Annotated in this window: 53 protein-coding genes and 2 pseudogenes (1 of these 55 cut by a window edge); 34 read left to right on the top strand and 21 right to left on the bottom strand. The window is 62.3% G+C overall.

Annotated features, from left to right (window positions below):
- Positions 1-492: the 3' end of a beta-N-acetylhexosaminidase gene (nagZ, locus tag ACF8FG_RS09770; protein ID WP_172830957.1), read on the top strand. Its footprint begins 507 nt before the window's first position; only the last 492 of its 999 coding nucleotides appear in the window; its start codon lies off the left edge, out of view; it ends in the stop codon at positions 490-492.
- A 126-nt stretch (positions 493-618) separates the two neighbouring features.
- Here the strand turns inward: nagZ and ACF8FG_RS09765 are convergent, their stop codons facing one another.
- Genes ACF8FG_RS09765 through mfd form a run of 3 tightly spaced genes read right to left on the bottom strand, consistent with a single transcriptional unit; the run spans position 619 to position 7,987 of the window.
- Positions 619-3,951 (bottom strand): DEAD/DEAH box helicase, encoded by a 3,333-nt coding sequence (locus ACF8FG_RS09765; RefSeq protein ID WP_267273773.1) that lies wholly within the window; start codon positions 3,949-3,951, stop codon positions 619-621.
- Positions 3,952-3,955: 4 nt separating this feature from the next.
- Positions 3,956-4,528 carry a CsiV family protein gene (locus ACF8FG_RS09760; RefSeq protein WP_014591776.1) on the bottom strand — a complete coding sequence of 191 codons (573 nt, stop codon included), beginning with the start codon at positions 4,526-4,528 and terminating at the stop codon, positions 3,956-3,958.
- Positions 4,529-4,537: 9 nt separating this feature from the next.
- Complete coding sequence (gene mfd / locus ACF8FG_RS09755; RefSeq protein WP_392518742.1) at positions 4,538-7,987, bottom strand: transcription-repair coupling factor; 3,450 nt, start codon at positions 7,985-7,987, stop codon at positions 4,538-4,540.
- A gap of 167 nt (positions 7,988-8,154) precedes the next feature.
- Between mfd and ACF8FG_RS09750 the strand changes: the two genes are divergently transcribed.
- The 3 genes from ACF8FG_RS09750 to sthA all read left to right on the top strand — a co-directional run bounded on the left by ACF8FG_RS09750 (position 8,155) and on the right by sthA (position 12,395).
- Positions 8,155-9,618, top strand: a complete 1,464-nt coding sequence (locus tag ACF8FG_RS09750; protein ID WP_010953137.1) for a glyceraldehyde-3-phosphate dehydrogenase — start codon at positions 8,155-8,157, stop codon at positions 9,616-9,618.
- A 179-nt stretch (positions 9,619-9,797) separates the two neighbouring features.
- Positions 9,798-10,796 carry an FAD:protein FMN transferase gene (locus ACF8FG_RS09745; RefSeq protein ID WP_014591773.1) on the top strand — a complete coding sequence of 333 codons (999 nt, stop codon included), beginning with the start codon at positions 9,798-9,800 and terminating at the stop codon, positions 10,794-10,796.
- A gap of 204 nt (positions 10,797-11,000) precedes the next feature.
- Positions 11,001-12,395 carry a Si-specific NAD(P)(+) transhydrogenase gene (sthA, locus tag ACF8FG_RS09740; RefSeq protein ID WP_003248797.1) on the top strand — a complete coding sequence of 465 codons (1,395 nt, stop codon included), beginning with the start codon at positions 11,001-11,003 and terminating at the stop codon, positions 12,393-12,395.
- A gap of 48 nt (positions 12,396-12,443) precedes the next feature.
- Here sthA and ACF8FG_RS09735 read toward each other — a convergent pair whose 3' ends face one another.
- On the bottom strand, positions 12,444-13,160 hold the full coding sequence (locus ACF8FG_RS09735; protein WP_003248799.1) for a glycerophosphodiester phosphodiesterase family protein: 717 nt from the start codon (positions 13,158-13,160) through the stop codon (positions 12,444-12,446).
- Between the two features lie 31 nt (positions 13,161-13,191).
- On the bottom strand, positions 13,192-13,776 hold the full coding sequence (locus ACF8FG_RS09730; protein ID WP_019436882.1) for a PilZ domain-containing protein: 585 nt from the start codon (positions 13,774-13,776) through the stop codon (positions 13,192-13,194).
- A gap of 93 nt (positions 13,777-13,869) precedes the next feature.
- Between ACF8FG_RS09730 and ACF8FG_RS09725 the strand changes: the two genes are divergently transcribed.
- Genes ACF8FG_RS09725 through ACF8FG_RS09715 form a run of 3 tightly spaced genes read left to right on the top strand, consistent with a single transcriptional unit; the run spans position 13,870 to position 17,113 of the window.
- Positions 13,870-15,120 carry a lipoprotein-releasing ABC transporter permease subunit gene (locus ACF8FG_RS09725; RefSeq protein ID WP_010953141.1) on the top strand — a complete coding sequence of 417 codons (1,251 nt, stop codon included), beginning with the start codon at positions 13,870-13,872 and terminating at the stop codon, positions 15,118-15,120.
- 7 nt (positions 15,121-15,127) lie between these two features.
- Positions 15,128-15,811, top strand: coding sequence for a lipoprotein-releasing ABC transporter ATP-binding protein LolD (lolD, locus tag ACF8FG_RS09720; protein ID WP_172830932.1), 684 nt, complete (start codon positions 15,128-15,130; stop codon positions 15,809-15,811).
- A 60-nt stretch (positions 15,812-15,871) separates the two neighbouring features.
- Positions 15,872-17,113: a lipoprotein-releasing ABC transporter permease subunit gene (locus tag ACF8FG_RS09715; protein WP_014591771.1), complete on the top strand. Its 1,242-nt coding sequence runs from the start codon at positions 15,872-15,874 to the stop codon at positions 17,111-17,113.
- Between the two features lie 39 nt (positions 17,114-17,152).
- Here the strand turns inward: ACF8FG_RS09715 and cinS are convergent, their stop codons facing one another.
- Together cinS and cinR are read right to left on the bottom strand one after the other, a co-directional pair.
- Complete coding sequence (gene cinS / locus ACF8FG_RS09710) at positions 17,153-18,505, bottom strand: two-component system sensor histidine kinase CinS (protein ID WP_110159986.1); 1,353 nt, start codon at positions 18,503-18,505, stop codon at positions 17,153-17,155.
- Positions 18,502-19,182, bottom strand: a complete 681-nt coding sequence (gene cinR, locus ACF8FG_RS09705; protein ID WP_014591769.1) for a two-component system response regulator CinR — start codon at positions 19,180-19,182, stop codon at positions 18,502-18,504. Before cinR ends, cinS begins: the two co-directional genes overlap by 4 nt.
- A 200-nt stretch (positions 19,183-19,382) precedes the next feature.
- Here cinR and ACF8FG_RS09700 point away from each other — a divergent pair, with 200 nt between their 5' ends.
- Entirely contained in the window at positions 19,383-19,904 is a 522-nt protein-coding gene (locus ACF8FG_RS09700; protein ID WP_014591768.1) for a plastocyanin/azurin family copper-binding protein, read from the top strand.
- Between the two features lie 68 nt (positions 19,905-19,972).
- The gene (queF, locus tag ACF8FG_RS09695) at positions 19,973-20,803 is read left to right on the top strand and encodes an NADPH-dependent 7-cyano-7-deazaguanine reductase QueF (protein WP_070384153.1); all 831 of its coding nucleotides are present in this window, start codon (positions 19,973-19,975) and stop codon (positions 20,801-20,803) included.
- A 34-nt stretch (positions 20,804-20,837) separates the two neighbouring features.
- Here the strand turns inward: queF and ACF8FG_RS09690 are convergent, their stop codons facing one another.
- Together ACF8FG_RS09690 and ACF8FG_RS09685 are read right to left on the bottom strand one after the other, a co-directional pair.
- Entirely contained in the window at positions 20,838-21,101 is a 264-nt protein-coding gene (locus ACF8FG_RS09690) for a DUF4404 family protein (protein WP_003248815.1), read from the bottom strand.
- Between the two features lie 122 nt (positions 21,102-21,223).
- Positions 21,224-21,787 carry a hypothetical protein gene (locus ACF8FG_RS09685; RefSeq protein ID WP_014591766.1) on the bottom strand — a complete coding sequence of 188 codons (564 nt, stop codon included), beginning with the start codon at positions 21,785-21,787 and terminating at the stop codon, positions 21,224-21,226.
- Positions 21,788-21,988: 201 nt separating this feature from the next.
- Here ACF8FG_RS09685 and ACF8FG_RS09680 point away from each other — a divergent pair, with 201 nt between their 5' ends.
- Entirely contained in the window at positions 21,989-22,696 is a 708-nt protein-coding gene (locus tag ACF8FG_RS09680; protein WP_014591765.1) for a VacJ family lipoprotein, read from the top strand.
- 34 nt (positions 22,697-22,730) lie between these two features.
- Here the strand turns inward: ACF8FG_RS09680 and ACF8FG_RS09675 are convergent, their stop codons facing one another.
- Complete coding sequence (locus ACF8FG_RS09675) at positions 22,731-23,030, bottom strand: PilZ domain-containing protein (RefSeq protein ID WP_003248821.1); 300 nt, start codon at positions 23,028-23,030, stop codon at positions 22,731-22,733.
- Positions 23,031-23,300: 270 nt separating this feature from the next.
- Between ACF8FG_RS09675 and rssB the strand changes: the two genes are divergently transcribed.
- Positions 23,301-24,482, top strand: a complete 1,182-nt coding sequence (gene rssB, locus ACF8FG_RS09670; protein ID WP_010953151.1) for a two-component system response regulator RssB — start codon at positions 23,301-23,303, stop codon at positions 24,480-24,482.
- Positions 24,479-24,961, top strand: a complete 483-nt coding sequence (gene rssC, locus ACF8FG_RS09665) for an anti-sigma factor antagonist RssC (protein WP_010953152.1) — start codon at positions 24,479-24,481, stop codon at positions 24,959-24,961. Before rssB ends, rssC begins: the two co-directional genes overlap by 4 nt.
- A gap of 118 nt (positions 24,962-25,079) precedes the next feature.
- Here the strand turns inward: rssC and ACF8FG_RS09660 are convergent, their stop codons facing one another.
- The 3 genes from ACF8FG_RS09660 to dusA form a co-directional block, all read right to left on the bottom strand.
- The gene (locus tag ACF8FG_RS09660; protein ID WP_070384152.1) at positions 25,080-26,933 is read right to left on the bottom strand and encodes an alkaline phosphatase D family protein; all 1,854 of its coding nucleotides are present in this window, start codon (positions 26,931-26,933) and stop codon (positions 25,080-25,082) included.
- Between the two features lie 179 nt (positions 26,934-27,112).
- Complete coding sequence (tal, locus tag ACF8FG_RS09655; RefSeq protein WP_076403423.1) at positions 27,113-28,039, bottom strand: transaldolase; 927 nt, start codon at positions 28,037-28,039, stop codon at positions 27,113-27,115.
- Positions 28,040-28,195: 156 nt separating this feature from the next.
- Positions 28,196-29,206 (bottom strand): tRNA dihydrouridine(20/20a) synthase DusA, encoded by a 1,011-nt coding sequence (gene dusA, locus ACF8FG_RS09650; protein ID WP_104887302.1) that lies wholly within the window; start codon positions 29,204-29,206, stop codon positions 28,196-28,198.
- Between the two features lie 97 nt (positions 29,207-29,303).
- Here dusA and ACF8FG_RS09645 point away from each other — a divergent pair.
- Together ACF8FG_RS09645 and ACF8FG_RS09640 are read left to right on the top strand one after the other, a co-directional pair.
- A pseudogene (locus ACF8FG_RS09645) lies at positions 29,304-29,444 on the top strand (site-specific integrase); the annotation flags it as partial.
- Positions 29,445-29,652: 208 nt separating this feature from the next.
- A complete protein-coding gene (locus ACF8FG_RS09640; RefSeq protein ID WP_014591761.1) occupies positions 29,653-29,961 on the top strand; it encodes a chorismate mutase in 309 nt (102 codons plus the stop codon).
- 45 nt (positions 29,962-30,006) lie between these two features.
- Here ACF8FG_RS09640 and ACF8FG_RS09635 read toward each other — a convergent pair whose 3' ends face one another.
- On the bottom strand, positions 30,007-30,624 hold the full coding sequence (locus ACF8FG_RS09635) for a LysE family translocator (RefSeq protein ID WP_080557811.1): 618 nt from the start codon (positions 30,622-30,624) through the stop codon (positions 30,007-30,009).
- Positions 30,625-30,798: 174 nt separating this feature from the next.
- Between ACF8FG_RS09635 and ACF8FG_RS09630 the strand changes: the two are divergent.
- From ACF8FG_RS09630 to ACF8FG_RS09610, 5 genes and pseudogenes are all read left to right on the top strand, one after another.
- Positions 30,799-30,915, top strand: a pseudogene (locus ACF8FG_RS09630) (IS5/IS1182 family transposase); the annotation flags it as partial.
- 186 nt (positions 30,916-31,101) lie between these two features.
- Positions 31,102-31,557 carry a hypothetical protein gene (locus ACF8FG_RS09625; protein ID WP_140400476.1) on the top strand — a complete coding sequence of 152 codons (456 nt, stop codon included), beginning with the start codon at positions 31,102-31,104 and terminating at the stop codon, positions 31,555-31,557.
- Between the two features lie 437 nt (positions 31,558-31,994).
- On the top strand, positions 31,995-32,558 hold the full coding sequence (locus tag ACF8FG_RS09620; protein ID WP_014591759.1) for a TetR/AcrR family transcriptional regulator: 564 nt from the start codon (positions 31,995-31,997) through the stop codon (positions 32,556-32,558).
- Positions 32,555-32,926, top strand: a complete 372-nt coding sequence (locus ACF8FG_RS09615) for a hypothetical protein (RefSeq protein WP_392518739.1) — start codon at positions 32,555-32,557, stop codon at positions 32,924-32,926. The genes ACF8FG_RS09620 and ACF8FG_RS09615 overlap by 4 nt, the downstream gene beginning before the upstream one ends.
- Positions 32,860-33,489 (top strand): hypothetical protein, encoded by a 630-nt coding sequence (locus ACF8FG_RS09610; RefSeq protein WP_392518737.1) that lies wholly within the window; start codon positions 32,860-32,862, stop codon positions 33,487-33,489. The genes ACF8FG_RS09615 and ACF8FG_RS09610 overlap by 67 nt, the downstream gene beginning before the upstream one ends.
- 71 nt (positions 33,490-33,560) lie before the next feature.
- On the opposite strand, the gene ACF8FG_RS09605 is transcribed toward ACF8FG_RS09610, so the two are convergent.
- Positions 33,561-34,400 (bottom strand): AraC family transcriptional regulator, encoded by an 840-nt coding sequence (locus ACF8FG_RS09605; RefSeq protein WP_318078843.1) that lies wholly within the window; start codon positions 34,398-34,400, stop codon positions 33,561-33,563.
- A gap of 136 nt (positions 34,401-34,536) precedes the next feature.
- Positions 34,537-34,929, bottom strand: coding sequence for a GFA family protein (locus tag ACF8FG_RS09600; RefSeq protein ID WP_080590207.1), 393 nt, complete (start codon positions 34,927-34,929; stop codon positions 34,537-34,539).
- 189 nt (positions 34,930-35,118) lie between these two features.
- Here ACF8FG_RS09600 and ACF8FG_RS09595 point away from each other — a divergent pair, with 189 nt between their 5' ends.
- Positions 35,119-35,727 carry an alpha/beta fold hydrolase gene (locus tag ACF8FG_RS09595; RefSeq protein WP_392518734.1) on the top strand — a complete coding sequence of 203 codons (609 nt, stop codon included), beginning with the start codon at positions 35,119-35,121 and terminating at the stop codon, positions 35,725-35,727.
- A gap of 102 nt (positions 35,728-35,829) precedes the next feature.
- Here ACF8FG_RS09595 and ACF8FG_RS09590 read toward each other — a convergent pair whose 3' ends face one another.
- Positions 35,830-36,534, bottom strand: a complete 705-nt coding sequence (locus tag ACF8FG_RS09590; RefSeq protein WP_134697959.1) for an SDR family oxidoreductase — start codon at positions 36,532-36,534, stop codon at positions 35,830-35,832.
- A 99-nt stretch (positions 36,535-36,633) separates the two neighbouring features.
- Positions 36,634-37,527 carry a LysR substrate-binding domain-containing protein gene (locus tag ACF8FG_RS09585; protein WP_318078849.1) on the bottom strand — a complete coding sequence of 298 codons (894 nt, stop codon included), beginning with the start codon at positions 37,525-37,527 and terminating at the stop codon, positions 36,634-36,636.
- Positions 37,528-37,740: 213 nt separating this feature from the next.
- On the opposite strand from ACF8FG_RS09585, the gene ACF8FG_RS09580 reads away from it, so the two are divergent.
- The 10 genes from ACF8FG_RS09580 to ACF8FG_RS09535 all read left to right on the top strand — a co-directional run bounded on the left by ACF8FG_RS09580 (position 37,741) and on the right by ACF8FG_RS09535 (position 48,840).
- The gene (locus ACF8FG_RS09580; RefSeq protein WP_014591753.1) at positions 37,741-38,295 is read left to right on the top strand and encodes a helix-turn-helix domain-containing protein; all 555 of its coding nucleotides are present in this window, start codon (positions 37,741-37,743) and stop codon (positions 38,293-38,295) included.
- 27 nt (positions 38,296-38,322) lie between these two features.
- A complete protein-coding gene (locus ACF8FG_RS09575) occupies positions 38,323-39,669 on the top strand; it encodes a glutamine synthetase family protein (protein WP_003248849.1) in 1,347 nt (448 codons plus the stop codon).
- A gap of 84 nt (positions 39,670-39,753) precedes the next feature.
- On the top strand, positions 39,754-40,527 hold the full coding sequence (locus ACF8FG_RS09570) for a gamma-glutamyl-gamma-aminobutyrate hydrolase family protein (RefSeq protein WP_318078846.1): 774 nt from the start codon (positions 39,754-39,756) through the stop codon (positions 40,525-40,527).
- Between the two features lie 69 nt (positions 40,528-40,596).
- On the top strand, positions 40,597-41,955 hold the full coding sequence (locus ACF8FG_RS09565) for an aspartate aminotransferase family protein (protein WP_014591751.1): 1,359 nt from the start codon (positions 40,597-40,599) through the stop codon (positions 41,953-41,955).
- Between the two features lie 183 nt (positions 41,956-42,138).
- Entirely contained in the window at positions 42,139-42,693 is a 555-nt protein-coding gene (locus ACF8FG_RS09560; protein WP_010953167.1) for a helix-turn-helix domain-containing protein, read from the top strand.
- A gap of 123 nt (positions 42,694-42,816) precedes the next feature.
- Complete coding sequence (locus ACF8FG_RS09555) at positions 42,817-43,326, top strand: ProQ/FinO family protein (protein ID WP_019437212.1); 510 nt, start codon at positions 42,817-42,819, stop codon at positions 43,324-43,326.
- A 399-nt stretch (positions 43,327-43,725) separates the two neighbouring features.
- Positions 43,726-44,208, top strand: a complete 483-nt coding sequence (locus ACF8FG_RS09550) for a formate dehydrogenase subunit gamma (protein ID WP_014591749.1) — start codon at positions 43,726-43,728, stop codon at positions 44,206-44,208.
- On the top strand, positions 44,202-45,761 hold the full coding sequence (locus tag ACF8FG_RS09545; RefSeq protein WP_190869073.1) for an NADH-quinone oxidoreductase subunit NuoF: 1,560 nt from the start codon (positions 44,202-44,204) through the stop codon (positions 45,759-45,761). The genes ACF8FG_RS09550 and ACF8FG_RS09545 overlap by 7 nt, the downstream gene beginning before the upstream one ends.
- Positions 45,758-48,640, top strand: coding sequence for a formate dehydrogenase subunit alpha (gene fdhF, locus ACF8FG_RS09540; protein WP_135199406.1), 2,883 nt, complete (start codon positions 45,758-45,760; stop codon positions 48,638-48,640). The genes ACF8FG_RS09545 and fdhF overlap by 4 nt, the downstream gene beginning before the upstream one ends.
- Complete coding sequence (locus ACF8FG_RS09535) at positions 48,637-48,840, top strand: formate dehydrogenase subunit delta (RefSeq protein ID WP_014591746.1); 204 nt, start codon at positions 48,637-48,639, stop codon at positions 48,838-48,840. Before fdhF ends, ACF8FG_RS09535 begins: the two co-directional genes overlap by 4 nt.
- A 114-nt stretch (positions 48,841-48,954) precedes the next feature.
- On the opposite strand, the gene ACF8FG_RS09530 is transcribed toward ACF8FG_RS09535, so the two are convergent.
- A complete protein-coding gene (locus ACF8FG_RS09530; protein ID WP_318078847.1) occupies positions 48,955-49,818 on the bottom strand; it encodes a universal stress protein in 864 nt (287 codons plus the stop codon).
- Positions 49,819-49,972: 154 nt separating this feature from the next.
- On the opposite strand from ACF8FG_RS09530, the gene ACF8FG_RS09525 reads away from it, so the two are divergent.
- The gene (locus ACF8FG_RS09525; protein ID WP_019437208.1) at positions 49,973-50,590 is read left to right on the top strand and encodes a tRNA-(ms[2]io[6]A)-hydroxylase; all 618 of its coding nucleotides are present in this window, start codon (positions 49,973-49,975) and stop codon (positions 50,588-50,590) included.
- Positions 50,591-50,612: 22 nt separating this feature from the next.
- Here ACF8FG_RS09525 and ACF8FG_RS09520 read toward each other — a convergent pair whose 3' ends face one another.
- Complete coding sequence (locus ACF8FG_RS09520) at positions 50,613-51,038, bottom strand: YqjD family protein (RefSeq protein WP_230678068.1); 426 nt, start codon at positions 51,036-51,038, stop codon at positions 50,613-50,615.
- 22 nt (positions 51,039-51,060) lie between these two features.
- On the opposite strand from ACF8FG_RS09520, the gene ACF8FG_RS09515 reads away from it, so the two are divergent.
- Positions 51,061-51,324, top strand: a complete 264-nt coding sequence (locus ACF8FG_RS09515; protein ID WP_003248880.1) for a hypothetical protein — start codon at positions 51,061-51,063, stop codon at positions 51,322-51,324.
- A 20-nt stretch (positions 51,325-51,344) separates the two neighbouring features.
- Here ACF8FG_RS09515 and ACF8FG_RS09510 read toward each other — a convergent pair whose 3' ends face one another.
- The gene (locus tag ACF8FG_RS09510) at positions 51,345-51,824 is read right to left on the bottom strand and encodes an LEA type 2 family protein (protein ID WP_014591742.1); all 480 of its coding nucleotides are present in this window, start codon (positions 51,822-51,824) and stop codon (positions 51,345-51,347) included.
- 130 nt (positions 51,825-51,954) lie between these two features.
- On the opposite strand from ACF8FG_RS09510, the gene ACF8FG_RS09505 reads away from it, so the two are divergent.
- Positions 51,955-53,079 carry a sigma-70 family RNA polymerase sigma factor gene (locus ACF8FG_RS09505; RefSeq protein WP_014591741.1) on the top strand — a complete coding sequence of 375 codons (1,125 nt, stop codon included), beginning with the start codon at positions 51,955-51,957 and terminating at the stop codon, positions 53,077-53,079.
- A 228-nt stretch (positions 53,080-53,307) separates the two neighbouring features.
- The gene (locus tag ACF8FG_RS09500; protein ID WP_144180105.1) at positions 53,308-55,734 is read left to right on the top strand and encodes a TonB-dependent receptor; all 2,427 of its coding nucleotides are present in this window, start codon (positions 53,308-53,310) and stop codon (positions 55,732-55,734) included.
- Positions 55,735-55,819 lie beyond the last annotated feature (85 nt).

Genomic DNA, 55,819 nt, shown 5'->3' with positions numbered 1-55,819 from the left:
GAAGCCGATTCGCACGTGGCCATCCCCACCGATGAGCGCAGCCTGGAACAACTGCGCCAGGCCGACCTGGTGCCGTTTACCCGCCTGAGTGGGCAGCTGGCGGCAGTGATGCCGGCGCATGTCATCTACCCGCAGGTTGACAACCAGCCCGCTGGCTTCTCGCGGCGTTGGTTGCAGGACATCCTGCGTGGCGAGCTGGGCTTTGACGGTGTGATCTTCAGTGATGACCTGTCGATGGCCGGTGCGCATGTGGTTGGCGATGCAGCCAGCCGTATCGAAGCGGCGCTGAGCGCCGGTTGTGATATGGGCCTGGTGTGCAATGACCGGGCGGCGGCGGAGCTGGCACTGAGTGCAGCGCAGCGCATGAAGGTCAAGCCGTCGCCGCGGATTGCGCGGATGCGTGGGCAAGGGTTTGCGCGAACCGATTATCGCCAACAGCCGCGCTGGCTGGAGGCGTTGGGGGCGTTGAAGGAAGCTCAGCTGGTCGATTGACTGCGCGGGCCTGTCCGTTCCCGCAAGTCGGGTTTGTCCGCGAATACGGTGGCGGCAACGGTGAACGGCGAGGGGGGAATTGGCCAGCAGGCCCGGCCCATTCGCGGGTGAACCCGCTCCTACGCTCTATCCCCCTTTGGCCTGCCGTCCGCGCTTTCCGGGCAATGGCGCAAACAGGGCCTCGATTTCTTCATCGCCAAGCCGCCACTGCCCAGCCTGCCCGCCGTCCAGCAGGCTGGCTGCCAGTGCTGCCTTTTCCTGCTGCAACAACTGGATCTTCTCTTCCACCGTACCCCGGGTAATCAGTTTGAACACGAACACCGGCTTGTCCTGGCCGATGCGGTAGGCACGGTCGGTAGCCTGGTTTTCGCTGGCCGGGTTCCACCAGGGGTCGAAGTGGATCACGGTGTCCGCCGCCGTCAGGTTCAAGCCTACGCCCCCCGCCTTGAGGCTGATCAGGAACACTTCGCTTTCACCTTGCTGGAACTGCTGCACTGGCGTGCGACGGTCGCGAGTGTCGCCGGTCAGCAGGCTGTAGCGGATCTTGCGCTTCTCGAGCTCCTGCTCGATCAGCGCCAGCATCGAAGTGAACTGTGAGAACAACAACACCCTGCGCCCTTCGCTGAGCAGTTCTTCGAGCATTTCCAGCAGCGCACCCAGCTTGCCCTTGTCGGCCTGGTTGCCTTTGCTTTCTACCCCCTTGACCAGGCGCAGGTCACAGCACACCTGGCGCAGCTTGAGCAACGCGTCGAGGATCACGATCTGGCTGCGTGCGGCGCCATTGCGGGCGATTTCGTCGCGGACCTTCTGGTCCATGGCCACTCGCACGGCCTCGTAGGTATCGCGCTGGGCATCACTGAGCTCGACCCAGTGCACCATCTCGGTCTTGGCCGGCAGTTCTGTGGCCACCTGCTCCTTGGTGCGGCGCAGCAGGAACGGCCGGATGCGGCTGGCCAGGTGGGTCATGCGCTCGCTGTCACCGTGGCGTTCGATCGGGTTGCGGTAATCCTGGTTGAAGCGCTTCAGGTCGCCCAGCCAGCCGGGCATCAGGAAGTGGAAGATCGACCACAGTTCGCCCAGGTTGTTTTCCATCGGCGTGCCGGTCAGGCACAAACGCTGCCCGGCCTGTAGCTCGCAGACGGCGAGGGCAGCCTTGCTGCTGCTGCTCTTGATGTTTTGCGCCTCGTCCAGTATCAGCACGTGCCAGGCCTGGGGGCGCAGCTGTTCGAGGTCGCGTGGCATCAGGGCGTAAGTGGTCAGGACCAGATCGTACTCATGCAGCTTGGTGAAGTGCTTGCTGCGCCCCGGTCCATGCAGTGCCAGGACGCGCAGGTCGGGGGCGAAGCGCTGGGCTTCGTCCAGCCAGTTGGGTATGAGGCTGGTCGGCATGACTGCCAGGGCCGGTGCACTCAGGCGCCCGGACTGTTTCTCCAGCAGCAGATGGGCCAAGGCCTGCAGGGTCTTGCCCAGGCCCATGTCGTCGCCGAGGATGCCGCCGGTACCCATCTCGCGCAGGGCCTGCAGCCAGTTCAGGCCTTGCTGCTGATAAGGGCGCAAGCTGGCCTGCAGCCCGGTGGGCGGTTCTACCTGCAGGTCCCGGGCATCGCGCAGACGCCGGCCCAGATCGCGTACGTGCTCGCCACCTTCCCAGTGCAGGGGCAGGCCTTCGATTTCGTTCAGGCGCGCGGCGTCGGCACGCTCCATGCGCAGGGACGGGCCTGCCGTGTCCTCGTGCAGGTAGAGCTCGCCCAGGGTACCCATGACTGCCTTGATGCGGCCGTAGGGCAGGGCGACGCGCAAAGCCGGGGCATCGAGACGGCCGCGATTGAGGTCGATCAGCAGATGTTCGTCATCACTGCGCCGGGCCAGTTCGCTAGGGCGTAGCAGCTCCGGGCTGCTGCGCAGCAGGTGCAACACGATCGGCAGCAGGCTGTGGCGCTGGCCATCGACCACGATGCCTAGTTCCAGGTCGAACCATTCATGGCCAGGCGCTTCGTCGATGGTTGCATACCAGTCGTCCACCTCCTGCAGGTTGAAGGCGAAGTCGCGGTGAATATCGATGTCCCAGCCGGCTTCGCGCAGGCGCGGCAGGCCTTCGCGGGCAAAGCGCAGCCAGGCTTCGTCGTCAGGCAACTGGTGCATTTCGCCGGCGCTGTCGGGTAGGGCCTTGCTCTGCCGTGTGGCGGGTTTGAAGCCGAAATCGCGCAGCACCTTGCGCAGCGCCTGCTCGGCTTGAGCCTGGCGGCGAATGCGCTGGCTGGTGCTGCCTGCCAGGCGGGTCAGCGGCTTCTCGTCGGTGCCGCTGGCCTGCAAGCCGTCATAATCGAACGCCAATGCGGCGCGGTGTTGCATCTGCCGTTGCATGCGACCGGTTTTCGGCATGTAGGCGGTGTATTCAAGGCTGCCGAGAGCAAGAAGGGGCTTTGGCTGGATGTTATCGAGCAACTGCTCCTGCACTTGCGTCGGGGTCGGCACCTTGTGGCTGAGGGCATTGAGCTTGTGGCTCAGGGGTACGACCAGGTGTTCCGGTACATCGGGTGCGATAGTCAGCTGCACGGCGACGTGCGGATCCAGGCTGTGCTCGACCTTGCCCACTTCACGGGTCGGCAGGTCCAGGTAGTAAAGCGGCAGCAGCGGGATGACGCAGCGCAGCATCGCTTCGCCGCTGTACCACCGCCCCCGGTAATTTCCGTTGTCCAGGCGTACCCAGCGAAACTCGGCGTGGCGCACCGGGCCTTCATGAAGCAGGGGAAGGTCGGTATCGAAGAACATTCGGCCGGTTTCGAGGGCGCGCTGGAACAGCTCGCCACCCTCATGGCCCTTCAGTTTGTAGCCGCGATCCTGGCCTCCGCCCTGATTCAGGGCCGAGAGCAGGCGCAGAATGCGGATGTCTTCGTCTGTTACGAAGCGCGGTGGCTCGTAGAGAAAATCGTAAAGGGACTGGACGCGGCTGAAGCGGATGCCGTCCTCCGTCCGCGTGCCCTTGCGCACAAGCAGGGCGCAGCCGGCATCGTCGGTAAGCTGCAGCTGATAGCACACCATGCGCCCACGCTTGTCTTCGGTAGCGTCGGCTTTGGGCGGGGCCTGCTCCAGGCCGCTCAACCAGTGCTGCAATTCGGCAGACAAGGCGCCTGGGGTGGCTTGCGTGACCTCGCTACGGGAAAAGCGGTCGCTCACACAGAAAAGGACAGCGGCGCAATGCTTGCAATTGTGACGTACCGGGCAATCGCAGTCACCGCGCACATGGCAGCGGCCGCCCGCTACGTGCAACTCGATGCGTTGCCGGTAGTGGTTGTTGCCGCTCCCTTGGCAACTGGCCGTTATGATTGGCCCATGAATGCCTTCCAGTTCGGCCCTGCCTTCCTCGGCATAGCGCTCACCGCGCTGCAGGGCAGCTTTGCTGAACGATTGAATCCAGTTCGGATAGGCGTTCACCATTTCGGCGGCATCGTCCTTCATGGGCTTACTGCTCCATCATCTCCGGGTCCATCACCGGCATTTTCGGCGTGCCTGGTGGGGTCACCTTCAGCAGCACCGCCAGGTGCCCGCCGTCGAGAAAGGTCAGCTGGCCGCCCTTGACGTTGCTGTTGCTCTGCCTGAACTGCTCGCTTTGCAGCACGCTGCCGTTGCCATCCAGCTGGTTGACCCAGAAGTTGGCCTCGACGGTAATGAAGCGGCCTTCAGCGATGCTCAGGTTGCCTTCGATAGGGAAGTGCCCGAACTGTTCGGTGCCTTCGCCCAGGGCGATGCGGCTGGGTTCGCTGCCCACCTGCTGTTGCCAGGCCTTGTGCATCAGCACCGTGTAGTCGGCGGTGGCTTCCAGGCGGGTGGCTTCATCTTCCAGTGCGGGGCGGCGCTCGGCGTCTTTCGCCAGGCGTGGGGCGCCAGCGCTCCAGTCTTCGGGGGCGAACGGGCTGGTGAAGGCGGGCACGCTGTTCTGCCGCACCAGAATCATTTCTACCTGATACAGGCCTTCGGCGAAGGCAGCTGGGGCGAACAGCGCCAGCAGCAGGGTCAGGCAACGGATGGCACGCATGAGTCTTCCTTAGGCAGGCTGTGGGGTCAGGCGCTCGAACAGCGCCTCCAGGGTATTGAAACGTTCGTCGGGGCGTTCCATCGGTACCAGGAAGCGGAACTGGGTGGCGCCTTCGAACTTGTAACGTTTGGGCTGACCCTGGATCAGCTTGATCAGGGTCAGTGGGTCGACCGGTGTTTCGGCTTCGAACTCGAGCTTGCCACCGTTGGGCCCCGCATCGACTTTCTTGATGCCGAGCTTTTCCGCGTGCAGCTTGAGTGACGTCAGGCGCATCAGGTTCTTGGTCGGCTCTGGCAGCAAGCCGAAGCGGTCGATCATCTCGACCTGCAAGTCCTTGAGGCCTTCTTCGTCGGCAGCCGAGGCGATGCGTTTGTACAGGATCAGGCGCGCATGCACGTCAGGCAGGTAGTCCTCGGGGATCAGTGCCGGCAGGCGCAGGTTGATCTCCGGGCCGCCGCCCAGTGGTTGCTCAAGGTTCGGCTGGGTGCCTTTACGGATTGCCTTGACCGCACGTTCGAGCATTTCCATGTACAGGGTGAAGCCCACCGCCTGGATCTGCCCGCTCTGGCCTTCGCCCAGTAGCTCGCCGGCACCGCGGATTTCCAGGTCGTTGGTTGCCAGCACAAAGCCTGCGCCAAGGTCTTGCGTGTTGGCGATCGCCTCCAGGCGTTTTTCGGCGTCGGCGCTCACCTTCTGACGGGTAGGTGTGAGCAGGTAGGCGTAGGCCTGGTGGTGGCTACGGCCAACCCGGCCACGCAGCTGGTGCAACTGGGCCAGGCCGAACTTGTCGGCGCGCTCGATGACAATGGTGTTGGCGCTGGGCACGTCGATACCGGTTTCGATAATGGTCGAGGCCACCAGCACGTTGAAACGCTTGTGGTAGAAATCGCTCATCACCTGTTCCAGCTCGCGTTCGCGCATTTGCCCGTGGCCGATGCCGATGCGTGCCTCGGGCACCAGCTCGGCAAGGTCGGCGGCGCATTTTTCGATGGTTTTCACATCGTTGTGCAGGTAGTACACCTGGCCACCGCGCAACAGTTCGCGCAGCAGCGCCTCCTTGACCGTGCTCTTGTTCTGTTCCATGACGAAGGTGCGCACCGACAGGCGGCGTGCTGGCGGCGTGGCGATGATCGACAGGTCGCGCATGCCCGCCACCGCCATGTTCAGCGTGCGCGGAATCGGCGTGGCGGTCAGGGTGAGGATATCGACCTCGCTGCGCAGCGCCTTCAGCTGTTCTTTCTGGCGCACGCCAAAGCGGTGCTCTTCATCGATGATGGCCAGGCCCAGGTCTTTGAAGCGCACGTCGTCCTGCAGCAGCTTGTGGGTGCCGATGAGGATGTCGATCTTGCCTTCGGCAAGGTCCGCAGCGGCGGCGGCCACTTCCTTGGCCGACTTGAAGCGGCTCATCACTTCCACGGTCACGGGCCAGTCGGCAAAGCGGTCGCGGAAGCTGTTGTAATGCTGCTGGGCGAGCAGGGTGGTGGGCACCAGTACGGCCACCTGGCGGCCACTGTGCACGGCGATGAACGCCGCGCGCATGGCCACTTCGGTCTTGCCGAAGCCCACGTCGCCGCAGACCAGGCGGTCCATTGGCTTGGGGGCCAGCATGTCGGCGCGCACGGCCTCGATGGCGGCCTGCTGGTCCGGGGTTTCCTCGAACGGGAAGCCGGCGCTGAAGGTGGCGTAGTCGGCCGACGGGTCGGCAAACGCGTAGCCCTTGCGCGCGGCGCGGCGAGCATAGATATCGAGCAGTTCGGCGGCCACGTCGCGGACCTGTTCAGCGGCCTTGCGCTTGGCCTTCTGCCAGGCCTCCGAACCCAGCCGGTGCAACGGTGCCAGGGCGTCGTCGCTGCCGGTGTAGCGGGCGATCAGGTGCAGGTTGGCCACCGGCACATACAGCTTGGCGTTCTCGGCGTATTCCAGCGTCAGGAATTCGGCGGCCTGGCCATCGATTTCCAGGGTGGCCAGGCCCAGGTAGCGGCCGACGCCATGGTCGATGTGCACCACCGGCGCACCTTCGCGCAGCTCGGTGAGGTTCTTGATGACCGCGTCGTTGGCGGTTTCGCCGCGCTTGTCACGGCGCCGGCGCTGCATCACCCGCTGGCCGAACAGTGGGCTTTCGGCAATCAGGGCCAGCCCTGGATCGTCCAGCAGCAGGCCGTCGTCCAGCGGGGCGATGGTGATCGCCAGGCGCTCGGCACCGGTAATGAAGTCGTCCCAGCCTTCGACGGTATGCGGGCGCAGCTTCAGACGTTCGAGCAGCTCCAGCAGCACTTCCCGGCGGCCTGCTGATTCGGCGGTGAAGAGTACGCGGCCGGGGAACTGGTCGAGGAAGTTGGCCAGCTCGGCCAGCGGCTGGTTGGCCTTGGCCTCGATGGCCAGGTTGGGCAGGGCGCGCGCCGGGAAGCGCTCGCGGCCCACGCCAAGCTCCAGCTCTTCGCTGCTGACCACCACCCGGGGCCATTGCTTGAGCCGGGCGAAGCAATCTTCCACCGGCAGGAACAGCTCGGCCGGCGGCAACAGCGGCCGGCTGAGGTCGCCGCGGCGGTCTTCATAACGCCCGCGCACGTCGTTCCAGAAGTGCTCGGCGGCCTGTTCCACACCGGGTAGCGAGAACACCTGGGTGTCGGTCGGCAGGTAGTCGAACAGGGTCGAGGTTTCTTCGAAGAACAGTGGCAGGTAGTACTCGATACCGGCGGGGATGATGCCGCTGGCCAGGTCCTGGAAGATTGCACTGCGGCGGAAGTCGACGTCGAAGCGCTCGCGAAAGCGTGCCTTGAAGCGGGTCACTTCTTCCTTCTGCATCGGGAATTCGCGTGCTGGCAGCAGGCGCACCGAATCCACCTTGTCGATCGAGCGCTGGGTCTCGGGGTCGAAGGTGCGCAGCGTCTCGATCTCGTTATCGAACAGGTCGATGCGGTAGGGCAGTTTGCTGCCCATCGGGAACAGGTCGATCAGCGCGCCGCGCACGGCGAACTCGCCATGCTCGTAGACGGTGTCGACACAACGATAACCGCTGGCCTCCAGGCGCAGGCGCATCTGTTCCACGTCGATGGTCTGGCCCACATCCAGCACCAGGCTGCTGCCCAGCAGAAAACGCGTGGGCGCCAGGCGGTGCAGGGCGGTGGTGATCGGTACCACGAGGATGCCGTGGCTCAGCTCCGGCAGGCGGTACAGGCTGGCGATGCGCTGGGAGATGATGTCCTGGTGTGGCGAGAACAGGTCGTAGGGCAGGGTTTCCCAATCGGGGAACGGCAGCACGGGCAGGTCCGGGGCAAAGAAGCGCAGCTCCTGCTCCAGACGGTCGGCGGCCTGGCTGTCGGCCGTCAGCAGCAGGGTGAAGCGGCCAGCGCTGCTGGCGGCTTCGGCGATGGCAAGGCTGAGGGCGGCACCGGGCAGGTTGCCCCAGGTTTGTTTGCCGGCCGTGGCCGACATTTGCGGTAGGCGCAGAACTGACACGGGAGATTGCACTCCAAGCGTTGCGGCAAAGAGACCGATTGTACCGGTGACGGTGCCGGCTGTCAGGCTCGAAAGGGCATGAACGCTGGCTTGCGTCACTGCGTCAGGCACTCATTGCCGGTTCCGCGTTGGGGCGTCATAATGTAGCCCCTTTTTTCTGTCCCTACATGTGGAAGGTTCCCGTGACTCAGAAGCCCGACCAGTGTCTTGGTGAGTGGATTGATCGTGAAGCCCTGGCTGAAGCGATGATCCCGCTTATCGGTCAGCTCTACCGCAATAACAATGTGGTGAGCTCGATTTATGGCCGCAGCCTGATCAACCGTTCGGTTATCTCGATTCTCAAGGCGCACCGCTTTGCGCGCCACCGCCAAACCGACGAAACCGAACTGTCCGTCCACGAGACATTCCCCCTGCTCAAGGCCATGAGCGAGCTGAAACTGGGCGCCGCATCGGTCGACCTGGGCAAGCTGGCCAACAAGTTCAAGCAGGAAGGCAATGGCCGCACTGCCGAGCAGTTCGTCCGTGAAGAGTTGGCCGACGTGGTCGGTCAGCAGAACGCTTCGGCGCGCAAAGGCACCGACGTTGTCCTGTACGGCTTCGGTCGCATCGGCCGCCTGCTGGCGCGCATCCTGATCGAGAAGACCGGTGGTGGTGACGGCCTGCGTCTGCGTGCCATCGTCGTGCGCAAAGGCGCCGAAAACGACCTGGTCAAGCGTGCCAGCCTGCTGCGCCGTGACTCGGTGCACGGCCCGTTCGATGGCACCATCACCATCGACGAAGCCAACAACACCATCACTGCCAACGGCAACCTGATCCAGGTTATCTACGCCAAGAGCCCGAGCGAAGTCGACTACACCCAGTACGGCATCGACAATGCGCTCATCGTCGACAACACCGGCGTATGGCGTGACGCCGACGGCCTGGGCCAGCACCTGGCCTGCCCGGGTGCTGCCCGCGTGATCCTCACCGCACCTGGCAAGGGCGCGCTGAAGAACATCGTGCACGGTATCAACCACGGTGATATCACTGCCGATGACAAGATCATCTCGGCGGCCTCCTGCACCACCAACGCCATCGTGCCGGTGCTCAAGGCCATCAACGACCAGTACGGCATCGTCAACGGCCACGTCGAAACCGTTCACTCGTTCACCAACGACCAGAACCTGATCGACAACTTCCACAAGGGCAGCCGCCGTGGCCGTGCCGCGCCGCTGAACATGGTAATCACCGAAACCGGCGCCGCCACCGCTGCTGCCAAGGCACTGCCAGTGCTGAAGGGCAAGCTGACCGGCAACGCCATTCGTGTCCCGACGCCGAACGTTTCGATGGCCATCCTGAACCTGAACCTGGAAAAGGCCACCACCCGCGACGAGATCAACGAGTACCTGCGCCAGACCGCCATGCACTCGGAGCTGCACAAGCAGATCGACTACGTGGCTTCCCAGGAAGTGGTTTCGACCGACTTCGTCGGCTCGCGCCACGCCGGTGTGGTTGACGCAGAGGCGACCATCGCCAACGACAACCGCGTTGTTCTGTACGTCTGGTACGACAACGAATTCGGTTATAGCTGCCAGGTGGTTCGTGTGATGGAAGACATGGCCGGTGTGAACCCGCCAGCGTTTCCACGCTGATTCGCTTGTAAGGAAATGAAAAAACGGGAACCTTCGGGTTCCCGTTTTTTTTATTCTGAATGTGTGTTGTCAGAGCCGGCCCTTTCGCGGGTAAACCCGCTCCTACAGGACTATCGCTGCCCCTGTAGGAGCGGGTTTACCCGCGAAGAGGCCAGCCCCGGCAACCGAGAAACCAAACCTTGCGCACAGCCCTACTGTTCATTCTGCTGCTACTCACCGCCTGCAACCAAGGCCCCACCCTGGAGCGCCTGGGTGGCCCGACCATGGGCAGCAGCTACAGCATCCAGTACGTCCGCGAGCCTGGTGGCCCGCTGCCGGCCCAGGTGCAGATGGCGGTGGAAACCATCCTGCACGACATCGATCACCACTACTCGACCTACCGCGGCGACTCCATCGTAAGCCAGTTCAACCGCTTACCTGCGGGCCAGTGCCTGGCCTTGCCGCCTGATATGCTCGAGTTGGTCAGCCTGGGCCAGCACCTTGCCGAGCAGAGCGATGGCGCTTTCGATCTCACGGTAGAGCCATTGCTCGACTTGTGGGGCTTCGGCCCTCAGGCCCGTCACGAGCAAGTGCCCGAACCACAGGCACTGGCCCAGGTGCGCCAGCGCGTGGGTTACCAGCACTTGCGCGTCAAAGGTCGAGCCCTGTGCAAGGATGCCCCGGTGCAGCTCGACTTCAACAGCATCGTCGCCGGCCATGCTGTCGACTTGATCGCTGCGCGCCTGCAGGCCATGGGTATCAGCAGTTTTGTCGCCGAGGCCACTGGCGAGCTGAAGGCGGTTGGCCGCAAGCCTGACGGCAGCCCTTGGCGTATTGCCCTGGAACTGCCCCGCGAAGACCGTCAGATCGCCCGCCAGATCATCCCGGTCAATAGCCTTTCAGTATCAACCTCGGGTGACTATCGGCACTATTTCGAGCAGAATGGCCGGCGCTATTCGCACACCTTCGATGCCCGCCTCGGGCGCCCGGTCGAACATGACCTGGCTGCCGTTACGGTGCTGGACGCCTCAGCACTGCTGGCCGATGGCTATTCGACGCTGCTGCTCATCCTGGGCCCACAGCGAGGCTGGGATTTTGCCGTGGCGCATGATCTGGCTGCGGTTTTGGTGACTCGAGCAGAGGGAGGCTTCGTCTCCCGAGCTACGCCCGCGTTCGAACGGGCAGTGAAAGGCCAGTGAAAGCACAAGCAGGGATGATTGCCGCCAGGGAATGGGTGAAGCATATGTAGTGCGGGCAAAATTGGCCTACGACGCGACCAAGGGTTAATGTGCGCGGCGTTCAGGGTTGATTAGACTGCACCCGAATTTTCTCATGGCGCCCCGGCGGCATGATCGTGCCCCGCGAGCGACCGTGGCTTGCGGGCCAGTTCTGAAGGAGTACGCATGGCTGTCTACAACTACGACGTAGTGGTGCTGGGTTCCGGCCCGGCCGGTGAAGGCGCGGCAATGAACGCCGCCAAAGCAGGGCGCAAGGTAGCGATGGTCGATGACCGTCGCCAGGTCGGTGGCAACTGCACCCACTTGGGTACCATTCCGTCCAAGGCACTGCGTCACTCGGTGCGGCAGATCATGCAGTTCAACACCAACCCGATGTTTCGTGCCATCGGCGAGCCGCGCTGGTTCTCGTTCCCGGACGTGCTGAAAAGCGCCGAGAAGGTCATCGCCAAGCAGGTGGCATCGCGCACCGGCTACTATGCCCGTAATCGCGTCGACGTGTTCTTCGGCACTGGCAGCTTTGCCGACGAGCAAACCGTGGAAGTGGTGTGCCCGAACGGCGTGGTCGAGAAGCTCAACGCCAAGCACATCATCATCGCGACCGGCTCGCGCCCCTACCGCCCGGCCGACATCGACTTCCACCACCCGCGCGTGTACGACAGCGACACCATCCTCAGCCTCAGCCATACCCCGCGCAAGCTGATCGTGTACGGTGCCGGCGTGATCGGTTGCGAGTACGCTTCGATCTTCAGTGGCCTGGGCGTATTGGTCGAGCTGGTCGACAACCGTGGCCAGCTGCTGAGCTTCCTCGACTCGGAAATTTCCCAAGCGCTGAGCTACCACTTCAGCAACAACAACATCACCGTGCGCCACAACGAAGAGTATGAGCGCGTCGAAGGCCTGGACAACGGGGTGATCCTGCACCTCAAGTCGGGCAAGAAGATCAAGGCTGACGCCTTGCTGTGGTGCAACGGCCGTACCGGCAATACTGACAAGCTGGGCTTGGAAAACATCGGCATCAAGGTGAACAGCCGCGGCCAGATCGAGGTCGACGAGGCCTACCGTACCACCGTGCCGAACATCTACGGTGCCGGCGACGTGATCGGCTGGCCAAGCCTGGCCAGTGCCGCTCATGACCAGGGCCGGTCGGCCGCTGGCAGCATTGTCGATAACGGCAGCTGGCGCTTCGTCAACGACGTGCCGACGGGTATCTACACCATTCCCGAGATCAGCTCGATCGGCAAGAACGAGCAGGAGCTGACCCAGGCCAAGGTGCCGTACGAAGTGGGCAAGGCCTTCTTCAAGAGCATGGCGCGTGCGCAGATCGCCGGCGAGCCGCAGGGCATGCTGAAGATCCTGTTCCACCGCGAAACCCTGGAAATCCTCGGCGTGCATTGCTTCGGCTACCAGGCTTCGGAAATCGTCCACATTGGCCAGGCGATCATGAACCAGCCGGGTGAGCAGAACAACCTGAAGTACTTCGTCAACACCACATTCAACTACCCGACCATGGCCGAAGCCTATCGGGTAGCTGCCTATGACGGCCTGAACCGGCTTTTTTGAGCGGCTCCGACCGGTGGCCTGAGCCGGTCGGAGAGACCGATTTCAACCCTACCCGAGGGTGGTCTTGGCCAAACCGGGAAAGTCTGTAATCAGGCTGTCCACACCAAAGTCAGCAAGCCGGCGCATCAGTGCCGGCTCGTTGACCGTCCATACCGACACATGCAAACCCTGGCCCTGTGCTTTGAGCAGGCGCTCGGGGGTGCACAGCGTCCAGTTCAATGCCAGCAGTTCGCAGCCGTAGTTCTGTGCCACCTTCAGCGGGTCGAGCCAGGCGTATTCGGCCACAAGCCCACGCTTCACGTCTGGCACCAGTTCCAGGGCGGCGCCCAGTACTTCGCGTGAACTTGAGGTGATGGTCACCTTGTCCAGCAGGCCATATTGCTGGGCCAGTTCACGGATCGCCAGGACGGTGGTGGCCGCGCGGGTGCGCGAGGCGCTTTTCACCTCCAGTTGCCAGTGCTCGAACGGGCATTTTTCGAACAGCTCTTCCAGTTTCGGGATCGGGCAGGGCTGCACATGGCCCGGGCCGCCTTTGCGGGCATCGATCTTGACCAGTTCGGCGGCCGGGTGCTCGACCACTTTGCCGCGCCGGCCCGTGGTGCGCTTGAGGGTGGGGTCGTGGATGACCATCAGTTCGTTGTCGGATGACAAGTGCAGGTCCAGCTCGCAGCGGGTCACGCCATGGGACAGGCATTGCTGAAAGCTCTTCAGGGTGTTCTCGGGTGCTTCGCCCTTGGCGCCGCGATGGCCGTAGATCAGGGTCACGTTCGTTCCTTCAAATCAGGGAGAAATTGGCTCAGGAGGCGGAGTCGTTCAGTTCCAGCTGCTGGCGCCGTTGCTGTTGCTGGCGCTGCAGGATGTAACGGGCCAGCAGTTGCCGTTGGGCGTCGGTCATGTCGATGAACTCGGTGCCGACCTCGAAGCCGCCCTCAGGGCGAGGGTCGCAATGGGTGACCTTGCCGCGCAGCAGCAGGCCATGGGCGCGCGGCATCAGCACCATTTTTACTTTCACTCGGGTACCGGGGGCAATCTGTGTGGCTTGGGCGAATTCGATGCCGCCTTCGGAGATGACCACCGGCAGCGGCTCGCCGACCTCGCCAAGCAGGGTTTGCCCAACCACCGCGCTGAGCAAGTCGAGGCGCTTGTTCTGTGCCCGCAGGAACGCGGCGAGCGTACGGTCCTTGTCGCTTAGCTGGCGCAACAGGTGTTGCGACTCGAAGTCGGCCAGGTGCAGCTCGCTGAGCAGGTTGAATAGCGGCGAATCATCTTGCAACACATCTGGGTCAAGGGCTTCGGCCGCGCTAAGGGGGCTTATTTGAAGTGCGATCCGATCTTCGATGCGGTAGTATTCGCGGCGATCTTCTTCGTCTAATGTCGTCATGGCGAACCCAAGGTAGCGGCGGTGGTCCGAGTGTAAAGCCGCCGTAGGCGCCTCGCCACAAGGACGTTCCCTTTCATCCGAACAAGCCCCGACATGTTCAGACCTCTTTTCGCATTCATCGGCACGCGTTATACCCGTGCCAAACGTCGCAATCACTTCGTCTCGTTCATTTCCCTGACCTCGATGATCGGCCTCGCCCTGGGCGTGGTGGTAATGATCGTGGTGCTGTCGGTGATGAACGGTTTCGACCACGAGATGCGCACCCGCGTGTTGGGGATGATTCCCCATGCCACGCTGGAGAGCGGCCAGCCCATTGCCGACTGGCAGGCCCTTGCCCAACAAGTAAAGCAGAATCCGCAGGTGGTAGCGGTTGCGCCGTTCACCCAGATGCAGGGCCTGCTGACCCATGATGGCAAGGTGCAGAAGGTGCTGCTCAATGGCATTGACCCCGCTCGCGAGCGCGAGGTGTCGATCATCGACAACTTCGTCTTGCAAGGCCGCCTGGACCAGTTGGCGCCGGGCGAGTGGGGCATCATGATCGGCGACAAGGCGGCGGCCAAGCTGGGCGTTGCCATCGGCGACAAGCTCACCTTTGTCGCCCCCGAGGTCAGCGTGACCCCCGCCGGCATGTTCCCGCGCATGAAGCGCTTCACTGTGGTTGGCACCTTCCACGTTGGCGCGGGCGAGATCGACGGCTACCTGGGCCTGACCAACATCAGTGACCTGTCCCGCCTGCACCGCTGGAAGCCCGACCAGGTCCAGGGCCTGCGCCTGAAGTTCGACGACCTGTTCCAGGCGCCGCGCGTAGCCTGGAGCATCGCCCAGCAGCTGGGCGACCAGGAATTCTATAGCCGTGACTGGACCCGTACCCACGGCAACCTGTACCAGGCGATCCGTATGGAAAAGGCCATGATCGGCCTGCTGTTGCTGCTGATCGTGGCGGTAGCGGCGTTCAACATCATTTCCACCCTGGTGATGGTGGTCAACGACAAGCGCGGTGACATCGCCATCCTGCGCACTCTGGGCGCCACGCCCGGGCAGATCATGCTCATCTTCATGGTCCAGGGCACGGTGATCGGGGTGATCGGTACCCTGATCGGCGCCGTGGTCGGGATCTTCGCGGCACTGAACGTGAGCGCGGCGATCGCCGGCATCGAGACACTGATCGGCCACAAGTTCCTCAACGCCGACGTGTACTTCATCGATTACCTGCCGTCGCAGATCCTGGCCCAGGACGTGTACATGGTCTGTGGAGCGGCACTGGTCCTGAGTTTCTTCGCCACCCTGTATCCGGCCTGGCGTGCGGCCCGCACCCAGCCTGCAGAGGCGCTACGTTATGAGTGAGTCGCGCATGAGTGATAAAGCCGTTCTGAGTTGCCGCAACCTGGGCAAGTCCTACGACGAGGGCCCGGAGTCGGTGCAGGTGCTGTCCGGGCTCAACCTGGAACTGCGGGCCGGTGAGCGGGTGGCCATCGTTGGCAGTTCCGGCTCGGGCAAGAGTACCTTGCTCAACCTGCTGGGCGGCCTCGACCGGCCGACCCAGGGCAGCGTGTGGCTGGCAGGCGAAGAGCTGTCGGCACTGGGCGAGCGTGCCCGTGGCCTGCTACGCAACCGCGAGTTGGGCTTCGTCTACCAGTTCCACCACCTGCTGCCGGAATTCACCGCTATCGAGAACGTGTGCATGCCGCTGCTGATCGGCCGGACGCCCATCCCCGAGGCCCGGGAGCGTGCCGAGGCGCTGCTCAAGCGGGTAGGCCTGGGCCACCGCTTGAACCACAAGCCGGCCGAGCTTTCCGGCGGCGAGCGCCAGCGTGTGGCGATTGCCCGGGCGCTGGTCAACCGCCCCGGCCTGGTGATGCTCGACGAGCCGACCGGTAACCTCGACCACCATACCGCCCAAGGCATCCAGGAGCTGATGCAGGAGCTGTCCAGCGCTTCGCGCACGGCATTCCTGGTGGTCACCCACGACCTCAACCTGGCGCGGCAGATGGACCGTGTGCTGAAGCTCGACGATGGCCACCTGGTGGCCATCTGATCGACTGCCGGGGTGGCAGGTGCTGCCCCGTTTTCCTGTTTCCATTGGGTGATTTCGTACATGTTCAGACCCTTGCCCATCTTTATCGGCGCGCGCTACACCCGAGCCAAGCGTCGCAACCACTTCATCTCGTTCATTTCGATGACTTCGATGATCGGCCTGTCGCTGGGCGTGCTGGCAATGATCGTGGTGCTGTCGGTGATGAATGGCTTCCAGCGCGAAATGAGCTCGCGCATTCTCGGCCTGGTGCCGCATGCCGCCATCCTCGGCGTGCAGCCGCTGGACGATTGGCACAAGGTGGCCGACGCAGCCATGAAAAATCCGGCGGTGATGGCTGCGGCGCCGATTACCGAGATGGAAGGCATGCTGTCGTACAAGGGCGCCATGCAGCCGATCCAGGTGGGTGGTATCGACCCGGCCGAGGAGGGCAAGGTTTCCATCGTTGGCCAACACATCGTCCAGGGCCGCCTGCAGGGCTTGCAGCCAGGTGAGTTTGGCGTGGTCATCGGTGAACTGACCGCACGCCGCTTTCGCCTGAACACCGGCGACAAGCTGACCTTGATCGTGCCGGAAATCAGCAAGGAACCGGGTGGCATCACCCCGCGCATGCAGCGCCTCACCGTGGTTGGCATCTTCAAGGTCGGCGCCGAACTGGATGGGTCGCAGGCCTATATCCATGTTGCTGATGCAGCCGAGATGCAACGCTGGGCGCCAGGCCAGGTGCAAGGTGTGCGGCTTAAGCTGCACGACCTGTATGCCGCTCCGCAGGTGTCCAAGGCGATTGCTGCCGGGCTTGGTGACGCCTACCGGGCCGATGACTGGTCGCATACCCAGGGCAGCCTGTTCAGCGCCATGAAGATGGAAAAGACCATGATCGGCCTGTTGCTGATGATGATCATCGCGGTCGCGGCGTTCAATATCATCGCCACCCTGGTAATGGTGGTGAACGACAAGGGCCCGGACATTGCCATCCTGCGTACCTTGGGCGCCACACCGGCGCAGATCATGGGCACTTTCATGGTCCAGGGCAGCCTGATCGGCATTGTCGGCACACTGATTGGTGGCGTACTGGGCGTGATTGCGGCGTTCAATGTCAGCCAGATCGTCGGCTGGCTGGAGCGGGTGAGCGGGCAGCACATCTTTACGTCGGATGTGTACTTCGTCAGCAGCTTGCCGTCGCAGTTGCAGTGGGGGGATGTGGCGATCATCTGCACCGCCGGCCTGGTGATGAGTTTCCTGGCGACCATTTACCCGGCCTACCGGGCATCGCAGGTGCAGCCGGCGATTGGCCTGGCGGTTTGATGTTTGCCTGAGATCCTGGGGGCGTAAAGCGCCCCTGGGTTACCGATCTTGAGTGAACTCGATCAAGAATCGGGTCCACCCATCCTCGCATTCTGCCCGTATACGTCCGCCATGGGCCTGCACGATCGACCGGGTAATCGCCAGGCCCAGCCCCGCATGCTCGCTGCTGCCTTCCCGTCGAGCCGGGTCCACCCGGTAGAAGCGGTCGAAAAGTCGCGGTAACGCGGCCGGGTCGATAGCCAGCCCGGTATTGGCCACGTTGATCGTCGGCCCCGGCCCCAGGGTTACCTTGATCTGTCCGCCTGCCGGGGTAAAGCGCATGGCGTTGTCCAGCAGGTTGGACAGTGCCCGGCGCAGCATATGTCGGTCACCGTGCACTACGGCTTCACCCTCGCGCAGCATCTGCACGTCGCTGTCTTCTGCCAGGGGCGCGTAGTACTCCAGCAGCGCATCCACCTCGTCATGCAGCGCCAAAGGCGCGTCCCCCGGTACCAGCAGGCCGTGGTCGGCCTTGGCCAGAAACAGCATGTCGTTGATCATCTGCGCCATCCATTGCAGTTCTTCCAGGTTGCCATGCAGCGCCTCTCGGTATTCTTCGAGGCTGCGTGGGCGGGTGAGGGTGACCTGGGTGTGCGTCAGCAGGTTGGACAGCGGCGTACGCAACTCGTGGGCGATATCGGCAGAGAACGCTGAGAGGCGCTGGAAGGCATCGTCCAGGCGCTGCAGCATCGCGTTCATGCTGCTGGCCAGCTCGGCCAGCTCTTCGGGCATCTGCGCCACCGGCAAACGGGTGGTGAGCGAACGCGCTGACACGCTGGCGGCTACCTGGCCCATCTGCCGCAATGGGCGCAGGCCGCTGCGGGCGGCCCAGGCACCCAGTAGTGCGGTGGTTAGCGCCGACAGGCCGACAGTCAGCCAGATCAGCCGTTGCATGCCCTGCAGGAAGTGCTGGTGGTGGGTGATGTCGAGGTACAGGGTCAGTCGCGGCGACTGCATGGTGCCCTGTTTCAGGGGGACGGACAGACTACGGTAGTCGATGCCTGGCGCATGCAGGGTGGCCAGCCCGGTGGCCAGCGCTGCTTGCGGCAGCCCGCTGCGGCTTTCGAACCAGGTGGCGCCATTGCTGGCACTGATGCGCAGGGCCAGGTCGGCCTGGTGACTCAGTTCATCGCGCAGGGCAGGCAGGCGGGCCTGGAGCTCATCAGCCGTGCTGACACCAGCCAGTTGCGTGCGAAACAATGACAGGCGCGAGTCCAGCAGTTGTTGGTCAAGTTCGACGAAGTGCTGCTCGCTGGCCCGGCTGAACAGCAGGCCGGCGCCCAGCGAGACGGTGGCGGTGCAGGCGGCGAACAGCAGGGCCAGGCGGCTGCCGAGGGAAACCCGGCGCATCACTCGTTGCGCTCTTCGAGTACGTAACCCATGCCGCGTACGGTGTGGATCAGCTTGTTGGGGTGCGGGTCGTCGATCTTCAGGCGCAGGCGGCGGATGGCCACTTCGATCACATTGGTGTCGCTATCGAAGTTCATGTCCCACACCTGCGAGGCGATCAGCGATTTTGGCAGCACCTCACCCTGGCGGCGCAGCAGCAGCTCAAGGAGTGAGAATTCCTTGGCGGTCAGGTCGATGCGCAGCCCGGCGCGCTCGGCGCGGCGGCGGATCAGGTCCAGGCGCAGGTCGGCCAGGCTCAGGATCGTGTCCTGGCTCGGGCTGGTGCCACGGCGCAGCAGGCTGCGTACCCGGGCCAGCAGTTCGGAAAAGGCGAACGGCTTGACCAGGTAGTCGTCGGCGCCCAGTTCCAGGCCATGCACGCGATCCTCGACGGCGTCGCGGGCGGTCAGGAACAGCACTGGCGTATCCAGGCCAGCCTGGCGCACGGCCTGAAGAATCTGCCAGCCGTCGCGGCCAGGCAGCATCACGTCGAGGATCAGCAGGTCGTGGTCGCCGGTCAGGGCCAGGAACTGGCCGGTCTCGCCATCGGTAGCCAACTCGGTGGCAAAGCCGGCCTCGCTCAGGCCTTGGCTCAGGTACTGGCCGGTGCGGGCCTGGTCTTCGACGATCAGCAGTTTCATGCACTGTCCATATTCTGAAAGATTGTGCGTAGCCTATGGCGTCGCTTTACCGCTAGCACAGAGGTAATGGGGTGGGTGAAATGATACGTGACGATGTGCCCGCTCGCCCAAGCTGACGAAGTTGTAATGTGCCTGTCAGGTAGCTGCCAGTCGCCCGCGGCTAATGTGGCTTCATCCTGCTGTGTATTTCCGGAGTCATCATGAAACACCTGTTCATTGCCGCCACACTTGCCCTGGGCAGCCTGCCGGCTTTCGCTGGCCAGGCCCAGACCTTTGGTGAGCCTGCCCCGGCGGCCAAGGCCACCCGTACGGTCAACGTGGTGCTCAAGGACATCGCCTTCGAGCCCAAAAGCCTGCAGGTAAAAGCCGGTGAGACGGTGCGCTTCGTACTGGTCAACGAGGGCAAGCTGCCGCACGAATTCAACCTGGGCGACAAGGCCATGCATGCCGAACACCAGAAGGAAATGGTTGCCATGCAAGGCAAGATGTTCACCGAGGCCATGAACCACGAAGGTATGGATCACGGCAAGATCATGAGCCACGGCCAAATGATGGACCACGGTGACGGCCATGGTCACGGGGGTGGCAACACTGTGATGGTTATGCCCGGCCAGCGCGCCGAGCTGACCTGGACCTTCCGCCAATCGGCACCCATCGAGTTTGCCTGCAACGTGCCGGGTCATTACCAGGCGGGTATGGTCGGGACATTGACCATTGAGTGACTGGCCCTGCAAGGCGGGGTGCAAAACCGGTAGACTAGGGGCATTTTCGAACCTCTAGGTCAGTTTCCATGCATCCCGCTGCCGAACATTCCCCGCTGGGCAAGTCCAGCGAATACATCGCCACCTACTCCCCGGAGCAATTGTTCCCGATCCCGCGTACTGCCAAGTGGGCCGAGCTGGGCGTCACTGCACAGACCTTGCCCTGGCAGGGGGTGGATTACTGGAACTGCTTCGAGCTGAGCTGGCTGCTGCCTTCGGGCAAGCCGGTGGTTGCGATCGGCGAATTCGCCATCCCGGCTGATTCGCCAAACATCATCGAGTCCAAGTCATTCAAGCTGTACCTCAACTCGCTGAACCAGACGGTGTTCACCTCGCTGGGCGCGTTGCAGGCATGCCTGGAAAAAGACCTTACCGCCGCTGCCGGCAAGCCAGTGGGGGTGAAGGTGCGCACTTTGGCCGAGGTTGAAGCCCAGGGTGTGGTGGCGTTGCCGGGGCAGTGCATCGATGCACTGGATGTGGCCATCAGCAATTACGAGCAGCCGCAGCCAGAGCTGTTGCGCTGCGACCCGGCGCGGGTGGTGGAAGAAACCCTGCATAGCCATCTGCTGAAGTCCAACTGCCCGGTCACTGGCCAGCCGGATTGGGGCAGCGTAGTGGTCGAGTACAAGGGCAGGGCGCTGGACCACGCCAGCCTGCTGACCTATCTGATCAGCTTCCGCCAGCATGCAGACTTCCATGAGCAGTGTGTGGAACGGATTTACCTGGACCTGAAGAAACTGCTGCAGCCGGAGCACCTGACGGTCTATGCGCGCTATGTGCGCCGGGGTGGGCTGGACATCAACCCGTATCGCAGCACCGGGGCGATCAGCCCGGACAACAAGCGCCTGGTTCGGCAGTAATTACAGGGGGGGCCGCTTAGCGGCCCCCGCTATTTCAGATCCCCATGCTGTGCAGCGAGTTGGCAATGCTGCGCAGGGTGGCTGTGAGGTCGGGGTGGTCGGCCTCGAAGCGTTCGATCGCCAGGTTTACGCCGTCCACCAGGTTGTTGTCTGGCGTGGCTTCCTCAAGTTTCAGTTGCGCCTCGATCTGGCGCGCCTCTTCGTGCAGGGCGGCCAGCTCTTCTTCCGAAAGCGGTACGTTGCGGTCCAGTTGCTCGCGCAAGCTGTTCAGGCGCTCTTGCAATTCGCGGGCAGGCATTGGCTATTCTCCATCAATGGCTTGGCAAGCCATGGACCTCGGCGACGTGGCAAAGGTTCTGGCCTGTCTTCAGGGTAATCTACCTGCTGGCGATTTGCATGATCCGCGTCAAGGCTGCTGTATCAGGGTTTTTCACCCTTGCGCCGGCGCTGGGCGATGTCCACCAGGCAGGTGTCCAGCGCTTCCAGATGGTCGATCACCGAGTGCACGCCCAGGCTGAATAGCGCCAGCGTCGCCTTGCTACGCGCCAGATCCTGCTCTTGCGGGCTCATGGCTTGCCATTGCGCAGAAGTGCGGTCGCATAACGGGCTGCAGGCGGCCAGGCCTACCGTCCACAAGCCGGCGTTAAGGCCAGACTGCAGTAGGCGCGGGTCGCCGCTGACCAATACGCAGCCATCCAGGCGCTCGCTGTCCAGCGCCATCAGTGCCTGCCAGCAAGCGTTCGGCGCTGGCCAGTGCACGCCATTGACCGCATGCCCTGGAAGCCAGTCGGGCAGCACATGGGCCAGGCGCTCGCTTTGTGCGGTATTGAGGTCATCCAGCCAGATGCACGGCACTTGGCGCTGACGCAGGCTGGCAAGGGTGGCGAGGGCGCCGGGGGCGGGTGATGGCGCGCCATGGGTGGCCTGCACCAGGCAGCCGCGCAAGCCGAACAGTACAGCGGTGAAGGCGGGCGCAGTGTCCATGGCAACTTCCCTCAAATGGTTCGAAGGCTATGCGTTGATTGTTACCGTCCTGTGACATCGGTCGCCGAGCAACAGTTGTTCACAAAATATGGAGCAAAAATGTGTAAGGCTGTTTATCAGCCCGCAAGTCTCTATACTGCCGCCTTAACAGCAGCGCGACCTGTTGCGCTTGCGGCCGAGAAATTCGATGGAGAAACATCTATGCGTAGGATCGGTGCCAGTGTGATCGAACGAGTCACCCAGGCCTGTGTCTGTGCCAGCATGCTGCTGGCGCCCGTGGCAGCCACCCAGGCGGCCACCGAGGAAGATCCCTGGGAAGCGGTCAACCGCCCGATCTTCCGCTTCAACGATACCCTCGACACCTATGCCCTCAAACCCTTGGCCAAGGGCTACCAAGCGGTCACTCCACAGTTCCTCGAAGATGGCATCCACAACATCTTTCGCAACCTGGGGGACGTGACCAACCTGGCCAACAACGTGTTGCAGCTCAAGCCGCATGCGGCGGGCGTTGATACGGCGCGGTTGATCGTCAACACCACCTTCGGCCTGGGTGGCTTCTTCGATGTGGGTACCAAGATGGGCCTGCAGCGCAACGACGAGGACTTTGGCCAGACCCTGGGCTACTGGGGTGTGCCGAGCGGGCCGTATGTGGTCATCCCGCTGCTGGGCCCAAGCACTGTGCGTGATGGTGTGGCCAGGTACCCGGACACCTACACCAAACCTTATCGCTACATCGACCACGTGCCTACGCGCAATTCGATCTTCGCGCTGGACCTGATCGACACCCGTGCCAGCCTGCTCTCGGCCGAAAAGCTGATTCAGGGTGACAAGTACATCTTCATTCGCAACGCCTACCTGCAAAACCGCGAGTTCAAGGTGAAGGATGGCGAGGTCGAAGACGACTTCTGATCTGTGAACCTGGGGCCGCAAAGCGGCCTCAGGATCAATGCATGGCCAGGATCCGCAGCCCGAACTTCTGCTGCCCGCCCGGCTGGTCGGCAATCCATACCACTTCGGTGCTGGCATGCAGCCCCTTCAGCGCCGGATGGTCGGAATCGATCCGTACCTCGATCAGATCACCCACCAGAAAGCGCTGCGGCGCCTGCACCTGCATGCCACCGCTGGACAGGTCCAGGCACACCGCCGCAATCACCTGGCCTTCGTGCAAAAGGCTGACCTCGGTGTCGATGCGCATGCGAATGAAGTCGCGTTTCTCGCTATGGCTGGAGGGCGTGTGGGGCATGCTGCATCCTTCCCGTCGGGTTGCGCTGGTCAACTTTCTTATAACTCCCGGTGATTTGCCCTGTAAAGAGCGGCGAGGTCGACCCCAGCATGCTTGAAACCCCTGCCGGATGGGAGTACCGTCTGCGCCTTACAAGGTACCTCTGACAGTTGCCGGGCAGGTGTTCTTGTCCTACAACTCAAGTAGAGTGTGACCATAAAGAATTCCCGTAGCTGGCCGTCTGCCTTGCCGACACCGCTGCACCAACCTAAATCGGCGCCGTTCGCCCACATGCAGAAAACCAGTGCAACGCTGCTGATCATCGATGACGACGACGTGGTCCGTGCCAGCCTCGCCGCCTATCTTGAAGACAGTGGTTTCAGCGTCCTCCAGGCCGGTAATGGCCAGCAGGGGCTTCAGGTCTTCGAAGAACACCAGCCCGACCTCGTGATCTGCGATCTGCGCATGCCGCAGATGGGCGGCCTCGAACTGATCCGTCAAGTCAGCGAGCGCGCGCCGCAGTTGCCGGTGATCGTGGTGTCCGGTGCCGGCGTCATGAGTGATGCGGTGGAAGCGTTGCGCCTGGGCGCCGCCGACTACCTCATCAAGCCGCTGGAAGACCTGGCCGTACTCGAGCATTCGGTGCGCCGCGCCCTCGACCGCTCGCGCCTTGTGCTGGAAAACCAGCGCTACCGCGACAAGCTCGAAGCCGCCAACCGCGAACTGGAGGCCAGCCTGCACCTGTTGCAGGAGGACCAGACCGCCGGTCGCCAGGTGCAGATGAACATGTTGCCGGAAAGCCCCTGGGTGGCCGGCGAGTTCGCCTTCGAGCACCAGATCATCCCGTCGTTGTACCTTTCGGGTGATTTTGTCGATTATTTCCGCGTGGACGAGCGGCGCATTGCTTTCTACCTCGCCGATGTATCCGGGCATGGGGCGTCGTCGGCCTTTGTCACCGTGCTGTTGAAATTCATGACCACGCGCCTCATGTTCGAGCTCAAGCGCAGCAGAATGCGTGAGTTCAAGCCGTCTGAAGTGCTCAGCCACATCAACCGCGGCCTGATCAACAGCAAGCTGGGCAAGCACGTCACCATGGTCGGCGGGGTAATCGACGAAGAGTCCGGCCTGCTGACCTACGCTGTCGGCGGCCATTTGCCGTTGCCGGTACTGTACACCCCCGAGCATTGCCGCTACCTGGAAGGCCGCGGCCTGCCGGTGGGGTTGTTCGATGAGGCCACCTACCAGGACCTGGTGGTGGAACTGCCCCCGCAGTTCAGCCTCAGCCTGATGTCCGATGGCATTCTGGACCTTTTGCCGGGTGATACGCTCAAAGATAAAGAAGCCGCCTTGCCGGAGATCGTCAAGGCAGCAGGTGGCAGTCTGGATGGGCTGCGTCAACGATTTGGATTGGCTACGCTTGGGGAGATGCCGGATGATATCGCCCTATTGGTGTTGAGCAGGAACCTTCAATGAGTACCGGTAGAATTCAGTTCGCCGAGCAGAGCGGTACCTTCGTACTGAAATTCGTTGGTGAAGTGCGCCTGACCCTGTGTTCGGCGCTGGATGCGACGATCGAGAAGATTTTCACTGCGCTGAACTTCTCGGCGATTGTCATCGACCTGACTGAAACCGAGAGTATCGACAGCACCACGCTGGGCCTGCTGGCGAAGCTGTCGATCCTGTCACGGCAGAAGGTGGGCCTGCTGCCGACGGTGGTGACTACCAATCCGGACATTTCACGGTTATTGCAGTCGATGGGCTTCGATCAGGTGTTCAACATCGTCGATCGGCCGATACCCTGCACCGATTGCCTGACCGACTTGCCGTCGCAGGACCAGAATGAAGATGTGGTGCGCTCCAAGGTGCTGGAGGCGCACAAGATCCTCATGGGCCTGAATGACTCCAACCGCGAAGCCTTCCATGATCTGGTCAATGCGCTGGAGCGGAGCTGATTTATAGCCTGTGCGGGCCTCTTCGCGGGTAAACCCGCTCCTACACAGGGATCTTAACCCTCCGTAGGCGCGGGTTTACCCACGAAGAGGCCGGCACAGGCTGTAAAAATTCTGAATCTCACTGCTCCCGGTTTTTAAACTCTGTAGCCTCACCCCCGCCCGCATCCAGCTGATACACCCGCGCTGGCCGCCCCTGTTCATCAAAAAACACCTGTCCCAGCCCGGCACCATTCCACAACCGTTCCCCCGCCTTGCTATGGTTCGGCGTGCGCGGCACCACTTCCATCTCCCGCCGCTTGGTAAACCAGTTCAGTGGTGAACGCGGCGCATACAGCCAGCGGTTGAGCCGGTCGAGCACATCCAGCAAACGGCGGGGGAACTCGTTCTTGATTCCGCTGCTGGTCACCTGCCACAAGTGCGGGCTGCGCTGGCGGTGGCGAATCAGCACCTCATACACGAACGAGTAATGCACATCCCCCGACAGCACCACGTAGTGCCCCGGCGTGCGCGAGTGGCGGAAGATATTGAGGATGACCTGCGCTGCACCGCGGTGGGCCATCCAGTTCTCGGCATCCACCAGCAGCGGGTAGCCCAGCCAGCTGAACACCTTCTGCACCGTCTCGATCAGCTTCACCCCGAAAATCGGCGCAGGCGACACGATGACCGCCGAGGGGTGATCGAGCAGTGCTTGCTGCAATTCACTCAGCGCTTCCCAGTCCAGCAGGCCGGACGGCTTGGCCAGGTTACTTTCGCTGCGCCAGCGCCGCGTACGGGTGTCCAGTACCAGCAGCGGTGGTTCTGTAGGCAGGCTGAACTGCCAACCCTGGAAGCGCAGCAGCTCGCCGATCAGCTCATCCTGGTTCTGGCGGGTCAGCACCTGGCACTGCTTGATCAGCGGATTGCAATCGTCCGGGTTGTTGCCCCAGGCCTGGCAGAGCAGGTAGCCGAGCAAGGCGTTGCCAATGATCCTTCGCGAGAATGGGTGGCCGTAGGCAGTTTCCTCCCACTGCGCCGAGAGGTTCCAGTCGTCGGTGATGTCGTGGTCGTCGAAGATCATCAGGCAGGGTAGGTGGGCCATCACTCGCGCCACCTGACCGAGATTGTCGGCAAACCCCTGGATCAGCGGCAGCTCTTGCCGGTATCGGGCTTGATGCTCGTCGCTGAGCCCGCTGGGGATGCCCAGGTCCACCAGTTGCCAGGGCAGCGGCGACCACACCAACAGGTACATGGCCATGACTTCGGCGAACGTCACCAGGTGGTTGTCGGCGTTGCTGGACGAGAAGATCGGCTTGCGCTTGCCGCCGAAGAAACGCTCGCGCAGGGTGTCGTTGCGCTCCAGCGCCGGCAGCAGGTCGGCACGGTGGTAGTAGCTGGCCGGGTGCTGGTACAGCGCCTGGCTGTCGGCTACCACCGCACCCTCCAGTTGCTCGTCGAACAAGCCCAGGCGCGAGATCAGGCTATGGATGGCGCGCAGCATGGGGCCAGCGACATCGTCGGCGTAAACCTGGTCGCCCGTCATCACTAGCACGGCGGGGCGGTCTTCGGGCTTCTTGCACCCCTGCAGCAGCCGGTCGGCGCACAGCAGGCCGTCGGCAGCAGGGTGGTGCGGCTTGCGGCAGGAGCCGTGCAGCAAATGGTCGAGGCGCTCACGCAGCACCAGGCTCGGGCGTGGGTTGCCGGGGTAGAGCAGGTGTGGGGCCCAGTCGGCGATACCCTGGCCGTTGATCAGCAGGTCGTAGTCGAGCAGCTGGTTGCAGGGCAGGGGGCTGGCGAATTGGATGTCCAGCAGGTGAACGTAGGCATGCCGGCCAATAGGCACCACTTGGCAATCGACTTGGGCCTCGCTTGCCAGGCAGACGAACTCGGGCTGCAGTGGTTGGGTAGTGACCAGCCAGACGGCCAGACGCTGGGGTTCCAGGCGGCGCAGTACCGGGCCGGCGAGAACGAGGGGCAACGGGTTAGGGGAGGTCATCGACAGCTCGGGTGGCTATGGCGGCCTGTTCGCGGGCAAGCCCGCCCTTACATCGATCGGTGTAGGAGCGGGCTTGCCCGCGAACAGGCCCGAGAATTCAATACACAACTAAGGCGTGGCAAACAAAACGGGCGGAAAATACTGAACACTTCCCGCCCGTCAGGCAAACCCGAACTGTATCAGGCCTTTTCAGCCATCAACTTCTCCAGCTTTTCCTGGTCCCGCGCAAATTGGCGAATACCTTCGGCCAGTTTCTCGGTGCCCATGGCGTCTTCGTTCATCGCCCAACGGAACTGGCTTTCGTTCAGGTGCTGCTTGGCTTCACCGGCGTTGCCCGGTTTCAGCACCTGCGGCAACTCACCCTGATCATCACTCAGCTGCTGCAGCAGCTCGGGGCTGATGGTCAGGCGGTCACAGCCGGCCAGTTGTTCGATCTGGCCGATATTGCGGAAGCTGGCGCCCATGACCACGGTGTTGTAACCATTGGCCTTGTAGTAGTTGTAGATGCGCGTGACCGACTGCACGCCTGGGTCCTCGGCGCCCACGTATTCCTGACCGGTGCTCTTCTTGTACCAGTCGTAGATGCGGCCCACGAACGGCGAAATCAAAAACACCCCGGCATCGGCGCAAGCCTGGGCCTGGGCGAAGGAGAACAGCAGGGTCAGGTTGGTCTGGATGCCTTCCTTCTCCAGCTTTTCGGCGGCGCGAATGCCTTCCCAGGTGGAGGCCAGCTTGATCAGCACACGCTCTTTTGCCACTCCGGCCGCCTCGTACAGGGTGATCAGCTGACGGGCCTTGTTCAGCAGGGCTGGCTCATCGAACGACAGGCGTGCATCCACCTCGGTGGAGATGCGCCCCGGGATGACCTTGAGAATGCCCGAGCCTACCGCCACCGCAAACTTGTCGCAGGCCAGGTCGACATCACCCTTGGCGTCGGCCTTCACCTGTTTCAGCAGGTCGGCGTAGCCCGGGATGGCAGCAGCCTTGAGCAGCAGCGACGGGTTGGTGGTGGCATCGACCGGCTTCAGGCGGGTGATGGCGTCCAGGTCCCCGGTGTCGGCGACCACGGTGGTGAACTGCTTGAGTTGTTCCAGCTTGGAGGTCATGGGCGTGCTCTGTCCTGTGCATTTACTCGACATTACCCGAGCCCCGGCAGCCGCTCAAGGGCCGCCGAAACCCTGCGGACCCGCTGGCCCGCACAGGGCTGTACGAAAGGTGAAGATTCGAGTCGCAAGCAAGCCCGAGGTTCCCTCCCTCTGAGGTTACCGCCCCTGCAACAACTCCACGGCCTGGTCAAACACTGCCAAGGGTTCGGCCGCCTTGTGAATGTCTGCCGACAGCAGCTGACGGAAGCGCCGCGCCCCTTTGAATCCTTGGGCCAGCCCCAGAATATGCCGGGTAACGTGGTGCATCGCGCCGCCACTTTCCATATGCGCCACGATGTAAGGCCGCAGTTGCGCCAATGCCTCGCTACGGCTGACCACCGGCGCATCGCTGCCAAACAGCTGCTGGTCCACCTCGGCCAGCAGATAAGGGTTGTGATACGCCTCGCGCCCCAGCATCACGCCATCGAAGGTTTCAAGGTGTGCCTGGCATTCGTCCAGGGTCTTGATCCCGCCGTTGAGCACGATCTCCAGGTCCGGGAAGTCTCTTTTCAACTGCGCTGCGATGTCATAGCGCAGCGGCGGAATCTCGCGGTTCTCTTTCGGCGACAGCCCTTCCAGAATCGCGATGCGTGCATGCACGGTAAAACTCCGGCAGCCGGCCTCACGCACCTGGCCGACGAAGTCGCTCAGTTCGGCGTAGCTGTCACGGCCGTTGATACCAATGCGGTGCTTCACCGTGACAGGCGTCGATACGGCATCACGCATGGCCTTCACGCAGTCGGCCACCAGCGCCGGGTGAGCCATCAGGCACGCGCCGATCATGTTGTTCTGCACCCGGTCGCTCGGGCAGCCAACGTTGAGGTTGACCTCATCGTAGCCCGCTTCTTCAGCCAGCCGCGCACAAGCGGCCAGGTCGGCCGGCACACTGCCACCCAGTTGCAGGGCCAGCGGGTGCTCAGAAGCATCGTGGCGCAGGAAACGGTGAGCGTCGTTGTGCAGCAGGGCGCCGGTGGTGACCATTTCGGTGTAGAGCAGGGTTTGCCTGGAGAGCAGGCGCAGGAAGAACCTGCAATGCCTGTCGGTCCAGTCCATCATGGGTGCAACGCTGAAGCGGCGTGACGGCTCAGGGCGCGTGGTTTGTGGCTTTGAAGCGTTTTCTAGGAGCATTCTGGGCTACGCAGTTATGTACCATTTTCTGGGGGCGTGTTGGGTTTGACAGTGGTGCGGGCTGCCGCCGCCAATCACACTCGTACCACCGGAAATCATGGCAACGATCAGAGCAAGGAAAAAGGCCGATTCGACGGTTAGCTATACCGTCCAGGTCCGCCTCAAGAAAAAGGGTGTCCTAGTCTACCAAGAGTCCCAGACATTCGCCCGCAAGCAGGCTGCTCAAGCCGGGGCGAAAGATGGTTGGCGTGGAAGATCTGCATTATCACGATCTGCGCCACGCAGCGTGAGCTGGTTATTCGAAATGGATTGGGATTTCCCTGCGGCGTTACACCCCCTCTGAGGAGCGTGAAGCGAACCTAGCATAGAAGCTACACTGCACGCCCCGATCACCCACGACAGCCTGCTCCAATCCATCGCAGGCTCATGAAAAGGAAGTCAAGCAAATGGATGTACCTTGCACCTCTCTGGACGAAGTCCGTCAACGGATCGATGAAATCGACCGCAGCCTCGTTTCGCTTCTCGCCAAACGTGGAAAACTCGTGACGCAAGCAGCGGGCTTCAAGAAAACCACCGATGATGTGCGTGCGCCTGCCCGGGTCGAGCAAGTGATCAGGAAGGTTCGTGAGATGGCTGACGAAACCGGTGCCTCAGCTGAGGTGGTGGAGCAGGTCTATCGGGCGATGATATCGGCCTTTATCGCTGAGGAGCTGAACACCCATGCGAAGTTGGCCGACGAGGCTTCAGCATCGTGATGAAACGCGGGGCTCATACGCAGCCCCGCCGCTTTATCCTGCTTGCTATCTCTGGCTCAACGCCGCAATCGAGACGCCGGAGGCAACGAAGGTGAGGCCTGCGCCCACGTTCAGCCCATTCACCAGCCGGGGCCGCCGGTACAGGTAGCGAGACAGTCCCGTGGCGAAAATGCCCATCAAGGCAAACCCCAATGCCGTGAGTGCAGCGAACCACACGCCGTAAACCATCATCTGCACACTGACCGACCCGCGTGCGGGGTCGACGAACTGGGGAATGAACGCCAGCACGAACAAACCTGGCTTGGGGTTGAGCGCAGCCGAAAGCAGACCGGTCAGAAAAATGCTGGGCAGAGATTGCCTGGACGCCGGCTGAAAGCTTATCAGGCTACGAGCGCGCAGAACCTTGATCCCTAGCCAGAGCAGATAGCCGGCACCAATGAGCTTGATCACCCAAAATGCGAGCACCGAGGTTTGCATCAGTAGGGTCAAGCCTAACGAAGCAGCTGCAACGTGAAACAGAATGCCTGCGCCTGACGCCATGCCGGATACAGCCGCTGCGACTTTACCCTGGCTGAGACCGCGGCCAATGGCCAACAAGTTGTCAGGGCCCGGTGCCAGCACCAACAGTACGCAGGCGGCGGTATAGGCGAACCACACGTTCATGGGAAACACGGCTCTCTCCTTAAGCCTGATGAAGCATCCATCCTGACGGTGGGAGACGCCAATAGCAAGGCGGAACCTCAAGGGCTGTTAGCACTGGCGGGCTCGGCCCTGCTTGGTTGGCTGAGGATTCTCCGAACACGTCAGGACGGGGCAGGCTACCTGTGCTGACACAGTCGTCCGCTCAAGCGCCAGTTCGGTTATGTGAAGCCTCGCTTTCGTGGCTTGGCCAAGAACACTGCACAGCGGACCACGTTATTTGCGCCGTCGAACCTGTGGATGGGGCGCCGGTAGTTATTGAACTCTGCGCTATCGGTCGAAAAAATGGGCCTGGCGCGGTCGAGATGTTGCTCATTACGCGCTCGGGAAAACGTGATCGGCGTTTACCTGGCAGTCTGTCGGCATGCGAGAACTTTGGTGTCTGTGTCAGGTCCAACCCGCACTTAGCCACCCACTCGCGCCTCCGGAGCCGAACAAAAAATGAAAAAACCTTTGGTTGCTGTCTTTGCTTGTGCATTGGCACTTGGGATGACGGCATTCTTGCCTGCCGATATCTCCCCTATCAGTTCCGCCTATGCCAAGGGCGGCGGTGGTGGCGGCGGCGGTGGTGGCGGTGGTCATGGCGGTGGCGGCGGACATGGCGGTGGAAACGGCGCCGGACATGGCGGTGGCATGGGAGGGCATAGTGGAAGCGGGAAGGGCCTTGGAAGTGATCACGCTGGAAAGGCGACACGCGATCATGGGGTAAGCGGCAATCATTACGGAAGCTCGCGCAACAGCGACAACGGTCATGGCACCACCACCTCGGGTGTCGCTCACTCCAAGGACACTCGCGGTTTGGCCAAGTCCACGGCCATCTCTCGAACGACGCCAGGCGATCATAATTCGAAAGGCCTCAGCAACGCTGTCGGGTCTTCTTCAAAAAATGATCGATGATTTGACCGCATCCATGCAGTACCGGCTTTAGCGTGCACGAAAGCTCAGCGTAGGCCCGGCTAAATGAACGGGTCACCCCCACACCCTGCGAGGGCTGAGCTTTCGCAGGGTGTTTTGTTTTGGAGGCCATCATCACGAGCGAGTCAGCACGGGGCGGGATCGATCTCGGTAACCACAGTTGCCACCTGCATGGCCAAGACACGTTGGGCCAAGCGGTGTATCGCAAGAAGGTAGACAGCACGATCAGCCACACAGCCCAGATTCGCATCCCAAGTGCAGGGGCGCTTAGCTGGCGTAGCAAGCTTCTGATTGGCCAGGCCTGCATTTTGCTGCTGCGCTCTGTGTCGTAGCGGCCATGCTTCAGGTCGCATCTGGATGCAGCCTTAATCTTACCGGTCAGTATAGTCAGCTCCGTCCCTTTGCCGGAGTGCCTTGAATTGGACAATACCCGTGAGCGTTTGATTGATGCCGCGCTGAAGCTGTTTCTGTCGCAAGGTTTATATGTGACGGGGGTAACGGCCATTGCCGCGATGGCGGGTGTTACCAAGATGACGCTCTACAGCCATTTCCCCTCCAAGGATGCGCTGATAGTGGCTTGCCTTGAGGAGCGTGACCGACGCTGGCGTGAAGAGGTAGCGCGCACCCTGGCCAGGCATCCTGAGCCGGTCAGTGGCATGCTTGCTTTTTTCGATTTGTATGAACGCTTTCTTTTAAAAGATAGCGAGCGCGGGTGCCTGTTCGTTAACAGTGCGGCTGAATTCCCCCAGTTTAGCCACCCCGTGCATTTGGCAGTGAGCAGGCATAAGCAAGGGATACGCGAAAACCTTGCTGCCTTGGCCATAAGCGCCGGTATAAACGACCCCGACGCAGTTGCCCAAGGGTTGTTTATCTTGTTGGAAGGCAGTTTTGTCAGCGGCGCGATGGGCCAGGACATGCGGGTATTCGACACTGCCCGACAGATAGCTCATTGCTGGATCCAGAGGCAGGAGCAGGGCGTATGACCCTGGGCTTGTTAGCGGCCATTGCCGCCACCTTTTCCTGGTCACTGCTCTACATCTTTCCGGGGCTGGTCGGTGACTACAGCCTTTTTGACCTGGCGGTGGTGAGCTATGCCTTTGCCGGGTTAGGTAGCCTGCTGGTGCTATTCGTTTACCGTAGCCAAGTGCGGCAATTGCGACTGATTGACTGGGCCTGTGCCGCACTGCTGGGCTTCTTGGGATACATTGGCTACTTCTTCCTGATCACCACTGCGGTCTTGGCAGCCGGGCCGGTGATCCCTCCGGCAACCTGCGCAGTGCCAGCGTGCCCTGGCGCGCCATTGTCGGGCCACTGCTGGTGGCGGCCCTGGGCATCAGCCTGGTCAATCTGAGCGTGTTTGATGCTAGCCGTGCGGCGGTAGTGCTCCCGACCGCGTCGTTACTGCTTGGGTTGCTTGCATCGTTGTTGGCAATCGCATTCTGGACCGGTTTTGGTCTGTTGAATGAAAGTGCTTTGGCTCGACGCCCAAGCATGTCTCCCATGTTGTGGTCAGCCATGTTGATCTTCATGTGCAGCGTCGAAATGCTGGCGTTCATCCCGGTTGGGCTGTACTTGAAACTGTCTCATTTCGCTAGCCATCCGAGCGGATTGGCAGGTACTCAGGCGCTGATCGTCTGTGGGCTGATTCAGGGGTTAGGGGCCACCCTTGCAGGTGCCTGGGCATGGTCAATCGCAACGCGGCGTCTTCCGCTGGCGCTGAGCGGGCAATTGATCGCCAGCGGGACCATTTATGCAACTACGATGGGCCTGCTCATCAACCAACGCTGGCCGTCTCCTATGGAAGCGCTTGGAACAGCCTTGTTGTTCGTAGGGGTGGTGTGGGCCATTCACGCCTTTTATCGCAAGCAAACACGCCTCCAGACGCATGGCGAGGCATCCAGGGTACGTATCTGAGCCCCGGCTCGGTTGCCCGGCCATGCCTCTGGGCCGGCCAAGTTGGCTACGCCCGCTGTGCATGGCTCAGCCTATTTCAGCGGCACGTAGATGTCCGTCTGCCATTGCTCCAGTGGCGTTTCCGGATAGACGCTCAGGTAATGAAAGAACAACGGATGATCACGCAGTTCTTCGTTGCTCGATGGCAGCCAGTCACGATAAAGCGGGTAGATGGTTTCGCCAATATAGTCAGGCGAGCCGGTATGTCGAATCACGGCACAACGCCCTACCGGTATAACCCGTTCATGCACGCCGAAATCGTTGGGGTGCACTGCCTCGTCTATCTCGCCGCACACGGCAAAGCGAAAGGCGTGGGCCGGGGTGGTGTCGGGGTTGTCGTAGGGGATACCGAAGGTACGGCTGCTGGCCACAGGCGACTGGCCGCTTTGCATGCGCCATTGGCGAAAACGCGCGACGCTTTCGCTGACCAGGCCGGGCGGCCCTTGGTGTTCGAGCGCGGCCACGCGGGTTTCGGCGAAATTCACGATACGGATCTGCATGGTGATACTCCTGGATCGGTGAGGAACATTGAATACCGCACTCCAGGCCTGCCAGTTCGGCGCCTTGGCGAACGTGCTCGGCGCCATGCCGAAGGCGCGCTTGAACGCTCTGGCAAAGGCTTCGGGGCTTTCGAAACCGGCGCCGAATGCGGCCTCCAGTATGGGCGTCGCGGGCGAGGCGACCAGTTGATGCGCTGCGCGTCGAAGCCTCATCAGTTGCACATACCGTGAAACCGGAACGCCCATGTAGGCCGTGAACTGCCGATGGAAGTGAAACACCGAGAAGTTAGCGATGCGGCTCAAGGCATTCACCGACAGGTCACCTTCGAGGTGGCTGTCGATGTAGGCAAGCACGGTTTCGAACCGTTTCATGTAGCTAGGGTTGTGCTGTGAGTCAGTCAACGAACGGAATCTCTGGAAGGTGCGGTAAGCGCTAGCATCCGTTGTTCAGGCACCGGGGTGCCTAGCCGTGATTGCTCTATCGGGTGGCTTGATGTGCTGCCAAGAGTTATGAGTCAGGGTTACAGGGTGAGTACCAAGGGGCAGCAGCGTCGACGTGAACATGTTTCTGCTTCCTGGGCAGGAACGGAGTATCAAGCGTTCCCAGCGCTATCGAAATCCAGTCGGCAAACTCACCTTGGGCGCGTGACCAGAACAAGGTCGAGCCGCACTCCGTGCAGAACTCGCGCGTAACCGTCGGTGATGAAGAAAAGGCCTTGATGCTGGTAGCGCCGCGCAATATTCGCAGCATGCTGCGCGGAATACTGCCGTACGAAGCGAATGCGGCGCCGTGACTTTTGCGGCACTGGCTGCAGTGGCAGTGGGTCACTGCCTTGGGTGGGGTGAGTAGCAGGTAAGAGACTGCTGCACACAAGCAGCTTCCTTGGTATGCCTCTGTCATTGGCGCTTCCGTGCAGGTGGGAAAGCGCCAGCGTAAACGCCTTGGTTCGATCAGTCGACTGGCCTGCGATCACGGGCGAGCAAAGCTGTTCAGCCCGATCCAGAGGCGCTAACGGCCCTGAGCGGACATCATTTGCGAATAGTGCTGAATGGCCGTAAGTTTCTTTATCCCTGACTCAAGGACCGAGCCATGACTAATACCCCCGAAAAGATACTGTTTCTTCCCGGCGCCTCCGGCAACACACAATTCTGGTGCCCGGTCGCCGAAGCCCTCGAAACGTCAATTGCCGTGCAACACATGGGCTGGCCTGGATTTGGCAGTACACCAGCCAAGCCGAACATCACCGGTTTGAAGCATCTCGCCGAGATGGCGATCGCAGAAATCGACAGGCCCACGGCCTTGGTGGCGCAATCAATGGGCGGGGTTGTCGCAGTGCTTATCGCACTTGAGCGCCCCGACTTGGTCACTCACTTGGTTCTAGCCGCCACCTCGGGCGGCTTGAACCTCCCTGCTTTGGGTGCTACGGACTGGCGCGAGGCGTTCGAAGCAGATTACCCAACCCTGCCACGCTGGTTCCTGGATGATCGCACCGACCTGTCCAGCCAATTGCACGAACTGCAACTCCCGGTACTGCTGCTTTGGGGCGCAGAGGATGCGATCAGTCCGATCACGGTTGGTCAGCGGCTAGTGCAATTGATACCCGATGCCACGCTGGAGGTGTTCCCCGAGGCCGGCCATGATCTCGGCCATACGCATGCCAAGGCTGTCGCGCGACTGATCGACAAGCACCTTGGCTGAAGGCAGCGTTGGTGAAGGGCTGGTTGTTCCCGTCTTCCAGGCCTGCTCCGTCATCCTCGCAGGAAGCGACGGCAACAGCAGCGCCTGCGGGCCGATAGGCAATCAAACGCTACGTGTCAAGCCGCCATCGACCTTGATGTTCTGCCCGGTGATGTAGGCTGCGCCTTCGCTGGCAAGAAACGCAATGGTGGCGGCGATTTCCTCGCAGGTGCCATAGCGTCTGAGCGGCACGCTGTCGCGGCGCTGTTCGGTGGCTGGCAGGCTGTCGATCCAGCCGGGGAGGACGTTGTTGATCCTCACGTTGTCCCCGGCAAATTGGTCGGCGAAGATTTTGGTGAATGCGGCCAGGCCCGAGCGGAACACTGCAGACGTCGGGAACAGCTCACTCGGCTCGAACGCCCAGGCGGTGGAAATGTTGATGATTACGCCCCCTTTCTGGCGCTGCATGTAGGGCGTCACCAGGCGAGTCGGGCGAATGACATTGAGCAGATAGGTGTCCATGCCCTTGTGCCAGTCTTCGTCGCTGATTTCCAGGATTGGCGCGCGCGGACCATGGCCGGCGCTATTGACCAGCACGTCGATGCGCCCCCACTTTTCCACCACGGCATCGACCAGGCGTTTCAGGTCCTCAACCGACTGGTTGCTACCTGTTACGCCAATACCGCCGAGCTCGGCAGCCAGTGATTCGCCCTTGCCCGAGGAGGACAGGATGCCGACCTTGAACCCGTCAGCGGCCAGGCGCCGTGCCGCTGCCGCGCCCATACCACTGCCACCTGCTGTGATAATCGCAACTTTTTCTACTGACATGCTGCCTCCGGAACGTTAATGGCTGAATGCTTAGGCGCACTAAAATTAGCAGCAGTCCTAGCAGCGAGGGAGACAGCTAAACTTCAGCAAGGCAGTAGATTAACTATTGCCTGCTTGTTGCTTGAGCCAGCGCTGGACGATGCCTAGAGACTCCGGCTGCTGCAACTTTCGTGGCCACACCAGATAAAACGACTTATCGAGCCTGAGTTGCTGAGCGAAGACCTGGGTCAGCCTGCCCGCGACGATGTCGTCACTGACGAACGCCAGGCTTGCCAACGCAATACCCTGACCACTGATGGCCGCATCGATGGCCAATGAAGTCTGGTTGAACCGCAGGTTTCTGGCAGTCGCTTGCCCGTGTTGGGGGAACAGTTGTGCAAGGAACCGAGGCCAGAAATCATGGGCATCGTGGAGCAGGGTGAACGCTTGAAGCTGCTCGAAGCTGGTGGGGGCCTTGCAGGCTTCGAACAACGTTGGGCTGGCCACGGCGACGATACGCTGTTCCATCAACAGTTCGCTGTTCAAGCCCGCGCCGATGTCGGGCTTGCCATAGCGGACTGCGATATCCACGCCGTCGGTATTGAAGTGGGACAGCCGATCTGTGGCCAGTACACGTAAATCGATGTCCGGATGGCTGTGCGCAAAGCTGCCCAGCCGGGGAATGAGCCATTTGGAGGCAAAGGTCGGTGTCACGCTGACCGTCAGGTGAGACGCCTGTGGCCGCAGCAGGCGGGTTGCCTCATCGATCATCGCCAAAGCGTTGCGAATGCTGCCGCTGTAGCCCAGCCCCGCATCGGTCAGTGCCAGGCCCCGGGGCAGGCGCTCGAACAAACGAAGGTTCAGGCTCGCTTCCAGCCCGCGTATCTGTTGTGCCACTGCCGCCTGGGTCACCCCCAGCTCTTCGGCGGCCAGGCGGAAGTTCAGGTGGCGGGCAACCACTTCGAACACACGTAGCGCATTGAGTGAGGGCAAATCAGGGAAACCGTTTGGCATGGGGATGGACAGGGTCGGGCTGGAGGATTCAGCCACGAGGCTACTCGTCGAGCGCCTGTAAAGAAACCCGCGCCACCGCAGCCAATCCACCTCGCTGCGCAGCAAGCCCTCTGTTGGCGGCTGGCCAATTCCATCGTTCGGCTTGACGCGTGAAATTTTTCGTGTAAATTTTCATGAAAAATAAGTCTAAAAATTTCACGGCAGTCCGAAACGATGAAGATGCACGAAGAGGTTGAAGCCCTCGCGATCCTTATTCACGACCTGCGCAAATTCAAGAACCTGACCTTGGGTGAACTGGCCGAGCGCATCAACCGTTCGGTGGGTTTCCTCTCCCAGGTCGAGCGGGGCGTTTCGCGCCCGACCGTGGCAGACCTCACCGCTATCAGCGAAGCGCTCGGCGTATCAACAGCGTATTTCTACAACCTGAGCAAGCCCCGCAGCATTGGCTGGGTCACGCGCCCCCACGAGCGGCGCACGCTGTACCTGGAGTCGGGCATCACCGACGTGCTGGCCTCGCCGACCATCGCAGGCGCCTTCTCCATGCTCGACAGCCTTCTCGAGCCGGGCGCCACCAGTGGGGAGGCGTACTTGAGCGACCGTTCCGAGCAGGGCTGTTTCGTGCTCGAGGGCGAACTCACGGTGTGGCTGGACCAGGGCGATGCCGTGACCCTGCAAGCCAACGACTGCTTCCAGCTGCAACCCCATGCGCCGTTCCGTTACGCCAACTTGACGGATAAAACCACCCGTGTGCTCTGGGTCTTCAATTGAATTCGTTCACCTCACAAGGATAAGAAGATGAGTGTCATCTTTCCGGATCTGCTGGCTGAAGTGCGCTCGTTCCGAGCAGAACACCCGGCAATTCGCTATGTCGACCTGATTGCGCTGGACATCCCCGGGCACTTCTACGGCAAGCGCTACCCCATGGACATGCTGGAAAAAGTCGCAGCCGGTGCGCCACTGAAGCTGCCGCAGAACTGCGTGCTGCTGGGTACCCAGGGCGGCCTTTACCCGATTGGTGACTATTGCTTCGCCGACGGCGACCCGGATGCCGCCCGGCGCCTGGTGCCGGGTACGCTGAAGCCGGTGCGTTGGGAAAAGGAAGTGATCGCCCAGATGCTGATCACGTCCGACGGCACTGCAAAGCCGATCGAATTCGAGCCTCGTGAAGTGCTGGCGCGTGTGCTTCAGCGTCTGGCCAAGCGTGGCATCCGCCCGGTGGTGGCGTTTGAACTGGAGTTCTACCTGTTCGACCGCAAGCTTGATAACGGCCTGCCCCAGTATCCACGTGACACGGCGACCGAGGATGAAGACGATCAGCCGAATATGCACATCGAGCGGTTGTCGCGCTTTTCGTCGGTCCTGCACGAGATGGTCGATGGCGCCAACGAGCAGGGCGTGCCGGCGAACGTCATCACCGCAGAGCTGGGCCCAGGCCAGTTCGAGATCAACTTCTCGCACAGCGACGATGCCCTCAGTGCGGCGGACTGGTCGGCACTGTTCTGCCGCAGTACCCGCGGTATCGCGATGAAGCATGGCTACCGTGCCAGCTTCATGAGCAAACCCTACCTGGACGCGCCAGGCAGCGGCATGCATGTGCACGTCAGCCTGTACGACGCTGCCGGCAATAACATCCTGGCGGGAAGCGAACAGCGCAAGCTGCGCCATGCGGTGGCAGGCTGCCTGGAACTGCTGCCGCACTGCATGCCGATCTTTGCCCCCAACCACAATGCCTACCGACGTTATGGCGCCATGGTCAACGCGGCGAGCAAGGCCAGCTGGGGGTTCGAAGACCGTGACGCGTGCATCCGCATCCCTGAGTCCGACCCGCGCAACCTGCGCATCGAGCACCGCCTCGCTGGCGCCGACGCCAACCCGTATCTGGTGCTGGCGGCCATTTTGACCGGGATGGAGCATGGTCTGGATCGCGGCGTGGAGCCCATCGCCCCGCTGAACGACAACCGCCAGAGCGGCATCGACTTCCCCAAGGATGCCCTCAGCGCCTTGGCCGCCATGCGTCACCACCCGGTGGTCAACGAAGGCCTGGGCAGCGAGTTCGTGATGGTCTATTGCGAAAACAAATACCAGGAGCAACTGGACTTCATGCACCACATCGATGCCCGCGAATACCGCTGGTTCCTGTAGGTGCCGAGGTTGGAACAGCGACGCTGCACCCTCCCTTTCTACCGTTTCAATACAACGCGCAATATGGATTTGCCGGAGGAAGATATGCCACGTGTGCCCGTGATCGGCATTACCGCATGCACCAGCATGATTGAGCTGCATGCAACCCAGACCATCAGCGAGAAGTACGCGCGCGCGGCAGCCAAGGCGGCGTGTGGGCTGCCCATCGTCATTCCCAGCCTCGGTGGGTTGATAGACAGCGCCGATATTCTCGACGTGGTGGATGGGCTGATCTTCACCGGTTCGCCGTCCAACATCGAGCCGTACCACTACAACGGCCCGGCCAGTGCCGCGGGCACCCATCACGACCCTCTGCGCGATGCCACCACGTTGCCGCTGATGCGCGCCGCCATTGCCGCCGGCGTACCGGTACTCGGCATTTGCCGCGGCTTCCAGGAAATGAACGTGGCGTTGGGTGGCACCCTGCACCAGAAGGTCCACGAGACCGGCATGTTCATGGACCACCGCGAAGGCAAGGATGAGCCCCTCGACAAGCAATACGGGCCGCGCCACACCCTGCATGTAGAGCCTGGCGGCATGCTCGACCGCATGGGCTTGCCGGCGATATTCGACGTCAATTCCATCCACGGCCAAGGCATCGACGTACTGGCCCCCGGGCTGAGGGTGGAGGCGCTGGCACCCGATGGCCTGGTGGAAGCGATTTCGGTCGAGAGCAGCAAGGGCTTTGCCCTGGGCGTGCAATGGCACCCCGAGTTCCAGGTCATGGATAACCCCCATTACCTGGCCATCTTCCAGTCCTTTGGCAAGGCCTGCCGGCACCGCTCGGTGCTGCGCCAGAGGCTGTTGCTGTCTGCCTGAGCAGCCAACTTTCCCACCTGAAAAAAATACCCTCGCAGCGCGGCTGCGCAACTTGATGGAGTGAAGTCAATGAGTGAACAGAATTCGCAGACCCTTGCCTGGCAAACCATGAGCCGCGACCATCACCTGGCCCCGTTCAGCGATGTCAGGCAACTGGCTGAGAAAGGCCCACGCATCATCACCTCGGCCAAGGGCGTGTACCTGTGGGACAGCGAGGGCAACAAGATTCTCGATGGCATGGCCGGCTTGTGGTGCGTGGCGGTCGGCTATGGTCGCGATGAGCTGGCCGAGGTCGCCAGCCAGCAGATGAAGCAGTTGCCTTACTACAACCTGTTCTTCCAGACCGCGCACCCGCCCGCGCTGGAGCTGGCCAAGGCGATCGCCGAGGTGGCCCCGCAAGGCATGAACCACGTGTTCTTCACCGGCTCCGGCTCCGAAGGCAACGACACCGTGCTGCGCATGGTCCGCCATTACTGGGCACTGAAGGGCCAGAAGAACAAGAAGGTCATCATTGGCCGCATCAACGGCTACCACGGCTCTACCGTGGCGGGCGCGGCCTTGGGCGGCATGAGTGGCATGCACCAGCAGGGCGGGGTGATCCCGGATGTCGTGCACATCCCGCAGCCATACTGGTTCGGCGAAGGCGGCGACATGACCGAGGCCGACTTCGGCGTGTGGGCGGCCGAGCAATTGGAGAAGAAGATCCTCGAAGTTGGCGTGGACAACGTTGCTGCCTTCATCGCCGAGCCGATCCAGGGCGCCGGTGGCGTGATCATTCCACCGCAGACCTATTGGCCGAAGATCAAGGAAATCCTGGCCAGGTACGACATCCTCTTCGTCGCCGACGAAGTGATCTGCGGGTTCGGCCGTACCGGTGAGTGGTTCGGCACCGATTACTACGACCTCAAGCCTGACCTGATGACCATCGCCAAGGGCCTGACCTCCGGTTACATCCCCATGGGCGGGGTGATTGTGCGTGACGAGGTGGCCAAGGTCATCAGTGAAGGCGGCGACTTCAACCACGGCTTCACCTATTCCGGCCACCCTGTGGCGGCAGCGGTGGGCCTGGAGAACCTGCGGATCCTGCGTGACGAGCAGATCATCCAGCAGGTGCACGATAAAACCGCGCCGTATCTGCAACAACGCCTGCGCGAACTGGCCGACCACCCGCTGGTAGGCGAAGTGCGCGGCCTGGGCATGCTCGGTGCGATCGAGTTGGTGAAAGACAAGGCCACCCGTGCCCGTCATGAAGGCAAAGGTGTCGGCATGATCTGTCGCCAGCACTGCTTCGACAACGGCCTGATCATGCGCGCTGTAGGCGACACCATGATCATCGCGCCACCGCTGGTGATCAGTATCGAAGAGATCGACGAATTGGTAGAGAAAGCCCGCAAGTGCCTGGACCTGACCTATGAGGCTGTTCGGTAACGGCAGAGGGCCTGGTTAGCTGTTCTCAGCACCTGTGAGATCGAGCGCCGCCCGCGCGGTGCTCGATCGGAGCCGCAATCGTACATTTCACGTCAGGCACCACCCGCAAAGCATTTTGCTTTGTGAAATGAATCCTGTACTTTTCTGGGCATCCATTTCCCGTCTGAAAGTCGCGATTCAACCATGAAAGTGCACGAAGAAATCGAAGGCCTGGCAGTACTGATTCGCGACCTGCGCAAGTTCAAGGGCCTGACACTGGGCGAACTGGCACAGCGCATCGGCCGTTCGGTGGGCTTTCTGTCCCAGGTCGAACGCGGCGTATCACGCCCGACCGTGGCCGATCTCACTGCCATCAGCGAAGAGCTCGGTGTATCCACAGCCTACTTCTACAAGCTGGACAAACCCCGCGAGCTCGACTGGGTGACCCGCCCGCACGAGCGTCGCACGCTGCACCTGGCGGGTGGCATTACCGATGTGCTGGCATCGCCCTCGATAACGGGCGCGTTTTCCATGCTCGATAGCCATTTGCAGCCGGGGGCCAGCAGTGGCGAGGAGTACCTGGACGACAGCTCGGAGCAGGGTTGCTTCGTGCTCGAAGGCGAACTGACGGTGTGGTTGGGCGATGCTGAGCCGGTCACGCTACACGCCAATGACAGTTTTCAATTGCAACCCCACGCCCGTTTTCGTTACGCCAACCTGACCGACAAGCCCACACGCGTGCTTTGGGTGTTCAGCTGAGGGCCGTCGCACTGGCATGCGCATTGTGCTTCGGCTAGCCGGGAAAGTTGGCCTGCAAGCAATGTGCAGGCTGCATGGGGTATCCTTGCACCACGCAATCAACTTCGAAGCAGTGAATGAACAATGGGTTTTGAACAACTAGCTGAGCTACGAGACCGCCTGCGGGCGGAAAAAGGGCAGGTAAAGGCCGATAGCGCGAAACCGCCCAAGCGCAAGTCGCCCCCGCAGGCGAAGCCGCGTGAGATGGACCCGGCGGTGGCAGCGATCTGGCCACTGCAGAAGCATTTTCCCTTGGCTTTCCCGGTCAACCCGGCCCCCAAGGTGCCGCTCAAGGAGGGCATTTTCAAGGATGCCGAGCAACACCTGGAGCTGCTTGGGTTGACCCGCGAACAGCTCAAGCTGGGCATTTCCACGTGGTGCCGGGGCGCTCGATACTGGGCAAGCATGGTGGAGAATGCTCCTCGCCTTGACCTGAATGGTCAGGCCGCAGGTTCTGTGACCGCCGCTCAGGCGCTGCATGCCAAGCAGCAAGCTGCGCGGCAACGCAGCCAGGACCGACGCAATCGTGCGAAGTCAAAGGCCCAGGCTCCGGCCCCCGCCGCCGACACCGTAACGGTGCAGTCCACCGACTGAACTCAGTCGCGTTCTGCCGTGTAGCCATGCTGGATGGCAGCCCATTGCGGGGCTGCCGTCTGGCAGGCCCGGTAATGGACCAGGTTCGGTTTCGAGGCCTGGTGCATGTAACGATGGTTTCAAGACCCACCTGATATGCAAGCCGTGGCAGCTGATGCCGGGGCGTAATCACGTGCGTCGGTTTCAGAATGCGCCTGGTCGCTCGTATACAACCCCTCGGCGCTACAAGTGCCATGCTAGCAGGATGCCCAAGGGTCAGTGCGCGCAGACGTGCGGCCGTGGGCGAGGAGGCCACCCGTACCACGCAACTGTGACGTGGACGGTGCGCCGCAGCAGAACACGCCGGAAACCTGCCCCCTAAAACAATCAGGCAGGGTCCGTGATGCCGAGGTCCGCTGTATGCCTGATGAATTGCTCCACCTGCCTGTAATCCAGCGTATTCTGGCCCGCGACAAGGACACCCCCGGTGCCCTGTTGCCGATCCTGCATGCTGTCCAGCACGAGATGGGTTACATCCCCGATGCCTCGGTCCCCGAAATCGCCCATGCCCTGAACCTCAGCCTGGCTGAAGTGCGTGGGGTAATCAGCTTTTATCACGACTTCCGCACCGCGCCGCCCGCTCGCCACACCCTGCGCCTGTGCCGTGCCGAGTCGTGCCAGAGCCGTGGCGCCGAAGCCCTGGCCGCGCAATTGCGTGAACAGTTGGCACTGGACGACCACGGCACCAGCGCCGACGGGTCCATCAGCCTGCGCCCTGTTTACTGCCTGGGTGCCTGTGCCTGCTCGCCAGCGCTGGAGCTGGACGGCCAGGTGCACGCGCGACTCACCCCTGAGCGCCTGCGAGACTTGGTCAATGGTTGCCGGGAGGACTCAGCATGCTGAAGCTGTACATTCCCTGTGATTCCGTAGCCCGTGCCGTGGGTGCCGACCAGGTCGCCGAGGCCCTGCTGCGCGAGGCCGAGCGCCGCCAGTTGCCGCTGGACATCCAGCGCACCAGCTCGCGCGGGCTTTACTGGCTGGAGCCGCTGATCGAGTGCGACAGTGCGCAAGGGCGCCTGGGTTTCGGCCCGATTACGCCACAGGATGTGCCGTCATTGCTTGATGCCCTGGCGGGGGAGCCCGGTGGCCACTCGCTGGCACTGGGGCTGGTCGAAGAAATACCCTATCTCAAGACTCAGCAACGCTTGCTGTTCGCTCGCGCTGGCATCACCCGCCCATTGTCGCTGGACGACTATCGTGCCAACGGCGGTTTCGCAGGCCTGGAGGCCGCCGTGGCGCTGGACGGTGCCGAAGTGGTTGCCGCAGTACTCGACTCCGGCCTGCGTGGCCGTGGTGGTGCGGCGTTCCCGGCCGGCATCAAGTGGCGCACCGTGCGTGATGCTGGCGCCGGACAGAAGTACGTGGTGTGCAACGCCGACGAGGGTGACTCGGGCACGTTCGCTGATCGCATGCTGATGGAAGGCGACCCCTTCCTGCTGATCGAGGGCATGATCATTGCCGGCCTCGCCGTGGGTGCCGACAAGGGCTATATCTATGTGCGCTCGGAGTATCCCGATGCCATCCGGGTACTCGACCAGGCCTTCGCCATCGCGCGTGACGCTGGCTACCTGGGTGCTGACGTAGCCGGCAGCGGCCAGGCGTTCGACCTGGAGGTGCGGGTGGGCGCCGGCGCCTATATTTGCGGCGAAGAAACCGCGCTGCTCGAATCCATCGAAGGCAAGCGTGGCATCGTCCGCGCCAAGCCACCGCTGCCTGCGCTGCAAGGGCTGTTCGGCCTGCCGACGCTGGTGCACAACGTACTTACCCTGGCTTCGGTGCCCATCATTCTGGCCAAGGGTGCAGCGTTCTATCGCGATTTCGGCATGGGCCGCTCGCTGGGCACCATGCCGTTCCAGCTGGCCGGCAACATTCGCCAGGGTGGCCTGGTCGAGCGCGCGTTCGGCCTGACCCTGCGCGAGCTGGTGGAAGGCTATGGCGGTGGCACGGCCAGTGGCCGGCCGCTGAAGGCCGCGCAGGTCGGTGGCCCGCTTGGTGCCTGGGTACCCCCCAGCCATTTCGACACCCCACTGGACTATGAAGCGTTTGCTGCCGTGGGCGCGATGCTCGGCCACGGCGGTGTGGTGGTGGCCGACGATACGTTGAACATGGCCAGCATGGCGCGTTTCGCCCTGCAGTTCTGTGCCGAGGAGTCCTGCGGCAAGTGCACCCCGTGCCGTATCGGTTCCACCCGGGGCATGGAAGTGGTCGACCGGTTGATCGCCAGCAGCGACATCACCGAACGCCATGACCAGGCGCTGTTGCTGCGCGACCTGTGCGACACCCTGCAGTACGGTTCGCTGTGCGCCATGGGCGGTATGACTGCCTATCCGGTGGCCAGCGCGCTCAAGTACTTCCCCGCCGATTTTGGGCTGACCACCACGGAGGCCGCACAGTGATCAATTTCTTCGACCCCGCTTCTGATAAAAGCAGCGACCTCGGCACACCGGCCCGCGAAAGCGACGTGCAGGTCAGCCTGAGCATCGACGGCCGCGCCATCAGCGTGCCTGCTGGCACCTCGGTCATGCGCGCCGCCGCCATGCTGGGCACCAGCATCCCCAAACTGTGCGCCACCGACAGCCTCGAAGCCTTCGGCTCCTGCCGCATGTGCATGGTGGAAATCGAAGGCATGCGCGGTTACCCGGCATCCTGCACCACGCCAGTCAGTGAAGGCATGGTGGTGCGCACCGAAACCCCGCGCCTGGCCGGGCTGCGTCGCAACGTGATGGAGCTGTACATTTCCGACCACCCCCTGGACTGCCTGACCTGTTCGGCCAACGGCAACTGCGAGCTGCAGACCGTGGCGGGCCAGGTGGGCCTGCGTGAGGTGCGCTACGGCTATGACGGCGCCAACCACCTGGACGAGAAAAAAGACGTTTCCAACCCGTATTTCGACTATGAGCCGAGCAAGTGCATCGTCTGCAGCCGCTGTGTGCGCGCCTGCGAGGACATCCAGGGTACGTTCGCTCTGACCATTACCGGGCGTGGTTTCGAATCGCGGGTGGCGGCAGCGGGTGGCGAAAACTTCCTTGCTTCCGAATGCGTTTCGTGCGGCGCCTGCGTGCAGGCCTGTCCGACCGCGACCCTGACGGAAAAGAGCCTGGTGCAGCTTGGCCAGCCTGAGCGTTCGGTCATTACCACCTGCGCCTACTGCGGCGTTGGCTGCTCGTTCCGCGCCGAAATCAAGGGTGACCAGCTGGTGCGCATGGTCCCGGACAAGAACGGTGGCGCCAACCACGGCCACGCCTGCGTCAAGGGCCGCTTTGCCTGGGGCTACGCCACCCACCCGGACCGCATCACCAAACCGATGATCCGCAAGCGCCTGGAAGACCCATGGCAGGAAGTCAGCTGGGACGAGGCCGTGACCTATGCCGCCAGCGAGTTCCGCCGCATCCAGCTCAAGTACGGGCGCGACTCCATCGGCGGTATCACCTCCAGCCGTTGTACCAACGAAGAAGCCTATCTGGTGCAAAAACTGGTGCGCACGGCGTTTGGTAACAACAACGTCGATACCTGTGCACGGGTGTGCCATTCGCCCACCGGTTATGGCCTGAAGCAGACCCTGGGTGAGTCGGCCGGCACGCAAAGCTTCGACTCGGTGATGCAGGCCGACGTTGTGCTGGTGATTGGCGCCAACCCCACCGATGCGCACCCGGTGTTCGGCTCGCAACTAAAGCGCCGCCTGCGCCAAGGGGCGCGGCTGATCGTGATCGACCCACGGCGCATCGACCTGGTCGACTCGCCGCACGCCCGCGCCGACCTGCACCTGCAACTGCGCCCGGGCACCAACGTGGCCATGCTCAACGCCCTGGCCCACGTGATCGTTACCGAGGGCCTGCTGGCCCAAAGCTTCATCGATGCCCGCTGCGAAACCGAAGACTTCGCCCGTTGGCGCGACTTCGTCAGCCTGCCAGACAACGCCCCCGAGGTGCTCGGCCCGGTTTGTGGCGTGCCTGCTGAGCAGATCCGCGCTGCGGCCCGGCTGTATGCCACCGGCGGCAACGCGGCCATCTACTACGGCCTGGGTGTGACCGAGCACAGCCAAGGCAGTACCGCAGTGATGGGCATCGCCAACCTGGCCATGGCCACTGGCAACATCGGCCGTGAAGGGGTAGGGGTGAACCCGCTGCGCGGGCAGAACAACGTGCAGGGCTCGTGCGACATGGGCTCGTTCCCCCACGAGTTGCCCGGCTACCGGCATGTCTCCAACGAGGGCGTGCGCGCCGAGTTCGAACAGGCGTGGGGCGTGACCTTGCAGCCCGACCCGGGTCTGCGCATTCCCAACATGTTCGAGGCGGCGCTGGATGGCAGCTTCAAGGCGCTGTACTGCCAGGGTGAGGACATCGCCCAGAGCGACCCCAACACCCAGCACGTCACCGCGGCCTTGCTGGCCATGGAGTGCGTGGTGGTGCAGGACATCTTCCTTAACGAAACTGCCAAGTTCGCCCATGTGTTCCTGCCGGGCAGTTCGTTCCTGGAAAAGGACGGCACCTTCACCAACGCCGAGCGGCGTATTTCGCGGGTGCGCAAGGTCATGGAACCGCTGGCTGGCAAGGCCGACTGGGAAGCTACCGTGGCCCTGGCCAACGCCCTGGGCTACCCGATGAACTACCGCCATCCTTCCGAGATCATGGATGAGATCGCCCGCCTGACGCCGACCTTCCGTCGTGTCAGCTACGCTGAACTCGACCGCCATGGCAGCCTGCAGTGGCCGTGCAACGACGCTGCCCCAGACGGCACGCCGACCATGCACATCGACCAGTTCGTGCGTGGCAAGGGCCGCTTCATGCTCACCGGCTACGTGCCCACCGACGAAAAGGTCAACAACCGCTACCCGTTGCTGCTGACCACCGGGCGCATTCTCAGCCAGTACAACGTCGGCGCCCAGACCCGGCGTACCGGCAACGTCGCCTGGCATGACGCCGACCGCCTGGAGATCCACCCGACCGACGCGGAAAGCCGTGGCATCCACGACGGTGACTGGGTCGGCATCGGCAGCCGCGCCGGGCAGACTGTGCTGCGTGCCAAGGTCAGTACGCGAGTGGCGCCGGGAGTGGTGTACACCACCTTCCACTTCCCCGAGTCGGGGGCCAACGTGATCACCACCGACAACTCCGACTGGGCCACCAACTGCCCCGAGTACAAGGTGACGGCAGTGGAAGTGGTGAAAGTGTTCCAGCCATCGCAATGGCAAAAGCGCTATCAGGATTTCAGTGATGAACAGCAGCGGCTGCTGAAAGAGCGCCGCACTGCGGAGAAAGCCGAGGTTCGCCGATGAGCAGCGAAAACCTGGTCAAGATGGCCAACCAGATTGCCCATTACTTCGACAGCGAGCCCGACCGGGCGCTGGCGGTGCAAGGGGTGCGGCAGCATTTGCAGAGCTTCTGGACGCCGGCCATGCGCCGGCAGCTGGCGGAATGGAGCGAGGCCCATGTGGGGGAGGGGCTTGACCCGAAGGTGCGGGAGGCGTTGGTCTAGATCCCCGGGCGGCAACGGAACCTTGGGGGCGGGTTTGCTTGCGAATGTGGCGTTGAAATCAATGACGCATTCGCGGGTGAACCCGCTCCTCCAAGGGGCCTGCATATTGCCTACTCAGCCGCGGGCCAGCTCCGTCAGGTGGGCGATTGCTTCTTCGCTCTTGAGCACCAGCACATCACCCTGCAGCGCATCCAGCACCACTTCCGAGGTATTACCAATCAACGCCCCGGAAATGCCCGTGCGGCACACCGTGCCCATCACCGTCACCACGGCATCGAGCTTCTGTTCGGTATGGGGAATCAACACATCCGCCGGCCCTTCAGCCACATGCAGGCATTCTTCCCTGATGCCGTATTCAGCCTGGAACGCGCTGCACGCTTCACGGTAGCGCTTTTCGATCGTATCGCTCAGCTGGTACGCCGGGTCCGACGCTGACAGCATCGGCGACGGGTGGGCACTGATGACATGCAGTTCTCCCTTGGCCAGTTTGGCAATCTCGAAGCCGTGGTCGATGATGCTGGCATGCAGGCGGCGGTGGTCTTCGTCCTGGTTGCCCACGTCCACCGCCGCCAGGATCTTGCCGCCGGTCCATGGCCGCTCGCTCTTGACCATCAACACGGCACACGGGCATTGGCGCAGCAGTTTCCAGTCGCTGGGGGTGAGCAGGGCCTTTTTCAGCGGGTTGTCCGGGCGATGGTCCTTGATCACCAGTTCGCAGCCTTCGGCCTGCTGTACATGGATGATGGTGTCGTGCAGGTTGTCGCGCCAGCCCTCTTCATGGGTGACATTGTCGAAGCCGTCATCATGCAACTGGCTGCTCAGCAGGCTCAGCAGCGCACTGTGATCATGCCGTTTGTCGCACATCAGCAAGTGCAGGCGCGCGCCGGTGATGCCGGCAATCAGCTTGGCCCGTGTAAGCGCCCGGCTGTGGGCGTGCGCGGGGTCGAGGACGACGAGGATGCTGCGGACGGCTTGCATGGGCGTTAACTCCCTTCGATGATGGCGACCAGTGCCTGACTATAGTCGGCGCTTCGCCCTCCAGCGCTTGATGTACATCAAGCATAGTCACTGGCGTCGCCAGCCGCCGCCGGTATAATCGCCGACCCTGCCTGTTCTGTGTGGTTGCACGCTTATGTCCCTGATCCCCGAAATCGAAGCCTTTCTTGGCTGCCCGACGCCAGACGCCTGGATCGAAGCGGCGCTCGCCGACCAGGAAACCCTGCTGATCGACCACAAGAACTGCGAGTTCAAGGCCGCCAGCACGGCCTTGAGCCTGATCGCCAAGTACAACACTCACCTTGATCTGATCAACATGATGTCGCGCCTGGCCCGCGAGGAGCTGGTGCACCACGAACAGGTGTTACGCCTCATGAAACGCCGCGGTGTGCCGTTGCGCCCGGTGTCGGCAGGGCGTTACGCGTCGGGGTTGCGCCGGCTGGTGCGCGCCCATGAGCCGGTCAAGCTGGTGGATACGCTGGTGGTGGGGGCGTTCATCGAGGCGCGCAGTTGCGAACGTTTTGCCGCACTGGTGCCACATCTGGATGAAGAGCTGGGCCGCTTCTACCACGGGTTGCTGAAAAGCGAAGCGCGCCACTACCAGGGCTACCTGAAACTGGCGCACAACTACGGTGAGGAGGCGGACATCGCCCGCCGTGTCGAGCTGGTACGCGCTGCGGAAATGGAGCTGATCCAGTCGCCCGACCAGGAGCTGCGCTTCCACAGCGGCATCCCGCAGGCTTTGGCCGCCTGATGGGCACCAGGCGGCGCAGGCCTTAACTGCGCCGACCCAGTAGCAGGCCTACCACCAGCCCGAGGCCGGCGGAAATGGCCACGGTCTGCCAGGGGTGGCCGCCGATGTAATCCTGAGTGGCGTCCACCACCGGTTGCGCCTTGCTGCGCACGTTGCTCGCAGCCTGGCGTGCCTGGCGCAGCTTCAGGCTCACCTGGGCGCGCAACGTCTCTGCTTCTTCGCCGACCAGTGCGGCACTGTCGTTCAGCAGTTTTTCCGATTCTTCTATCAGCGATTGCAGTTCGCTGAATACCTGGTCCTTGATCTGATCGCTGTCAGCCAGCGTGGCGTTTTTCCGGGCCATGAACTCGTCCTCGTCAATGGGGTTGTGAACAATGGATGCCGCCACGTCGGGAAAGTTGCGGCGGCTTTCCGATGATGGGTTGCCTGGGTGTAAGATAGCGGCCATTTTCAAACCTGCAGGTAACTTCATGAGTTTCAATCTGGCCAACATGAGCTTCGAGGAACGGGCGCAGATCGAGGCAGAGAAGGCCCGGCTGTTCGAGATGTGGCAGAACAACCTGGGCAAAGCCAAGGGCGAAGCCGCCCGGCTGATTGCCGAAAAGCCAAGGCGCAAGGGCAAATGGGCCGAGTGGGTGCGCGCCGAACTGGACGGCATGACGCCGCCTGAATACGCCAGCATGGTGCGCAGCGAAGTCAACAAGCTGATGGCCGCAGCCAGCGCCAACCGCTGAGCACACCCGCCCGGCGCTTATCAGTAGGTGCCCTTGGGCAAGTCCAGCTTGCCTTCATCGGTAAAGCGCACGGTCCCCAGCGGCCCGCCGGCCAGTTTGCCGCGCAGCTTGTAGGGTAGACCCTGCAGCGAGTCCAGCTTGCCCAGCCCATAGGCCTGGCGCAGGAAGGAAAACGCCGTGATGCTTACCGGCACCACGATCACCGCTTCGTCGTAGCGGCCAATGTGCCCCTGCTGATCACTGACCCCAGCGGCCAGCGGCTGGCCGTTTACTTCCAGGTTCAAGGCGATGCCGTTGTAATCGATCGGCGCCTCATTGGGGTTTTGCACTCGCATTTTCACCGCCATGCGCAGTTCCAGCTCCTGACCGGGCAGCGGTTCGATGCCGATCACGCTGATGTTCACCGGGTCGCGTGGCTGGAACAGCGCACAGGCCCCCAGGCCACAGGCCAGCAGCAGGACCAGGAGCAGGCGGGTGTAGCGGTACAGACGGGCAGTCATGGGCTGTGACCTTGCCGGAGTGGAGCTGGCAGTGTGGCAAATGCGCGTCGGCGTTGAAAGTATCGGTTCATATGAAAGATACTGTTTCTCATTAACGCCCGATAACCTCTCTTAGTGGCTGTTCCCAATCATGCTGACTTCACCCATGTCGGGCCTGCTGGCAAGTTTCCAGGAGCACTACGACGACCTGCTGCAGTTTCTGACACGGCGCATGAGCGACCGCCAGCGGGCGGCCGATGTGGCGCAGGAAACCTACCTGAAGCTGGTGAACATCGACGAGCAGGCGGTGCCGGTGTTGCACGCGCGCAGTTTCATCTTTCGCGTGGCCGGCAACCTGGCGATTGACGCCTTGCGCCGTGAGCAACGCATCGCCGCCTGCCACGACGACAGCGACGGAGCCTGTGAGGTGGCCTGCCCGGCGCCGGCACCCGAGGCGGCGTTGCTGGCCCGCGAGCGCTTGCAGATTCTTGACCAGGCGCTGTTGCAGTTGCCCGACAATGCCCGCCAGGCGCTGTTGCTCAACCGTGTCGAGGGCCTGACCCAGAAGCAGGTCGCTCAACGCCTGGGGGTTTCCGAGAGCATGGTGGCAAAGTATATCGGCCAGGCCTTGCGCCATTGCCGCGGCCGGCTGAAGCAGGCGGGTGTGGCGGCATCGGTGGTGTTGTTGGTCGCCGCCGTGGCGGGTTGGCAGCAAGCCCCGATGCTGCTGGCCGATTACCACACCGCCGTGGGCGAGCGGCAGGTCATTACCCTGGCAGATGGCACACGGGTGACGCTGAACAGCGCCAGTGCCTTGAGCGTGGCGTTCAGCGAGCATGAGCGGCGTGTGGTACTCGATGCGGGTGAGGCGTTGTTCGAGACCGCCGATGATTCACGTCCGTTTGTGGTCGAAACGGCCGGTGCGCGGGTGCAGGGCAATGCCGCCACCTTCAGCGTGCAGCGCGATGGCCACGTCGTGTTGGCTCGCGGTGAAGCCAAGGTGGGTGAACATGAACTGGCAGTGGCGGCCGATGCCGGCACGCAGATGGCCTGGCAGCGTGGCAAGCTGATCTTCAACGGCAAGCCGCTGGGGCAGGTGCTGACCGAGCTTGAGCGATACCGGCATGGGCGCATTGTGTTGTCCGACAGCAAGCTGGCTGCGATGGAAGTGAGCGGGGTGTTTGACCTGGATGAACCTGAGGCCCTGTTGCGGACGTTGGAGCAACGGTATGGCCTGAAGGTGACCTACCTGCCGTGGTTGGCCGTGGTGCATTGATCAGCCTGTGTCGGCCTCTTAGCGGGCAAGCCCGTTCCTGCACAGATCGCACAATCTTCAGGCGGGCGCAGTCGTTGTAGGAGCGGGCTTGCCCGCGAAGAGGCCGGGCAGAAACAAAAATATTTTTCATTTGGCACTGCAAGTTCCTGCAAGCCAGATCGTCGTAGTGAGACTGATCAGCAACCCATTCTCATTTACGACTTGTCAGGAAGCTCATTCGTGCCTCTGATGCTCAAGCCCTTGCACCGCCGTCGCGGTTCTTTTCACCATGCCTTGATGTCTTGCAGTGCCTTGGCCCTGTTGCTCGGCCCCCTGCACGCAGGGGCCGCGACGACTGCCGAACAGACCCAGATGCAAGCTCGCCAGGTCCAGCTCGACCTGCCAGCCCAACCGCTGGACCAGGCGCTGACCACTTTCGCCGACCAGGCCGGCCTGCACCTGCTGTACACCACAGGCGATGTCGCCGGCCAGGTCAGCCCGGCGTTGCAGGGCAACTTCAGTGTCGAGCAGGCCCTGCAGCAGTTGCTGGCTGGCAGCGGCATGAGCTGGCAGTTCAGCGAGGCTCGCACCGTCACCTTGCGCAAGGCCGAGGCCGTGCCGCAGGCGGTCAACCTCAAGCCGATCGAAGTCAGCGTAGCCTCGCGCACCAGCACCGCCATCAGCGAAATCCCCGGGACCGTCTGGGTGGTCGACCAGCAGCAATTGCGCGAGCAGATCGACAGCGGCGTCAGCCTGAAGGAAGCCATCGGCAAGCTGGTGCCGGGCCTTGACCTGGCGCCGGAAGGGCGCACCAATTACGGCCAGAACATGCGTGGGCGCAACGTGCTGGTGATGATCGACGGGGTCAGCCAGAACAGCTCCCGCGGCCTGTCGCGCCAGTTCGACAGCATTTCGCCTTTCAACGTCGAGCGCGTCGAAGTGCTGTCTGGCGCCAGCGCCATCTACGGCGGTGGCGCCACCGGCGGCATCATCAACATCGTGACCAAGAAGGGCGAGCCTGGCCCGGCGCGCTTCGAGACCCAGTTGGGGGCCAGCAGCGGTTTCAACAACAGCGACGACCTGGCCACCCGCTTCGCCCAGTCGGTCAGCGGCGGCAACGAGCGGGTCAATGCCCGGTTGGGCGTTTCCGGTGAGCAGAACGAAGCCTTCTACGATGGTGCTGGCGACCAGATCTTCATCGACAACACCCAGACCGACCTGCAGTACAACCGCACCATCGACGTACTCGGCACCTTGGGCCTGCAGCTGAACGACCAGCAGAGCCTCGACCTGTTGGCCCAGTACTACGACTCGGGCAACCATGGCAGCACGGGTATCTACTTCCCCAACCTGAACTACAACGCGCCATCCGACCTGGAAGACGCCGAACTGCGCAGCGGTTATTCATCGGACCTGGAGCCGCGTACGCGGCGCTTGCTGCTCAACGCCAATTACCACCACACCGACGTGCTGGGGCAGGACTTCTACCTGCAGGCCTCGTACCGCAAGGAAGATGACAACTTCTACCCGTTCCCGTACTACAACCGTGCCACGCCCACCGGCTCGCGCGGGGTGTACTTTGCCGCCTCGCAGCAGAATTTCGAGGTCACCAGCCTCAAGGGCCTGTTTGCCAAACAGTGGGATACGCTGAAGCTGACCTACGGCGTTGACCTGGATCGCGAGCGCTTCAACGCCGAGCAGACCACCTTCAACGCCCAGACCTCGTCCGAGTCGGGTGGCCTGGAGCTGGAAAAAGACAGCAAGGCCGCACGCTACCCCAGCTACCGGGTGGATGGTGTGTCGGTGTATGCCCAGCTGGACTGGCATGCCACTGACAACCTGACATTGTCCGGTGGTGCCCGGCGGCAGCAGATGGACGTGGATGTCAGCGATTTCAAGGGCGTGCCAGGTGGCAGTAACGACTATCAGGTCAACCTGTTCAACATCGGTGCCATCTACGACTTCAAGAACGGCCACCAGGTGTGGAGCAACTATGGCGAAGGCTTCGACCTGCCTGACCCGGCCAAGTACTACGGCAAGCCAGGCCTGAGCGTGGCCGATAACCCGTTGGCCGGTATCAAGAGCCGCCAGGTGGAATTGGGCTGGCGCTATGCCGACCTGGATTGGGATGCGCAGGCCGCGCTGTATTACATCTGGTCGGACAAGATCATCAACGTCGATTCGCAAACGCTGACCATCGACGTGAAAGAGCAGAAAAGCCGCGACTTCGGCTTTGAAGGTGCACTGACCCGGCACTTCCAGACCGGCTGGGAAGCTGGCGGCACATTGCACATGACACGCTCCGAGGAAGAGGCCGAGGATGGCGGCTGGATCAAGCGCGATGCCCGTTATGCCTCGTTGTCCAAGGCCACCGCATTTGTCGGCTGGAAGGGCGATGGCCGCAGTGCACGCTTGCAGGCCAACCATGCCTTCAGCCTGAAAGATGATGCCGATCACGAGATTGACGGCTACACCACCTTCGACCTGCTGGGTAGCCAGGATACCGGTTTCGGCACCTTCAGTGCCGGTATCCAGAACCTGCTGGACAAGCAGTACAGCACGGTATGGGGGCAGCGTGCGACGTTGTTCTATTCGCCGACCTACGGGCCGGCGTATCTGTATGACTACCAGGGGCGTGGGCGGACCTACACGCTGAGCTGGAGCATGGCTTACTGATTGTGGTGGCCTGAACGGGCCTGTTCGCGGCGGCAACGGTGAACGGCGGGTGGAGATTGGCCAGCAGGGCCGGCCTCTTCGCGGG

This window comes from Pseudomonas sp. YQ_6 (genome assembly GCF_043103245.1).
Lineage (GTDB): Bacteria > Pseudomonadota > Gammaproteobacteria > Pseudomonadales > Pseudomonadaceae > Aquipseudomonas > Aquipseudomonas alloputida.
Note: the sequence above shows the minus strand (reverse complement) of the source record. Positions and strands in the feature narration are given on the sequence as shown.

Coding starts and splice junctions, on each gene's coding strand:
- ACF8FG_RS09765 (WP_267273773.1), bottom strand. CDS start 3,951: ATGAAGGACGATGCCGCCGAAATGGTGAACGCCTATCCGAACTGGATT.
- ACF8FG_RS09760 (WP_014591776.1), bottom strand. CDS start 4,528: ATGCGTGCCATCCGTTGCCTGACCCTGCTGCTGGCGCTGTTCGCCCCA.
- ACF8FG_RS09750 (WP_010953137.1), top strand. CDS start 8,155: ATGTGGAAGGTTCCCGTGACTCAGAAGCCCGACCAGTGTCTTGGTGAG.
- sthA (WP_003248797.1), top strand. CDS start 11,001: ATGGCTGTCTACAACTACGACGTAGTGGTGCTGGGTTCCGGCCCGGCC.
- ACF8FG_RS09730 (WP_019436882.1), bottom strand. CDS start 13,776: ATGACGACATTAGACGAAGAAGATCGCCGCGAATACTACCGCATCGAA.
- ACF8FG_RS09725 (WP_010953141.1), top strand. CDS start 13,870: ATGTTCAGACCTCTTTTCGCATTCATCGGCACGCGTTATACCCGTGCC.
- lolD (WP_172830932.1), top strand. CDS start 15,128: ATGAGTGATAAAGCCGTTCTGAGTTGCCGCAACCTGGGCAAGTCCTAC.
- ACF8FG_RS09715 (WP_014591771.1), top strand. CDS start 15,872: ATGTTCAGACCCTTGCCCATCTTTATCGGCGCGCGCTACACCCGAGCC.
- cinR (WP_014591769.1), bottom strand. CDS start 19,182: ATGAAACTGCTGATCGTCGAAGACCAGGCCCGCACCGGCCAGTACCTG.
- ACF8FG_RS09700 (WP_014591768.1), top strand. CDS start 19,383: ATGAAACACCTGTTCATTGCCGCCACACTTGCCCTGGGCAGCCTGCCG.
- queF (WP_070384153.1), top strand. CDS start 19,973: ATGCATCCCGCTGCCGAACATTCCCCGCTGGGCAAGTCCAGCGAATAC.
- ACF8FG_RS09690 (WP_003248815.1), bottom strand. CDS start 21,101: ATGCCTGCCCGCGAATTGCAAGAGCGCCTGAACAGCTTGCGCGAGCAA.
- ACF8FG_RS09685 (WP_014591766.1), bottom strand. CDS start 21,787: ATGGACACTGCGCCCGCCTTCACCGCTGTACTGTTCGGCTTGCGCGGC.
- ACF8FG_RS09680 (WP_014591765.1), top strand. CDS start 21,989: ATGCGTAGGATCGGTGCCAGTGTGATCGAACGAGTCACCCAGGCCTGT.
- ACF8FG_RS09675 (WP_003248821.1), bottom strand. CDS start 23,030: ATGCCCCACACGCCCTCCAGCCATAGCGAGAAACGCGACTTCATTCGC.
- rssB (WP_010953151.1), top strand. CDS start 23,301: ATGCAGAAAACCAGTGCAACGCTGCTGATCATCGATGACGACGACGTG.
- rssC (WP_010953152.1), top strand. CDS start 24,479: ATGAGTACCGGTAGAATTCAGTTCGCCGAGCAGAGCGGTACCTTCGTA.
- ACF8FG_RS09660 (WP_070384152.1), bottom strand. CDS start 26,933: ATGACCTCCCCTAACCCGTTGCCCCTCGTTCTCGCCGGCCCGGTACTG.
- tal (WP_076403423.1), bottom strand. CDS start 28,039: ATGACCTCCAAGCTGGAACAACTCAAGCAGTTCACCACCGTGGTCGCC.
- dusA (WP_104887302.1), bottom strand. CDS start 29,206: ATGCTCCTAGAAAACGCTTCAAAGCCACAAACCACGCGCCCTGAGCCG.
- ACF8FG_RS09640 (WP_014591761.1), top strand. CDS start 29,653: ATGGATGTACCTTGCACCTCTCTGGACGAAGTCCGTCAACGGATCGAT.
- ACF8FG_RS09635 (WP_080557811.1), bottom strand. CDS start 30,624: ATGAACGTGTGGTTCGCCTATACCGCCGCCTGCGTACTGTTGGTGCTG.
- ACF8FG_RS09625 (WP_140400476.1), top strand. CDS start 31,102: ATGAAAAAACCTTTGGTTGCTGTCTTTGCTTGTGCATTGGCACTTGGG.
- ACF8FG_RS09615 (WP_392518739.1), top strand. CDS start 32,555: ATGACCCTGGGCTTGTTAGCGGCCATTGCCGCCACCTTTTCCTGGTCA.
- ACF8FG_RS09605 (WP_318078843.1), bottom strand. CDS start 34,400: ATGAAACGGTTCGAAACCGTGCTTGCCTACATCGACAGCCACCTCGAA.
- ACF8FG_RS09600 (WP_080590207.1), bottom strand. CDS start 34,929: ATGACAGAGGCATACCAAGGAAGCTGCTTGTGTGCAGCAGTCTCTTAC.
- ACF8FG_RS09595 (WP_392518734.1), top strand. CDS start 35,119: ATGACTAATACCCCCGAAAAGATACTGTTTCTTCCCGGCGCCTCCGGC.
- ACF8FG_RS09590 (WP_134697959.1), bottom strand. CDS start 36,534: ATGTCAGTAGAAAAAGTTGCGATTATCACAGCAGGTGGCAGTGGTATG.
- ACF8FG_RS09585 (WP_318078849.1), bottom strand. CDS start 37,527: ATGCCAAACGGTTTCCCTGATTTGCCCTCACTCAATGCGCTACGTGTG.
- ACF8FG_RS09580 (WP_014591753.1), top strand. CDS start 37,741: ATGAAGATGCACGAAGAGGTTGAAGCCCTCGCGATCCTTATTCACGAC.
- ACF8FG_RS09575 (WP_003248849.1), top strand. CDS start 38,323: ATGAGTGTCATCTTTCCGGATCTGCTGGCTGAAGTGCGCTCGTTCCGA.
- ACF8FG_RS09570 (WP_318078846.1), top strand. CDS start 39,754: ATGCCACGTGTGCCCGTGATCGGCATTACCGCATGCACCAGCATGATT.
- ACF8FG_RS09565 (WP_014591751.1), top strand. CDS start 40,597: ATGAGTGAACAGAATTCGCAGACCCTTGCCTGGCAAACCATGAGCCGC.
- ACF8FG_RS09560 (WP_010953167.1), top strand. CDS start 42,139: ATGAAAGTGCACGAAGAAATCGAAGGCCTGGCAGTACTGATTCGCGAC.
- ACF8FG_RS09555 (WP_019437212.1), top strand. CDS start 42,817: ATGGGTTTTGAACAACTAGCTGAGCTACGAGACCGCCTGCGGGCGGAA.
- ACF8FG_RS09550 (WP_014591749.1), top strand. CDS start 43,726: ATGCCTGATGAATTGCTCCACCTGCCTGTAATCCAGCGTATTCTGGCC.
- ACF8FG_RS09545 (WP_190869073.1), top strand. CDS start 44,202: ATGCTGAAGCTGTACATTCCCTGTGATTCCGTAGCCCGTGCCGTGGGT.
- ACF8FG_RS09535 (WP_014591746.1), top strand. CDS start 48,637: ATGAGCAGCGAAAACCTGGTCAAGATGGCCAACCAGATTGCCCATTAC.
- ACF8FG_RS09530 (WP_318078847.1), bottom strand. CDS start 49,818: ATGCAAGCCGTCCGCAGCATCCTCGTCGTCCTCGACCCCGCGCACGCC.
- ACF8FG_RS09525 (WP_019437208.1), top strand. CDS start 49,973: ATGTCCCTGATCCCCGAAATCGAAGCCTTTCTTGGCTGCCCGACGCCA.
- ACF8FG_RS09520 (WP_230678068.1), bottom strand. CDS start 51,038: ATGGCCGCTATCTTACACCCAGGCAACCCATCATCGGAAAGCCGCCGC.
- ACF8FG_RS09515 (WP_003248880.1), top strand. CDS start 51,061: ATGAGTTTCAATCTGGCCAACATGAGCTTCGAGGAACGGGCGCAGATC.
- ACF8FG_RS09510 (WP_014591742.1), bottom strand. CDS start 51,824: ATGACTGCCCGTCTGTACCGCTACACCCGCCTGCTCCTGGTCCTGCTG.
- ACF8FG_RS09505 (WP_014591741.1), top strand. CDS start 51,955: ATGCTGACTTCACCCATGTCGGGCCTGCTGGCAAGTTTCCAGGAGCAC.
- ACF8FG_RS09500 (WP_144180105.1), top strand. CDS start 53,308: ATGCTCAAGCCCTTGCACCGCCGTCGCGGTTCTTTTCACCATGCCTTG.